The sequence below is a fragment of the Mesoplasma grammopterae ATCC 49580 genome (assembly GCF_000701525.1).
Classification (GTDB): Bacteria; Bacillota_I; Bacilli_A; order Mycoplasmatales; family Mycoplasmataceae; genus Mesoplasma; species Mesoplasma grammopterae.
Window position 1 is genome coordinate 173,015 of sequence record NZ_JNJC01000001.1, and the last position, 57,671, is coordinate 230,685.

The 57,671-nt window shown below is 27.9% G+C and carries 52 protein-coding genes, 2 tRNA genes and 1 other annotated feature (2 of these 55 running past the window's edge); of the genes, 7 read left to right on the forward strand and 47 right to left on the reverse strand.

The window, feature by feature from the left end; all coding sequences use genetic code 4:
* The 3 genes in view from dnaE to T314_RS0100850 are tightly spaced (at most 17 nt apart) and all read right to left on the reverse strand, a layout consistent with a single transcriptional unit that may run on beyond the window.
* Positions 1-869 carry the 5' portion of a DNA polymerase III subunit alpha gene (dnaE, locus tag T314_RS0100840; RefSeq protein ID WP_029511770.1) on the reverse strand. Its footprint begins 2,110 nt before the window's first position, so the window shows 869 of its 2,979 coding nt (coding positions 1-869); it begins with the start codon at positions 867-869; the stop codon falls past the left edge of the window.
* Positions 869-2,071: a tRNA uracil 4-sulfurtransferase ThiI gene (thiI, locus tag T314_RS0100845; protein ID WP_029511771.1), complete on the reverse strand. Its 1,203-nt coding sequence runs from the start codon at positions 2,069-2,071 to the stop codon at positions 869-871. Before thiI ends, dnaE begins: the two co-directional genes overlap by 1 nt.
* A gap of 17 nt (positions 2,072-2,088) precedes the next feature.
* Positions 2,089-3,879, reverse strand: coding sequence for a hypothetical protein (locus T314_RS0100850; RefSeq protein ID WP_029511772.1), 1,791 nt, complete (start codon positions 3,877-3,879; stop codon positions 2,089-2,091).
* A 251-nt stretch (positions 3,880-4,130) separates the two neighbouring features.
* On the opposite strand from T314_RS0100850, the gene rpsD reads away from it, so the two are divergent.
* Positions 4,131-4,757, forward strand: coding sequence for a 30S ribosomal protein S4 (gene rpsD / locus T314_RS0100855; RefSeq protein WP_029511773.1), 627 nt, complete (start codon positions 4,131-4,133; stop codon positions 4,755-4,757).
* Positions 4,758-5,007: 250 nt separating this feature from the next.
* Here rpsD and tyrS read toward each other — a convergent pair whose 3' ends face one another.
* Genes tyrS through ytpR form a run of 3 tightly spaced genes read right to left on the reverse strand, consistent with a single transcriptional unit; the run spans position 5,008 to position 7,900 of the window.
* On the reverse strand, positions 5,008-6,249 hold the full coding sequence (gene tyrS, locus T314_RS0100860; protein ID WP_029511774.1) for a tyrosine--tRNA ligase: 1,242 nt from the start codon (positions 6,247-6,249) through the stop codon (positions 5,008-5,010).
* A gap of 9 nt (positions 6,250-6,258) precedes the next feature.
* Positions 6,259-7,314 carry a nicotinate phosphoribosyltransferase gene (locus tag T314_RS0100865; protein WP_029511775.1) on the reverse strand — a complete coding sequence of 352 codons (1,056 nt, stop codon included), beginning with the start codon at positions 7,312-7,314 and terminating at the stop codon, positions 6,259-6,261.
* 4 nt (positions 7,315-7,318) lie between these two features.
* Positions 7,319-7,900, reverse strand: a complete 582-nt coding sequence (gene ytpR, locus T314_RS0100870) for a YtpR family tRNA-binding protein (RefSeq protein WP_029511776.1) — start codon at positions 7,898-7,900, stop codon at positions 7,319-7,321.
* 77 nt (positions 7,901-7,977) lie between these two features.
* On the opposite strand from ytpR, the gene T314_RS0100875 reads away from it, so the two are divergent.
* Together T314_RS0100875 and T314_RS0100880 are read left to right on the forward strand one after the other, a co-directional pair.
* The gene (locus T314_RS0100875) at positions 7,978-8,808 is read left to right on the forward strand and encodes a DegV family protein (RefSeq protein WP_029511777.1); all 831 of its coding nucleotides are present in this window, start codon (positions 7,978-7,980) and stop codon (positions 8,806-8,808) included.
* A gap of 8 nt (positions 8,809-8,816) precedes the next feature.
* A complete protein-coding gene (locus T314_RS0100880) occupies positions 8,817-9,668 on the forward strand; it encodes a DegV family protein (RefSeq protein WP_029511778.1) in 852 nt (283 codons plus the stop codon).
* A gap of 54 nt (positions 9,669-9,722) precedes the next feature.
* On the opposite strand, the gene T314_RS0100885 is transcribed toward T314_RS0100880, so the two are convergent.
* The 21 genes from T314_RS0100885 to alaS form a co-directional block, all read right to left on the reverse strand.
* A tRNA-Trp gene (locus tag T314_RS0100885) sits at positions 9,723-9,798 on the reverse strand.
* Between the two features lie 40 nt (positions 9,799-9,838).
* Positions 9,839-9,914, reverse strand: a tRNA-Trp gene (locus tag T314_RS0100890).
* 46 nt (positions 9,915-9,960) lie between these two features.
* Entirely contained in the window at positions 9,961-10,434 is a 474-nt protein-coding gene (locus T314_RS0100895) for a Fur family transcriptional regulator (RefSeq protein WP_029511779.1), read from the reverse strand.
* Positions 10,435-10,436: 2 nt separating this feature from the next.
* Positions 10,437-10,661, reverse strand: a complete 225-nt coding sequence (locus T314_RS0100900; protein ID WP_023026147.1) for an acyl carrier protein — start codon at positions 10,659-10,661, stop codon at positions 10,437-10,439.
* A 31-nt stretch (positions 10,662-10,692) separates the two neighbouring features.
* Entirely contained in the window at positions 10,693-11,028 is a 336-nt protein-coding gene (locus tag T314_RS0100905) for a hypothetical protein (RefSeq protein ID WP_029511780.1), read from the reverse strand.
* Positions 11,015-12,145 carry a hypothetical protein gene (locus tag T314_RS0100910; RefSeq protein WP_029511781.1) on the reverse strand — a complete coding sequence of 377 codons (1,131 nt, stop codon included), beginning with the start codon at positions 12,143-12,145 and terminating at the stop codon, positions 11,015-11,017. The genes T314_RS0100905 and T314_RS0100910 overlap by 14 nt, the downstream gene beginning before the upstream one ends.
* 73 nt (positions 12,146-12,218) lie before the next feature.
* On the reverse strand, positions 12,219-13,172 hold the full coding sequence (locus T314_RS0100915) for an L-lactate dehydrogenase (RefSeq protein WP_029511782.1): 954 nt from the start codon (positions 13,170-13,172) through the stop codon (positions 12,219-12,221).
* Between the two features lie 147 nt (positions 13,173-13,319).
* The gene (rpoC, locus tag T314_RS0100920) at positions 13,320-17,084 is read right to left on the reverse strand and encodes a DNA-directed RNA polymerase subunit beta' (protein WP_029511783.1); all 3,765 of its coding nucleotides are present in this window, start codon (positions 17,082-17,084) and stop codon (positions 13,320-13,322) included.
* Positions 17,085-17,093: 9 nt separating this feature from the next.
* Positions 17,094-20,948, reverse strand: coding sequence for a DNA-directed RNA polymerase subunit beta (rpoB, locus tag T314_RS0100925; protein ID WP_029511784.1), 3,855 nt, complete (start codon positions 20,946-20,948; stop codon positions 17,094-17,096).
* A 14-nt stretch (positions 20,949-20,962) separates the two neighbouring features.
* Positions 20,963-22,120 carry a hypothetical protein gene (locus tag T314_RS0100930; RefSeq protein WP_029511785.1) on the reverse strand — a complete coding sequence of 386 codons (1,158 nt, stop codon included), beginning with the start codon at positions 22,118-22,120 and terminating at the stop codon, positions 20,963-20,965.
* A 240-nt stretch (positions 22,121-22,360) separates the two neighbouring features.
* Positions 22,361-22,729, reverse strand: a complete 369-nt coding sequence (gene rplL / locus T314_RS0100935) for a 50S ribosomal protein L7/L12 (RefSeq protein WP_011183499.1) — start codon at positions 22,727-22,729, stop codon at positions 22,361-22,363.
* A gap of 59 nt (positions 22,730-22,788) precedes the next feature.
* Positions 22,789-23,289 carry a 50S ribosomal protein L10 gene (gene rplJ, locus T314_RS0100940; protein ID WP_029511786.1) on the reverse strand — a complete coding sequence of 167 codons (501 nt, stop codon included), beginning with the start codon at positions 23,287-23,289 and terminating at the stop codon, positions 22,789-22,791.
* A gap of 22 nt (positions 23,290-23,311) precedes the next feature.
* Positions 23,312-23,477, reverse strand: a sequence feature (ribosomal protein L10 leader region).
* Between the two features lie 37 nt (positions 23,478-23,514).
* Positions 23,515-26,073 (reverse strand): hypothetical protein, encoded by a 2,559-nt coding sequence (locus T314_RS03880; protein WP_051612867.1) that lies wholly within the window; start codon positions 26,071-26,073, stop codon positions 23,515-23,517.
* Positions 26,074-26,149: 76 nt separating this feature from the next.
* Positions 26,150-27,559, reverse strand: coding sequence for an APC family permease (locus T314_RS0100950; RefSeq protein ID WP_051612868.1), 1,410 nt, complete (start codon positions 27,557-27,559; stop codon positions 26,150-26,152).
* Positions 27,546-28,556 carry an alpha/beta hydrolase gene (locus tag T314_RS0100955; protein ID WP_051612869.1) on the reverse strand — a complete coding sequence of 337 codons (1,011 nt, stop codon included), beginning with the start codon at positions 28,554-28,556 and terminating at the stop codon, positions 27,546-27,548. The genes T314_RS0100950 and T314_RS0100955 overlap by 14 nt, the downstream gene beginning before the upstream one ends.
* An 88-nt stretch (positions 28,557-28,644) precedes the next feature.
* Positions 28,645-29,085 carry a GNAT family N-acetyltransferase gene (locus T314_RS0100960; RefSeq protein WP_029511790.1) on the reverse strand — a complete coding sequence of 147 codons (441 nt, stop codon included), beginning with the start codon at positions 29,083-29,085 and terminating at the stop codon, positions 28,645-28,647.
* A gap of 47 nt (positions 29,086-29,132) precedes the next feature.
* A complete protein-coding gene (gene rplA, locus T314_RS0100965; protein ID WP_011183505.1) occupies positions 29,133-29,816 on the reverse strand; it encodes a 50S ribosomal protein L1 in 684 nt (227 codons plus the stop codon).
* Positions 29,816-30,244: a 50S ribosomal protein L11 gene (gene rplK / locus T314_RS0100970; protein ID WP_023026164.1), complete on the reverse strand. Its 429-nt coding sequence runs from the start codon at positions 30,242-30,244 to the stop codon at positions 29,816-29,818. Before rplK ends, rplA begins: the two co-directional genes overlap by 1 nt.
* Positions 30,245-30,389: 145 nt before the next feature.
* A complete protein-coding gene (locus tag T314_RS0100975) occupies positions 30,390-31,304 on the reverse strand; it encodes a hypothetical protein (RefSeq protein ID WP_029511791.1) in 915 nt (304 codons plus the stop codon).
* A 73-nt stretch (positions 31,305-31,377) separates the two neighbouring features.
* Positions 31,378-31,662: a hypothetical protein gene (locus T314_RS0100980; RefSeq protein ID WP_029511792.1), complete on the reverse strand. Its 285-nt coding sequence runs from the start codon at positions 31,660-31,662 to the stop codon at positions 31,378-31,380.
* 78 nt (positions 31,663-31,740) lie between these two features.
* Positions 31,741-34,419 carry an alanine--tRNA ligase gene (gene alaS, locus T314_RS0100985; protein WP_029511793.1) on the reverse strand — a complete coding sequence of 893 codons (2,679 nt, stop codon included), beginning with the start codon at positions 34,417-34,419 and terminating at the stop codon, positions 31,741-31,743.
* A gap of 119 nt (positions 34,420-34,538) precedes the next feature.
* Between alaS and T314_RS0100990 the strand changes: the two genes are divergently transcribed.
* The gene (locus tag T314_RS0100990) at positions 34,539-35,390 is read left to right on the forward strand and encodes a Cof-type HAD-IIB family hydrolase (RefSeq protein WP_029511794.1); all 852 of its coding nucleotides are present in this window, start codon (positions 34,539-34,541) and stop codon (positions 35,388-35,390) included.
* A gap of 30 nt (positions 35,391-35,420) precedes the next feature.
* Here the strand turns inward: T314_RS0100990 and T314_RS0100995 are convergent, their stop codons facing one another.
* From T314_RS0100995 to T314_RS0101005, 3 genes are read right to left on the reverse strand one after another with little or no spacing between them, the layout of a single operon-like run.
* On the reverse strand, positions 35,421-36,878 hold the full coding sequence (locus tag T314_RS0100995; RefSeq protein ID WP_051612870.1) for an MFS transporter: 1,458 nt from the start codon (positions 36,876-36,878) through the stop codon (positions 35,421-35,423).
* Complete coding sequence (locus T314_RS0101000) at positions 36,823-38,184, reverse strand: MFS transporter (RefSeq protein ID WP_234014030.1); 1,362 nt, start codon at positions 38,182-38,184, stop codon at positions 36,823-36,825. Before T314_RS0101000 ends, T314_RS0100995 begins: the two co-directional genes overlap by 56 nt.
* 46 nt (positions 38,185-38,230) lie before the next feature.
* Complete coding sequence (locus T314_RS0101005; RefSeq protein ID WP_029511797.1) at positions 38,231-38,944, reverse strand: glycerophosphodiester phosphodiesterase; 714 nt, start codon at positions 38,942-38,944, stop codon at positions 38,231-38,233.
* 177 nt (positions 38,945-39,121) lie between these two features.
* Here T314_RS0101005 and T314_RS0101010 point away from each other — a divergent pair, with 177 nt between their 5' ends.
* From T314_RS0101010 to glpK, 3 genes are read left to right on the forward strand one after another with little or no spacing between them, the layout of a single operon-like run.
* Entirely contained in the window at positions 39,122-39,898 is a 777-nt protein-coding gene (locus T314_RS0101010) for an MIP/aquaporin family protein (protein WP_029511798.1), read from the forward strand.
* A 16-nt stretch (positions 39,899-39,914) separates the two neighbouring features.
* The gene (gene glpO, locus T314_RS0101015) at positions 39,915-41,069 is read left to right on the forward strand and encodes a type 2 glycerol-3-phosphate oxidase (protein ID WP_029511799.1); all 1,155 of its coding nucleotides are present in this window, start codon (positions 39,915-39,917) and stop codon (positions 41,067-41,069) included.
* A gap of 11 nt (positions 41,070-41,080) precedes the next feature.
* Positions 41,081-42,589 carry a glycerol kinase GlpK gene (glpK, locus tag T314_RS0101020; protein WP_029511800.1) on the forward strand — a complete coding sequence of 503 codons (1,509 nt, stop codon included), beginning with the start codon at positions 41,081-41,083 and terminating at the stop codon, positions 42,587-42,589.
* Between the two features lie 19 nt (positions 42,590-42,608).
* On the opposite strand, the gene T314_RS0101025 is transcribed toward glpK, so the two are convergent.
* The 17 genes from T314_RS0101025 to T314_RS0101105 all read right to left on the reverse strand — a co-directional run.
* A complete protein-coding gene (locus T314_RS0101025; RefSeq protein ID WP_051612871.1) occupies positions 42,609-42,968 on the reverse strand; it encodes a hypothetical protein in 360 nt (119 codons plus the stop codon).
* A 66-nt stretch (positions 42,969-43,034) separates the two neighbouring features.
* Positions 43,035-44,219 carry an elongation factor Tu gene (gene tuf / locus T314_RS0101030; RefSeq protein ID WP_029511802.1) on the reverse strand — a complete coding sequence of 395 codons (1,185 nt, stop codon included), beginning with the start codon at positions 44,217-44,219 and terminating at the stop codon, positions 43,035-43,037.
* A 140-nt stretch (positions 44,220-44,359) separates the two neighbouring features.
* Entirely contained in the window at positions 44,360-46,429 is a 2,070-nt protein-coding gene (gene fusA / locus T314_RS0101035) for an elongation factor G (protein WP_011183519.1), read from the reverse strand.
* A gap of 37 nt (positions 46,430-46,466) precedes the next feature.
* Positions 46,467-46,934 (reverse strand): 30S ribosomal protein S7, encoded by a 468-nt coding sequence (rpsG, locus tag T314_RS0101040; protein WP_011183520.1) that lies wholly within the window; start codon positions 46,932-46,934, stop codon positions 46,467-46,469.
* A gap of 80 nt (positions 46,935-47,014) precedes the next feature.
* Positions 47,015-47,428 carry a 30S ribosomal protein S12 gene (gene rpsL / locus T314_RS0101045; RefSeq protein WP_011183521.1) on the reverse strand — a complete coding sequence of 138 codons (414 nt, stop codon included), beginning with the start codon at positions 47,426-47,428 and terminating at the stop codon, positions 47,015-47,017.
* Positions 47,429-47,530: 102 nt separating this feature from the next.
* Positions 47,531-48,076, reverse strand: coding sequence for a hypothetical protein (locus T314_RS0101050; protein ID WP_029511803.1), 546 nt, complete (start codon positions 48,074-48,076; stop codon positions 47,531-47,533).
* 8 nt (positions 48,077-48,084) lie between these two features.
* Positions 48,085-49,644 (reverse strand): cardiolipin synthase, encoded by a 1,560-nt coding sequence (cls, locus tag T314_RS0101055; protein ID WP_029511804.1) that lies wholly within the window; start codon positions 49,642-49,644, stop codon positions 48,085-48,087.
* On the reverse strand, positions 49,644-50,369 hold the full coding sequence (locus T314_RS0101060; protein WP_029511805.1) for a P-loop NTPase family protein: 726 nt from the start codon (positions 50,367-50,369) through the stop codon (positions 49,644-49,646). Before T314_RS0101060 ends, cls begins: the two co-directional genes overlap by 1 nt.
* Positions 50,370-50,455: 86 nt before the next feature.
* On the reverse strand, positions 50,456-51,370 hold the full coding sequence (locus T314_RS0101065; RefSeq protein WP_029511806.1) for a hypothetical protein: 915 nt from the start codon (positions 51,368-51,370) through the stop codon (positions 50,456-50,458).
* A 101-nt stretch (positions 51,371-51,471) separates the two neighbouring features.
* Entirely contained in the window at positions 51,472-52,131 is a 660-nt protein-coding gene (locus tag T314_RS0101070; RefSeq protein ID WP_029511807.1) for a hypothetical protein, read from the reverse strand.
* Entirely contained in the window at positions 52,119-52,625 is a 507-nt protein-coding gene (locus T314_RS0101075; protein ID WP_029511808.1) for an L-threonylcarbamoyladenylate synthase, read from the reverse strand. The genes T314_RS0101070 and T314_RS0101075 overlap by 13 nt, the downstream gene beginning before the upstream one ends.
* Positions 52,615-54,123: an LTA synthase family protein gene (locus tag T314_RS0101080; protein WP_029511809.1), complete on the reverse strand. Its 1,509-nt coding sequence runs from the start codon at positions 54,121-54,123 to the stop codon at positions 52,615-52,617. The genes T314_RS0101075 and T314_RS0101080 overlap by 11 nt, the downstream gene beginning before the upstream one ends.
* Before the next feature lie 8 nt (positions 54,124-54,131).
* Positions 54,132-54,992 (reverse strand): peptide chain release factor N(5)-glutamine methyltransferase, encoded by an 861-nt coding sequence (prmC, locus tag T314_RS0101085; protein ID WP_051612872.1) that lies wholly within the window; start codon positions 54,990-54,992, stop codon positions 54,132-54,134.
* Positions 54,985-56,076: a peptide chain release factor 1 gene (gene prfA / locus T314_RS0101090; RefSeq protein WP_029511811.1), complete on the reverse strand. Its 1,092-nt coding sequence runs from the start codon at positions 56,074-56,076 to the stop codon at positions 54,985-54,987. Before prfA ends, prmC begins: the two co-directional genes overlap by 8 nt.
* A gap of 2 nt (positions 56,077-56,078) precedes the next feature.
* Entirely contained in the window at positions 56,079-56,690 is a 612-nt protein-coding gene (locus tag T314_RS0101095) for a thymidine kinase (RefSeq protein WP_029511812.1), read from the reverse strand.
* Positions 56,691-56,692: 2 nt separating this feature from the next.
* Positions 56,693-57,637 (reverse strand): DHH family phosphoesterase, encoded by a 945-nt coding sequence (locus T314_RS0101100; protein WP_029511813.1) that lies wholly within the window; start codon positions 57,635-57,637, stop codon positions 56,693-56,695.
* Positions 57,638-57,649: 12 nt separating this feature from the next.
* A protein-coding gene (locus tag T314_RS0101105; protein ID WP_029511814.1) for a hypothetical protein crosses the window boundary here: on the reverse strand, positions 57,650-57,671 show its final stretch. Its footprint extends 1,856 nt past the window's final position; 22 of the gene's 1,878 nt are visible here — the last part of the coding sequence; its start codon lies beyond the right edge, outside the window; it ends in the stop codon at positions 57,650-57,652.

A 57,671-nucleotide genomic window follows, 5' to 3' on the forward strand; every position in this document is an offset into this window, starting at 1 on the left:
GAAACATAGTCATGAACTATCAAGAAGTAATCTGCAAAACCAGTTTTTTCAATAACACTTAATTCATGATTTAATCTTTGAATATATTCTTCTTTAATTGGTTTATGTTTAACATTTTTGAAATAATGTTGTAATCCCGCTAGACATTTTTGTTTAAGGTATGAAAAACTAGGCATATTATCAGGCGCTATAAATTTTGCCATATGTTTCTTATTATCTTCAAAAATATTAAGATTAACATTATCACTAATATATTTACCTATTTCTTCAGAATTAGGAAAAATTTGAGATATTTCATCTTCATATGGATATGCTTCATTAATTTTGTATATCTTATTTGCTTCTGTGATTGTTAAATTATTTTTTAAAGCAAAAAGACCTTTATAAAGATCTTGTTCATCATCAGAAATATATCTTATAGGGTTAAAAAATATTTTTTTATCATTTGTATTTATAATTTCAGCATTATTAAAAAATTCATCTTTATTATCAACGTTAGTTATCAAAAATGAATTATTATCAACATATTTTTTTAAGAGATCAAAAATTTCTTCATCATTCAATTTAACATCTTCATTTAAATCCGAAGAAATGATACATGTATATTTATAAGCTGCTTTATTTTTTGGAATTAAAGTAATTATTTTTTTATCATTTAATTCAATTGATAATCCTATAATAGGCTTAATGTTTTCTTTTAAGGCTTTTTGAAAAAATTCAGCTACCCCATACATAGTTTTATTTTCGCAATAAAATAAATGTTTAAATCCTTCATTTTTCGCAAAAGAAATATAGTCATTAATTTTTATTAATGACTCTTGAAAATTATAAACACTACGCACATTTATTAGGGGTATGAAATTTGACATTAATCCTCCTTGTTGATTTCTTCTGTGAAACTCCCATTTCAAAAAACAAATTTCTGTATTTTATTTTCCATTGTATAATCCAATAGTTCATTTCAGAGAATAGCATTTTCTTGTTGTTCAGCCATTCATTTTTTAGGTTTTGTAACTGGTTGTTTTGGTACAAATAATGAACATGCATCATCAAAAGGCAAAATAGAAGTCTCATAAGATTTAATAAATTTAGAAATTAATATGATTTCTTCTTTGTCATATGTTAGAACTGGTCTTAAAATAGGTAGTTCACTTGTTGAATTTATTACATCAATACTTTGAATTGTTTGAGAAGCAACTTGTCCTAAGCTTTCACCTGTTATTAAAGCTTCTTGCCCATTTTGTTTTGCTAATTTATTAGCTATACGCATAAACATTCTTCTCATGATTGTTATCTTGTAGCTTTCTTCTGGCATATGTTGTAGTTCTTGTAATAACATTGAGAAATCACAAACATAAAGGTTAAATTTCTTTGAATTATATTTTGAAACAATTTTTGCAAGTTCAAATACTTTATCTAAAGCTTCAGGAGAAGTATGTGGTGGTGTCATAAAATGAATGAAATCAACATGCATACCTCTTTTCATTGTTAAGAAAGATGCAACAGGTGAATCTATTCCACCACTTAATAATGAAAGACCTTTACCACTAACTCCTACAGGCAGCCCTTTTAATCCTTCTATTCTTTTTGAAAAAATTTGAATACCATCTTTTTTAACAAGCACTTCAATTTTTAAATCTGGATTATGAACATCGACAATAAGATTATCCACAGCCTTAAGAACCATTGGAGCTAATGCTAACTTTAAGTCTGCACTTGTCATTGGAAAACTTTTATCTTTTCTTGTAATTTCTAGTTTAAATCTTTTATATTCAGATTTTTTGGCAATCTCAATAACTTTTTCAGCAATTTTATCTAAATCTTTTTCACATTTTTCTATCACTGATAATGAATATATACCAAAAACTGTTTTTAATTCTTCAAGAACGTCTTCTAATATTTCTTCTTCTGCATCAATAACTAATGAATTATTATCTTTAATAAATTTAATTTTTGATTGATCAAATTTTTTTAATTTAAATTTTATGTTATCCAAAAGTTTGCTAATAAACATGTGTTTATTATTACCTTTTAATGTTAACTCACCATATCTTACTAATATACTTTTCATTTTTCCTAATTTCTATTTTAACTAACTGCTATATTTTGAGAATTCAATTTATTTAAAATTAAAACATTGTCTTTTAAACATTCTGTATAGTTTTCTTGCTTTAACTTTTCTAATGACTTAGCAATATTTTTATCAATTGATTCTATTCCACCGAAACGATTTAGATATGACAAACTGACTTCTGCTAATTTAGCAAGATATATTGTTGAAGCCATATCATTTTTTAAAATTGCGAAACTAACAATTTTTCCGTCTAAGTACTCAATCATTTCATCAAATACAGGTCTTGATAAAAATGTATCTGGATATACTCTTACGTTTTTCTCTGATTTTTCTAGTATTTTAAATCCGTTGTTAATTTGTTCTTGGTATGTTTTTAAAACTGAAATGCTTGGATTTTTAGCAATCATTACTTCCATAACAACTAACACTTTTTTCAAACTTATATTTCTTGATTGTATCTCATTAATTATTTCTTCTTGTGAAGTCAATTGTGCTCTAATTAATCGCAAATTTTCAAAAGATAAAAATATTTTAGATATTATGTCCATTAAATTTGAACCTTGTTTTGCATAGTGCAACTTTTGAACAGAAGTTTCACTTAACGCAAATTCATTTAATAAATTTGTATATCTTTCTTCCTGATCTTTAATAGTTTGTTCTACAGAAAAAATTCTTGACTTAATTGAATTTATATTATTGTTTGTACCAAACTTTTTATTTAGATTTCTAATATCCTTAAGAGCAACAACTTCATTTGAAATTGAAGAAAATGCATTTTTAATAACTCTTTGACTAGATTCTATGAATTGTTTTATTGATGTTTCGTATTTCATATTTATTTCAAATAAACATATTTGAGATAAAAGTCTTCTTGAGTTTTCGTATGCTTTTTCAATATTTATAGAATAAATTTCTCTTTTAATTGTTTTAACTCAATTTGCGTAAAATCCTGAAATTGAATTAAACTGTGATTTCTTGTTATTTTTTTGTAATTCACTTCCTGCTGTACTTTCAAAAATTGAACTTCTAATTTCTTCTAATTTATTTTTTAATTGATGATCAATAAGATAAACAATTTTTTCAGTATCATCTAAAATTAATATTAACCTTGAAATTATTTCATAAGCATCTTTTAAGTTTGAAATTGCTTCATTATATTTTGCATTTTTTATATCTAGACCAGCTGATTCTATATAAAGATTTAAGTTATTAAAAAAGTTTGAGTTTAAACCATTTGGACTTCATGTATCATTTGTTGAACCATTTCCTGCTTTTATTAATGATTTAATATTGTTTGTTTCTTCTATTACATTTATATATCAGTCTCTTGCAATTTTTTGCATTTCAAGAATTTGCTCTATGTTGTTTATAACATCAGCTGTATCAGTTTGTAGTATTTCAGCTCTATCAAAAATTTTCTTAGCTTTTAAGTAGTTTCTAATTGTTGGTTTAGGGTTATAACTATTTTCATTAAACATTTGAGTTGTTTCAGTAGCTAAAGTAACAAATCTTTCTGCAAAGATGTTGTAATAATTTCTTAGCATAATATAAAACGTACTTTCTAAATTTCTGTTATCTTTATTTTTAATATATATTCTGTAAATAATTATTATTTTTTTAAGTAAAGGTGAAGAATCTACATATGTTAATTTTCTTGAACTTTGATATGTATATTCAACTGTTTTTTTATACAATACAAGGGTAATTAAGGTTGCTAATAAACCTAATATTGAAATCACAACAAACATAATACCAACTATTAATAAAGCTGTCGGTTTATTTGATAATGTTGACATTAATATCATGAAATCACCACTTTTCTACTATATATAATTATAACAAATATATTTAACACATTTGTTGTTGAAAGTAATCTACTTTATATATATAATATTAAAGTTATTGTTTATATTCTGCGGATGAATATTTACTAAAAACTGTTTACACATACTTAAAGTAGTAACTCTTGGCAGTAAGAGCGAATTAGTAAACTGGTTAGTAAGGAATTCATCAAAGATTATTTTTAATAACGCTTATTTTAAAAAGGAGATAGCGTATGTCAAGATATACAGGATCAACATTTAAAAAAGCAAGAAGATATGGTTTCTCAATTCTTGAGAATGGTAAAGAATTTAGTAAAGGTAAAAAAAGAGTAACAACTCCAGGTCAACACGGTAAAGACAAAGCTCGTTTAAAAATGAGTGGATATGGTGCTCAATTACAAGAAAAACAAAAAGTTAAATTCATGTATGGAATGACTGAAAGACAATTCAGAAACACATTTGCTAGAGCTAAAAAAGTTCACGGTGGAATTTTAGGGACAAACTTCCTAGTATTATTAGAATCAAGATTGGACAACATCGTTTTCCGTCTTGGATTTGCAATGACTAGACAAGCTGCTCGTCAATTAGTAAACCACGGACACATTTTAGTAAATGGTAAAAAATTAGACATTCCTTCATACCAAGTAAAACCAGGTGATTCAATTGAAGTTAAAGAAGCTATGAAGAAAAATGATAAAATTGCTGAAGCATTACAAAATAATGAATCAACAGTTGAATTCGTTAAAGTTGATAAAGCTAATTTAAAAGGTCAATTTGTTAGATTACCTGAACGTCAAGAATTAAATTTAGAAATCAACGATGCTCTAATTGTTGAATGATACAACCGTTTAATTAAATAATAAATTAAACTTAAAAACACCAGCTTTGTGCTGGCGTTTTTTTATTTTACATATTTATATAAAACTCATCCTAAGATGAGTTAATTTGTTTTGAGAGAAAAAATAAAATGTAAATTTGATAATAAAAGTATATATAAATGAAAAGATTTAAAAACTGCTTTAGCAATTTTTATGCGGGGGGATAAATTCTTATCCCCTATTTTTATTATATATATTTTTTTCCAAATGTTAAATGTTTTTTTGGAATTTTTTATTTAATTTCTAATAAATAATATTTTTTCTTACCTTTTTTAACGATTATTTTATTATTTTTAATAGTTTTAATTTCTGATAATAGCATATTTTCGTCTTGAACAGCTACATCATTAAAAGAAATTGCTTTAGCCTTAATAAACTCTCTAGCTTCTCTTTTTGATGATGCAGCATTTACATTAACTATTGCATCAATCGCACTGGTTGTTTTTTCTAATTGAATAGTTGGTATTGATTTAATTGCTAATTCTAAAAGATCATCATCCAGATTTAAAATGTTTCCAGTAAAAAAGGCATCGGTTAGTTTAATAGCTTTGTTCAATTCTTGATCCCCATGAACAAATTTTGTAATTTCAGAAGCAAGAGTTTTCTGCATTGTTCTAAAGTGTGGAGCTTCTTTATGTTTTACTTCTAATTCATCAATTTCTTCTTTTGTTAAAAATGTTAAATATTTTAGCATTTTGACACAATCATTGTCGTCTTGGTTAATTCAAAATTGGTAAAAATCATAAACACTAGTTTTATTTGAATCTAATCAAACTGCGCCTGATTCTGTTTTACCAAATTTTTGACCATCTGATTTAGTTAAAAGCGGTATTGTAAATCCCGCTGCTTCAGTGTTAGCAGAACCTACTCTTGTTGAAATGTAATCTGTTCCGCTTGTTATATTTCCTCATTGATCGCTTCCACCGATTTGAACTTTACAATTATGATTTATATATAGATTGTAAAAATCATAAGCTTGAAGCATTGTATAAGAAAACTCTGTCACAGATAATCCTGTACTTATTCTAGTAGCAATTGAGTCTTTATTTAGTAAATAACTGATATTGAAATCTTTTCCAACATCTCTTAAAAAATCAATTAAAGACATCTTACCTAATCAATCAGCATTATTAGCAAATGTAACATCAGGAATTATTCTTAATAATTGATTTTGTATTGCTGTTGCATGAAATTTAACTTGTTCATCTGTTTGTAGTTTTCTTTCATCAGCTTTAAATGATGGGTCCCCTATCATTCCAGTACCACCACCAATTAATCCAATTGCTTGAAATTCAGCTTTATCAAATCTTTTAAGTGTAACTATCATCATTAAATGACCAACATGCAATGAATCTGCAGTTGGGTCAAAACCACAATAAACAGCAGCTCCATCATTTTGTGCTTTTAATAGTCTTTCTTCATTTGTGATTTGTTTTACCAACCCACGTCATTCTAGTTCTTTAATTATATTCATAAATTCTCCTTATTTTATTTGTGTTAGACGATCAGAAGCTATGTTTTTTCTACCAAACTTAGCCTGTTCTTTTCCGTTTATTAAAACTGCATCTCCTGTAAAATTGTTATCTATTTTGGCTAAATAACCACCAACTCCATAAATATCAACAGGTGTATTATTATTTTCAAATTCTTTTATTGTTTCTTCTGTTAAACCTGACGAAACAATTATTTTTACATGTTTATTTCCTGATTCATCTAATGCTTTTCTAACTTCTTTAATTAAATATTCATTTACTCCATATAGATTTGCATTTTCAGGATATTTGTTTTTGTTTTCTTCTAAATATTTATCAATTAAATTACCTGATGTATCAATTCTTATAGCTCAAAGTTTTTCTTTAAAATGATTTGCAACTTTTACAGAATCTCTTACACAATCATTGTTATAGTCAACAAGAGACAATAAATCACTTTCAGGAAAATTTCTATAGAATGCTTCAGTTGCTTTCAAAATATCACCATCGAAGGCCTGAATAAGCGCATGTGGCATTGTTCCTGATGGTTTTGGCACGCTTGAATCATCAATTAATTCAACAGATGCTTCTGTTACAAATAATTTAATTCCTCCAACCCATGAAGAATATCCATCACTAGGCAAGGTTAAATAAGAATCAGCACGATCCATCATATTTAAAACTGATTTACCATTAGCGGCTTTAACAATTTTACTTGAGTTTGTAGCTATACATGAATTTCTTGCTAAAATTCCGTCAATCATGCCTTCTAATCAGCCAAAGTTAGAATAGTTACCTTCAATCTTTAAAACTGGTTCATTGGCATTTATTATGTCTCCATCTTTTAAAGCTCAAATTTTTAAATTTTTATAATCTTTGCAAGCAAATTCAAGAAGTTGTAGAACTTCGTTTATACCTGATAATGTTATATTATTTTTTCTTTGAAAAAATTGCATTGTAACAATAGAATTTGGGAATTCATTATTAATAATTAGACTAGTTTTTTTAAAATAGTCAGCTATATAATATCCGTCTTTTATTTTTTTATCAAAATTTATTTTATTCATAAAATTAACCTTTAAACTCGCTACCTAAATTATTGTGATATTTTTCATTTAACTCAATTATGCCTTCAGGATTAAATTTTCCTTCTTCAATATTTAATTCTTTTGCGCTACATAACATTCCTTCTGAATCATATCCTCTTAACTTACCTTTTTGAATTTGCATCCCATTAGGCATTCAACTTCCATCTGTTGCAACAACTACAAATATACCTTCTCTAGCATTTTTTGCACCACAAACTATTTTTAAAATTTTTGTTTTAATATCAACTTCACAAGCACTTAAGTGTGTATCAGGGATTCTGTCACATTTGACAATTTTTCCAATAACAAATTGCTGTAATGATTCAAGTTTAGTAACATCTTTTAACTCAGAATTAATATAAGTTAAAATATCAGAATCATTAAGAATAAAATTTTTATTAATTTCTAATTTTACTTCAAAGATATTTATTCCTACTAATTCGTCATCATTTTTTAAAATAACTATATTTCCTTTTTTTTCTGAAGATGTAATAGGTTCGTTTTTAAAAGTTAACATTAAACAATTAAACTGTTTATTGTAAAATACTCCAAATTTTGTACTCATGTGTCTACCTCTATTTTAATAATTTTATTAATATTATATAATTAAGTTATTAAAAAAGCACAACAGGAGGTTATATTATGAAAATAGCTATTTTAACTGACTCATCATTTGATGGGAATTTAAAAAGTTTTAAAGATTTGTACCAAGTACCTTTATTAATTGTTGAGGAAGATGGTACAACACATTTTAGTGATGACAAGTTAGACGATAACTTTTTTTATGACTTATTAGAAAAGCAGGTTCTTAAAACTGCACAAACCACACCGGGTGAAATGTTAAAAGTTTGAGATAAACTTTTAACTGAATATGATCAAATAATATTCTTGCCTTTATCAAAAGGATTAAGTGGTCAATTCAATACTTACAGAATGTTAAGTGAAACTGAAGAAGAGTACAAAGGTAAAGTCTTTGTTTGTGATACTAACGGAGTAAGCATTGTTAATCAAGAATTTGTTAAGAAAGTTGCCTTCTGAATTGCACAAAATAAAAGAGGTTTTGAAATAATGGAATTAGTTTCTAAAGCAAATGAGGATTTCATTGGATACATAATTCCAAAAACTTTAGATACATTGAAGCGTGGTGGAAGAATTAGCCCTGCTGCAGCTAGTTTAGCAAAAATGTTAAAAATTGTTCCCATATTAAGATATGATGGAAAAATTGATAAAGAAGCAACTGCAAGAACTTTTAAAAAAGCAGTTAATGAAGCATTAGATTTAATAAAGAAAAATGCTAAAGGTGTTAAGGTTGTTGATATATCTTATTCAAGAATGCAACCAGAAACTTTAGCAGAAGTCATTCAAATAATTGAAGAAAAGGGCTTTCAAATAAATTTAAAAAGCCAAATAACTAGCGTTATTGCTGCTCATACAGGTAAAGAAACTTTAGCAATTGCTGTATGAAAGAAATAGGAGGATTTATGAAAATAGTTATTTTATTAGATAGTTCAGGAACTAATCAATCAGAAAAAATAAAAAATAAAAATATTGAAGTTTTACCTTTACATTTTACTTTCCCTAATGGAACAGATATGTTAGACACTCCAAAAGAAGTAAATGAAAAAGGTATTATTAAATTAATATCAGAGGGTGTTGATATAAAAACAAGTCAAGCTAGTCCAGGTGAAGTCGAAAATAAATATGACGAACTGTTAAAAACTTATGATCACATTTATCACATTCCTATAACAGGTAATTTGTCAAGTATGTTACAAACAGCAATGATGGTTTCAAGAGATGACAAATACATTGGAAAAGTGACTGTTTATGAAAATTTAAATATTGCTGCTCAAGCAATTGAACAAACAGCACTTTACATTTCTAAGTTATTAGAAGAAGGAAAAATTACAACACCAGAAGAAATAACAGAATCTATTAAAGAATATGAAAAGGAAATGTATATTGCAATTGTTCCAGGCGATCTAAAAAGATTAACAAGCGGTGGAAGAGGAAAAAAAGCGGTTACAACTGTTTTAAATATTTTAAAAACTAAAGTTTTAATTAAATGAGAAGCGGAACCAAAAAAGGAAGCTATGGGTAGAACAATCCATTCAATTATGGATAAAGTAACCAAAGTGTATCATGAAAAATATTCAAAAGGGTTTGAAATGGTTTTTGTTAGAACTTCTTTAACTTCTTCAAAAATATATGAAGCTGCCAGAAATGCTTTATTAGAATCAAAAATAAATTTTTCAGAAGAACTAGTGCCTAACATTTACACAGCTCATGCTGGAGTCGATACTATTGCATTCATTATTACAAAAAAAATATAAAAAAATGAATTAATGAAAGTTTTTAACTTCATTCAATTCATTTTATTTTTCAATTGGCAGAGGTAACAAGACTCGAACTCGTGACACTCGGTTTTGGAGACCGATGTTCTACCAACTGAACTATACCTCTAAAAAAGTACTCAATAATGAGCACTTTGTTTTTTTAAAATTGGCAGGGGCAGCAAGACTCGAACTCGCGACACTCGGTTTTGAAGACCGATGTTCTGCCAACTGAACTATGCCCCTATTAAACACTTAAATATTATAAATAAAAAAAAGGTTTTTTTCAATCCTAATATGAAAGCGTTGGTTTAATTGACCTGCAATTTTCGCAAATCACATGTATCTCTATCTTAATATGCTCTAATTTTTGCTTTTTATCTGAAATTATATGATCAAACTTATCAAAATCTATGTTCTTTATTTTATCAGCAGAAACATGTTCTATTTTTCCACAACCATCACATTTAATGTGAGCAGATTTGTTTGTTGAAAGTTCATATCATATATTTTTACCATCAAAAGTATTTGATGTTATTATGTGTTCTTTTAGTAATAAATCTATAGTATTGTAGATACTTGCAAGATTTACATTAGATAAGTCTTTTTCAAGCTTTAATGTAAGCTGTTGAATGTTTATGTGTTCAGAAATAATAATAAGCTTTATAATATTTGATCTTATTTCTGTTATTTTTATTGATTTGATTTTTAATTTATCAATAATTTCAAAATATTTTTCTTCTTGAATTTTATTTAACTTTAACATAATTATTTTGTTAGCTCAGCTATAACATTTTCTAAATCTTTAATTGTTTTTATTTCTAAAAGTTTATCATCCGGCACAAATATTGATAAGCGATCTTCTAACACTGTTATCATGTCCATTAAATCTAAAGAGTCTAAACCAATTGATGAAAATTGAGTATCAGCTGTTAGATTACCTTTTGCACCTTTACTTTTTAATTCTTTTATAATTTCGTTATGTATATTCATTTTTATCACCTAAAGAAATTATAACATTTAATTAAGCTTTTTCTAATTGGTAAAATCACTTATAATTTTTATAATTATTTCAAATATTTACTTCTACTTTATTCAATTCAAAATCGAAACTTATGTTTTCCACATATGCTTGATTTTCTAGTTTTAATAGAAATACGCTAATAAATTTGTCTTTATCGATATCACCATCTTTATTTATAAAAGATCTCCATTCAATATCTTTAAAAGTAACTTTTTTAATATTTAAATTATCTACTATTTTGTTCCCAAAAAAATTTGCACTTGTTATAGCAAAATATAAGGTTACTAAACCTGAAGACAAAATTATAGATAACAAAAGAATTTTAAAAAATTTCATAATCTTTTATCATCTCCTTTATTTCTTCTGCATTTAGCAAAATTAAAATTGCTCAAAAGGATTTATCGAATTTATAAGTAAATTTTTTACTATTATGAATATTAAATTTTAAGTTATCTATAAATTGATATTTATTGTAAGACTTAATTGCTGAATTAAAGGTAAAAGTTTCACCAAAAATATTTAATGTCATAACCATTCATTGATCTAAATTCCAATTATAAGGATTTATGTAAAGGCCGTCTAAACCTTCATTTAACAACACTTTTTTTGTTTTTTCGTCTAAAACCGATAAACCTTCGTAATTTATTCAAAACGAATTTTCTTTTTCAACCAATTTAGTAGTTATTTTTCCAGAATAATAATTTTTAAAATCATTTTCATTATTTATTTTAAAATCTTCTAATGTTAAATGCGGAAAAATTTTATTGTTTTTAGCTTGCTGAATCTCTTCTAATATAACTTTATTGTTATTTATTAAATGTTGATTTTCTTCATTAAAAGAAATTGTGATTTCAGCAAAATTTTTATAATACTTATTAACTTCTAATTGATTAAAATTTAAATTTAAATTTGCACTTAAAATGCAATCTGATGTTCATTTTTTTACTTCATTTTTAATATCATAATAAGTTAAATAATTAATTAAATTTATATTAATCTCGTTATCTACTTTATGAAATGTTGGATTTATTTTTATAAATCCCTTAGACTTATATTTTATTTCTTTAAATTCATGACTAAAACCAAAACTTAAATTAATTGCATGTTCTTCTTTTATAGAAATTGGTATTTCAAATTCAAAAAATATTTTACTTCTATTATTTATTTCATAATTTTTAGCAATTGTTGAAGTTGCTTTTATTTCTTTTAAATCTGAATTATATAATTTGAAATCTAAGTTTGAAATGCTATAGTTTTTTTTATATTCATTAACATCAACCATATTTGGATTTAGGTTTAAACTTACTAACATTTTGAAATAGCTATTTTTATTAATAGTGTAAGGTTTATTTATAAAAACTATTTCTGGTGCTAAAAAAGATTGATTACCATTTGAAATAATATTTTCTACCAAAATATCGGTATTAACTTGTTCGTTGATTTGACTTAGCATTTGTTCACCTCATTTATAATTAAGCAAAAAACGCAAAAAAATAAGATGATTAACATCTTATTATTAATTTTAATTAAGCAATAGCTTCTTTTGCTTTTTGGTAAGTTGCGTCTAAAGCATCACATGATTCTTTAAATGCTTCTTTTTCTGCATCTGATAGATCTCATTCAATGATTGTTTCTCATCCTTTTGATCCTAAAATAACAGGAACTCCAGTATAGAATCCTTTTTGTCCATATTCACCGTTTAGTTTAGCACCAACCATGAATGTAGTTTTTTCATCTCTCAAGATTGCTGATGAAATTGCATTTAAACAAACACCAATTCCGTAGTAAGTAGCACCTTTACGTTCAATAATTTCATAAGCCATTCTAATAGCTCTTGTTCAACATTCTTCTAAATCAGCTTCAGTAATTTTTCCTTCAGCTAAGTATTTACTAATTGGTTGACCCATAACTGTTGCTTTTGAGTAAGCAGCAACTGATGAATCTCCATGTTCTCCCATAATATAAGCATTAACTGATTTAGGAGCTACATTTAATTTTTCAGCAACTAATCTTCTTAATCTAGCTGAATCAAGTGTTGTTCCAGCTCCTACAACTGAATGTTCGTCATAACCAGTTACTTGTTGGTAAACAGTAGTTAAAACATCACATGGGTTTGAAGCAATAACAGTTACTCCATTGAATCCTGATGCTTTAATAGCTTCAGCGATTCCTTTCATAATTCTTGAGTTATCTGCAATTAATTCTAATCTTGTTTCTCCAGGTCTTTGTGGACGTCCGGCAGTAATAACAATTAAATCTGCATCTTTACAATCTTCATAAGTTCCAGCTTTAATTGTAAAAGGTTTGTCTAAAACAGCCATTGTATCTTGGATATCAATTGCGTTCCCTTCTGCAGCTTTTGCATTAACATCGATTAATACGTATTCTTCAGCTAAACCTTGGTTTACCGCTGAATAAATAAATGACATACCAACTGCACCAGTACCAACTAATACGACTTTATTTGAAGTTTTTTTCATATTTAATATCTCCTTATTATTTCTCTCTACACATATAATTATATTCTCTCTATTATAAAAAATTAAGTCTTTTGTTAGAGAAAATATTTTTTGTTTTTTAAGTTAAATATAAAAAAGCATCATTTAACATGACGCTTTTAAAAAATATTAATATTCGTTTTTGTGGTATTCTTCAGCAATTTTCATTACTTCTTCAATTCCAGTTAAACCTGTTCCTGCAGGAATTAAGTTTCCTAACATAATGTTTTCTTTTAGACCTTCTAATTTGTCTTCTCTTCCTTTTATAATTGCATCTGTTAATACACGTGCAGTATCTTGGAATGAAGCTGATGATAATCAAGATTCAGATTTCAATGGAGCTTTTTTAATACCTAAGATTTGGTTTTTAGCAACCGGAGGTACTAAACCTTCACGGATACATTGAGTAACCACTTCTTTAAATTTTTGTTGAGTTACAATTTCACCTTGTAGTAAATGAGATTCACCACTTTGGATAACTTTAACTTTATTTAACATTTGTTTTACAATGATTTCAATATATTTATCTGATATCTCAATCCCTTGTAAACGATATACTTTTTGTACTTCTTTTAAGATATAGTTTTGCACAGCTGTAGTTCCAGCAACTTCTAATAGATCATGTAAGTTAATTGAACCTTCAGTAAGTTTTTTACCTGGTTTAACTTGATCACCTTTGTTGACTCTTAATACAGCGTTATACATTGTTTTATATTGTTTTTCAATTTGTGAACCGTTAGCTTCTTCAGTAACAACAATTGTATTGATTCCATTTTTGTTAATAATATCTGAAACAACCCCTGCTCTTTCAGCAATAATTGCAACTGAACCTTTTTGAGTTGTAACGTCAAGTAGTTCTTTAATACGAGGAAGACCTTGAGTAATATCAGCATCCCCTGCAACCCCTCCGGTATGGAAGGTACGCATTGTAAGTTGAGTCCCTGGTTCACCAATTGATTGAGCAGCAATAACCCCAACTGGTTCACCAATTTTAACTAATGATGCAGTTGCCAAGTTACGTCCATAACATCTTTGACAAACACCTTTTTGGTTATCACAAGTCAATACTGAACGAATTGTAACTTTTGTAATTCCAGCAGCAATAATTGCGTCAGCTTCTTTTGATTCAATTAAAGTATCTTTAGCAACTATAACATTGCCTTTGATGTCTTTAATGTCATTGAATGAGTAACGGCCAACGATTCTGTCTTTTAACGGAACAATAACGTTATTATGTTTTGTATCAATAACTGATTCAATTTCAAATCCTTTGTTTGCTTTACAGTCTTCGTTAACTACAACAATTTCTTGTGATACGTCAACTAAACGACGTGTTAAGTAACCTGAGTCAGCAGTTTTTAATGCTAAATCGGCCATCCCTTTACGGGCACCGTGAGTTGAAACGAAGTATTCAGAAACTGATAAACCTTCACGGAATGATGATTTAATTGGAATTTCTTTAATATCCCCTTTTGTGTCGTTCATAAGTCCACGCATACCTACAAGTTGTGTGAAGTTAGAAACGTTACCACGAGCACCAGAATCAGCCATCACGAAAACTGGGTTTTTAGTATCTTGTTTTAATACCAATTCAAGTCTTTTTTGAATGTCATCTTTAACATCAGATCAAACTTCGATAACACGGTGTTTTTTTTCTTCTTTAGTTAACATACCTTCATTATAGAAACTTGTAATTTCAGCAACTTTTTGGTCAGCTTCTGCAAATTCTTCATATTTATGTTTAAAGGCAACAACGTCACCAGCTGAAATTGTTGTTCCAGATTTTGTTGAATATTTAAATCCTAAATCTTTCATTTTGTCTAACATTTCAGCAGTTTTTCTTGCTCCAAATTTGTTAAAGTAAATTTCAATAATAATTGATAATTCTTTTTTCTTGATTGGAGTTACGATTGTGTATTCTGCGATAGCTTCATTAATATCTTTTGAGAAATCAAAAATAAATGAGTTGACTGCTTCTTTTGCATCATAAATACTTGATGAATTAATTCATGGGAATGAAGCATCAAAGATTTGATTGAATAAAATTTTACCAACAGTTGTTAATAAATATCCTTTTCTTTGTTCTTCAGTAAATTTTTCAGCTGGTAGTGCATCAACCGCAATCCCAATAACTGCATTTAATGAAACAATACCTATATCAAAAGCATTAATTGCTTGTGCAATTTCAGCAAACATTGTTCCTTCACCTAATTGTCCTTTTTCTTCAAAAGTAGCATAGTAGTTTCCTAAAATAATATCTTGACCTGGAGTAACAATCGCTTTTCCATCTTTAGGTCCTAAAATAGCATTTGATCCTAACATTAAAGCTCTAGCCTCAGCAACAGCTTCTTTTGTAATTGGAACGTGAACCGCCATTTGGTCCCCATCGAAGTCGGCGTTGAACGCAGTAGTTACAAGGGGGTGAAGACGAATTGCTTTCCCCTTAACTAACTTAGGTTCAAATGCTTGAATACCAAGTCTGTGAAGTGTTGGAGCACGGTTTAATAGAACTGGTCTATCTTTAATAACATGCTCTAATGCTTCTCAAATTTTTGGATCATTTTGTAAAATCATTTTTTCAGCAACTTTAACGTTTTCAGCATATTCATGTTCTTGTAATCATTGAATTACAAAAGGTTTGAATAATGTTAAAGCCATTTCACGAGGAATTCCTGCTTGATACATTTTTAAGTCTGGTCCAATAGCAATAACTGAACGACCTGAGTAGTCAACACGTTTTCCAAGTAAGTTTTGACGGAAACGACCTTGTTTACCTTTAAGTACACTTGTTAATGATTTTAATGGACGTTTGTCCTTTCCTTGAATTGGACGTGGCTTACGTTCATTATCTAATAATGCATCAACAGCTTCTTGTAACATACGTTTTTCGTTGTTAATAATAATTGAAGGTGCACCCATTTCTTTAACTTTTAATAAACGTTCATTTCTAATGATAATACGACGGTATAAGTCATTAATTTCAGAAGTTGTAAATCTTCCTCCATCTAATTGAATAATAGGACGAATATCTGGTGGAATAACTGGTAATACACGTAGTACCATTCATTCAGGTTTTTGGTTTGAACGTTTTAATGATTCTAAGATATCTAATCTTTTTAATAATTTTGAGTTATCAGCATTTGGACCAATAGCATCTAAAGTATTTTTTGTGATTTCAATTTCTTTGTCTAAATCAATTTGTTTTAATAATTCTTCAATAGCAGAAGCACCAATACCAAATTTAGCATCAGTATATTTTGAAATTAAAGCTGTAGCTTCATCAATTGAGAAAGGAATAGTTGGATTATTTAATTCTTCCAATAATCTTTCAGCTTTTAATGTATCTCTATGAGCTGGATCATTAATTAATGTAACAATTTCTTCAATAGCAGGTCTTAATTTGCTACGAGTTTTTTGTGATTTTGAAACTCCTAAATCTAAAACTTCTTTAGCTGCAAAGTGTTTTGATGTTCCTGGATCTAAAACGATGTGTGAAACGAAGTAAACAACTTCTTCTAATTCTTTAGATTTTAAGTCTAATAATGATGCAATTCTTGATGGAGATACTTTAACCATTCAAATATGAGTAACAGGTTCTGCTAATTCAATGTGTCCCATTCTTTCACGACGCACGATTGATTCAGTTAATTCAACACCACATTTTTCACATTTTTTCCCTTTGTTCATTGGGTTAGCTTTTTTAAATTTTCCACAAAAACATTCATAGTTTTTAGTTGGTCCAAATATCTTTTCATCAAATAGACCATCTTTTTCAGCTTTTAATGTTTTATAGTTAATTGTTTCAGGTTTAGTAACTTCCCCATGAGATCATGAACGAATAGTATCAGCACTAGCTAATTCAATTTTAATTACTTTATTGTTTTTATTTTCCATTTTGACCTCCTATTTCTCTTCAAATGAAAGGTTTATTTCACTTTCATCTACTTCTTCAAAACTATCTAGGTCTTCAATTTCAACAAGTGATATTGAATCTTCAAAAGTTAATTTATCAATTGATGCATGTTTCATACTTTCATCGTTAATTAAATCGTTGTCATCATCGTATGCATTAATTTGTGATTTATTACCTTTGTTATCTAATAAGTAAATATCAAATCCTAATCCCATAATTTCTTTTGAAAGAACGTTAAATGATTCAGGTGTTCCTGGTGTAGGAATATTTTTTGATCTTACGATAGCTTCATAAGTTTTTGTACGACCTTTTAAGTCATCTGATTTAATAGTTAAGATTTCTCTTAGAGTATGAGCTGCCCCATAAGCTTCTAACGCTCAAACTTCCATTTCTCCGAAACGTTGTCCCCCGTTTTGTGCTTTTCCTCCAAGAGGTTGTTGAGTAATTAATGAGTACGGTCCAACACTTCTTGCGTGAAGTTTGTCATCAACCATGTGTGAAAGTTTCAACATGTACATAACTCCAACAGAAATTGGTTTGTCAATTGCTTCCCCTGTTTGACCATCAATTAATTTAACTTTTCCATAGTTTTCCATTCCAGCTTCAGCCATGATTTCATCTAAATCATTACTGTTAACTCCTTCAAAAACTGGAGTTGCAATTTTAACTCCTAATTTTTTAGCAGCCATTCCTAAATGAATTTCTAATATTTGTCCAATGTTCATACGTGATGGAATCCCTTGTGGGTTCAATAGAATATCTACTGGTGTACCATCTTCTAAGTGAGGCATGTCTTCAACAGGTAACACTTTTGAGATAATCCCTTTGTTACCATGACGTCCTGACATTTTATCCCCTTCTTGGATTTTACGTTTTTGAACAATATAAACTTTAATTACTTCTAATACATCTGCTGGTAAATCAATACCATCTGGGTTCGCTGCTGATTTAGCTTTGAAACGTTTAACAGATTGAACAATACCTTCTCCACCATTTGGAACTTTTAATGAGTTATCTTTAACTGATCTTGATTTTTCTCCAAAGATAGCATGTAATAATTTATCTTCTGGTGATAATTGAGTTTGCCCTTTTGGAGTTACTTTACCAACTAAAATATCTCCTGTTTTAACTTCAGTACCAATAGCTACAATACCTTCGTTATCTAAATATTTTTTAGCATTGTCACTAATATTTGGGATTTCTGAAGTAATTTCTTCTGCTCCTTGTTTTGTATTACGCACTTCTAATACATATTCATCAATATGAACTGAAGTAAATTTGTCTTCCATGATTACTCTTTCAGACATAACAATAGCATCCTCAAAGTTGTAACCATTATATGTAGTAAAAGCAACAACTACGTTTTGTCCTAAAGCTAATTCTCCATTATCAACAGATGGACCATCGGCGATGATTTGACCTGCTTCAATTGAATCTCCAACTTTAACAATTGGTTTTTGTACAATTGAACTTCCGTTATTTGAACGTTCAAAGTTTGCTAATGTATAAGTTTTAATTCCTGCTTTTGATTCAACAGTAATTTGTTTCGCATCTACGTATTTTACAATACCGTTTTCTGTAGCTACAATACATACTCCTGAGTCTCTAGCTGCTTCAAATTCAATTCCTGTTCCAACGAATGGTGATTCTGGAACAATTGTAGGAACGGCTTGACGTTGCATGTTGGCACCCATAAGTGCACGGTTAGCGTCATCGTTTTCTAAGAATGGAATTGCTGAAGTAGCAACAGAAACAATTTGTTTTGGTGAAACGTCGATAAATTGAACTTCACTTACTTTAGCAATGTAATCATCACCTTTGTAACGTGAAACAACAGTTTCATCTAAAATTTTTCCATTTTCATCTTTAGTAACGTTTGATTGAGAAATAATGTATTCTTTTTCTTCATCAGCTGATAAATATTCATGTTCATTTTGAATTACACCATTAATAACTTTTAAGTAAGGTGTTCTAATAAATCCTAATTCATCAACAATAGCATAAGTTGATAAGTTGTTAATCAATCCAATGTTTGGTCCCTCTGGAGTTTCAATAGGACAGATTCTTCCATAGTGAGAAGGGTGAACGTCACGCACTTCTAAACTGGCACGGTCTCTTGATAATCCCCCAGGTCCTAAAGCAGTTAATCTACGTTTATTTGTTAATTCTGCTAATGGGTTTATTTGATCCATGAATTGTGATAATTGTGATAAGTTGAAAAACTCTCCAATTACAGCAGTTAATGGTTTTGCATTAATAATTGTTGATACTTTTACTTTGTATAAATCACTTGTTGAAAGTTTTTCTTTAACGTTTTTATCAATACGTGTTAATCCCATTCTGAATTGATTTTGTAATAATTCTCCAACTGTTCTAACACGACGGTTAGCTAAGTTATCAATATCATCATATTCACCTATGTTGTATTCTAATCCTAATAAGTAAGAAACAGTAGCTACAATATCAACAACTGTAATGTGTTCTTCTTTTGAGTTAGGAGTAATTCCAACGATTGTAAATGTTTCATCTTTTGAGTTATTGTCTTGGTAAACTTTAACTTTTTGGATTTGACGTGAACCTGGAATATCTTCTCTGTATTCAATTGAAGAAACCATTACACCATCTTGTGATAATGCATCAGAAACTTCTTTAATGTTTGCTTTTGAAATTTCAGTATTTTTAGCAACTAAAACTTTTCCGCTAGCATCAACAATATCTTCAGCTAATATTCTTCCCATTAAACGATTTTTAACAGCTAATTTTTGTTGTAATTTGAATCTACCTGCTTTAGTTAAATCGTATTTTCTACGGTCAAATAATAATCCGTTAATGTATTTTGAAGCTCCATCAGAAGTAGCAGTTTCACCTTGTCTAATTTTTTTATAAATTTCTTGAACGTGTTGCGCTCAGTCTGCATATGTATCACCAGTATCGTTGTCATTTTTTAACGTTTCAACAATAACTTTATCTTTATCATAAATATTTAAGATTGTATCTCTATCTAATCCTAAGATTTTTAAGAATGATGTTGCAGTTGTTTTTCTTGATTTGTCAATTTTAACAAATAGTGAATTTATTGTTTCAGCAGTTTTTTTAGTATCAGTTTCAAACTCTAATCAAGTACCACGACTTGGGATAATATCACCATTGTATAAGCTTTCCCCTGTTTTATTATTGATTTCTGTTTTGAAATATGAACCAGGTGATCTAACTAATTGTGAAACAATAACTTTTTGTGAACCATTAATAACAAATGTTCCAGCATCAGTCATTAGAGGGAAGTCTCCAAAGAATACTTGTCCTCATTTTCTTACACTAATTTCTGCTACAATAACATCTTCTTTTTCTTCTAAAATTGTAATTTGGAATAAGTCATTCTTTTCTGTTCCTTTTAGCTTAACATCAAAGAAATAAATGTTATCAGTGTTTTTAACAAGTGAAACATTTTTTGAATCTGTTTTTTCAGCAATTCAATTTGATAATACTTTCTTAACATCTTTTTCTACAATTTCTTCAAATTCTTTTGAAATGTCTTCAGTCTTTGTAAACATTAATTGTAAGTCTACATAAATTGGAGCATCATAGATTTTTGATTGTTCTTTCGCTTTTGATGGAGAAATTTTTGCTTCTTTAATTTCTCACCCTTCTAAGAAAAGAGATGCACTAGCATCATTTGAGCTCATTGCAAAAAATTCATTTAAAACTTCATCGATTCCTTTTGTTTTGAATCATTCGAAAGTTTTAGTTTGAATTTCGATTAAGTTTGGTAACTCAAGATTACCAGAAACTTTTCTATAATCACGTCTTTCAACGCCACGGTTTACTTTTTTAATTTTATATGCCATGTTGTTTCCTTTCATTATTCTAATATGTATTTATACTTATTTAATTGCTTATCAGCAACTCTAAAGTTTGCGTCATTTTTTGTAACTTTGACTATGTTAGCACTTTTAAGGTTTTCTAAAGCATCCTTAATTTCTTGTTTTTTAACTCCTGCATAACCTGCAATTTTTAATTTGTCAGTAATTCTTTTAACAGAAACTTCTTTAGTTCTTTCTGTCAAAATACTAATTAACACAATAAGTTCATAATCGCTTGGAAAAAATTTTGATCGAACTTCAGAATCTTGCGCTATTCATTCTTTTACCAAAGAAGCTATAAAACCTCTTTTTACGGAATCTTGTAAATATTTTTTAACAGTTTTTAAAAGGTCATTTACATTTAAATTGTTATCGTAAGATTCATTAATTTTTTCAATAATTTTATCTCAGTGATTTAGTAAATCAAAAATTCATATTTGAAAAATTTGTTTCTCTTTAGATTGACCTATGAATCAAAGACTCATAAGTAAAGCTAATGTTGAATTGAATTTTTGATAAGGTTGAATAATTAAAATCTGTAAGAAAATAATTATTGCTTTTGTAAAACCATCAAAAGAATTTTCAGGTATATCATTTATAAATTTGAATAAGCCTTTTAGTTCATCATCTATTGATTCAAAGTTAATTAAAACATCAGTCAAAAGTTTTTTATTGTCTGTTCTATAGTAATTAGCTTTTCTGTCTAGGTTAAACTCTGTATTTCTGAATAATATATGAATTAACAACTCATAGTTATCTTCATTAATTTCAAAGTCAGCTTTTTTGACCAATCTAACAGCTTCTATTAAATTCATTGCTAGTTTTTCTTTTTTAGTTTTTGGTTTAGCTCCATTTTCAATTCTTCTAATCATGTTGTGAATAGAAATAGTTGAAGATCCTTCTGCTAAGTTTTCCAAAAACATCAATGAAGATATATTGCTAGTTAGAATAAAATCATTCAATTCCTTGTTCTTAGTAAATGTATATGCTTGAAAGTAGTTTGTTAAGTACTTATCTCCTTCAATTTCTTGAACTGGTTCAAAATTCATTTTTTGCCCTATTGATAGCGGGAAGTCTAAAGTTAAATAACTTTGTTCTTCAACAATCTGATTCATTGAATCAATAATCTTCTTATTTAAAAAATAGTTTAGACTCATATGACTTCCTCCAATATTTCTTTTGCAAAAAAATTGAGGATAGCAGAAGCTCTTAACTAACTAAACTATACTCGATTATTATATTATATAGAAAAGACACTAAAAAAGCAAATATTTCATGTGTTTCAGGTACTAAATTTCAGCTAATTTATTTAACTTTAAACTACTATTTAATTATAAAAATAAAAAAACTATCAAGATTGATCTTGAAAGTCTTTTTTAAGAAATATAGTTGGAATACTATTTGTATTCTACTGATGCTCCTGCTTCAATTAATTGAGCTTTAATTGCGTCAGCTTCTTCGATTTTTACGTTTTCTTTAATAGCTACTGGTAAAGTTCCGTCAACTAATTTTTTAGCGTCCATTAATCCTAATCCAGTTACTTCTTTAACTACTTTAATAACTGCAACTTTTTGTCCACCTGCGTTTGTTAACATAATTGCAACTTCTGATGGAGCTGCGTCAGCAACAGCTGGTCCAGCAGCAACAGCAACACCTGCTGATGCAACAACGTCGAAGTGTTCTTCGATTGCTTTAACTAATTCGTTTAATTCTGTTAATTTCATTTCTTCTAATGCTTTAATAATATCTTCTTTTGTAATTGCCATGATTTTGGTCTCCTTTAATATTTTTCTTTTTTGCTATTAATACATTTTGATTATTTGTATTAGTCTTGTTTTGTATCAGCAACAGCGTTAATTACAGCCATAACTTGACGTAATGGGTAAAGTAAGCTTGATGCAAACATTGAGTATAAATCTTCTTTTGATGGTAGTGTAGCAACTTCCATAATTGCTGCAGTATCCATAGCTGCGCCTTCGTAAACTCCGGCTTTTAATTTTAATGCTTCGTTTTCTTTTGCAAAGTTTGCTACTAATTTAGCAGCTCCAATTGCATCATCATTTGAGAAAACAAAAACATTTTGTTGAGTTAAATATTCGTTTAATTCTGTTAAATTTAATTCTTCAGCAGCTCTTCTAACAAGTGAGTCTTTGTAAACTTTAACTTCGATACCTTGTTTTAAAGCTTGTCTTCTTAAATTTGACATTTGTTCAACTGTTAAGTGTTTGTATTCTGCAATAGCAACACCTTGAGCTGATTGAATTTTAGAAACAATCTCAGCAACGATTTCTGCTTTTTTAGCATGTGCAGGTCTATTTGTTGACATTCGTATTCCTCCTATTTTCTTATTTTGTAAAACAAAACCCTCGGTTCTTAATGCAAAGACCGAGGGAAACGTAAAAATACATTTTTTAAATTAATGATTGATTTATTTAATAAATGTTTATTTTAATCCTCGGTAACAAATTAAGGGAATTTCCCAGTTACTGTCTTTGGTATTAATAGCCTTTATTAATAATATCATATTGATTATTTATTTCAATAATTACGACTAAACTTCAACATCATCATTTCGTTTGATTATATCCATATCAGTTTCATTAGGAGGGAATACACCATCATTTTGACGTTTTTTGTATCATTCGAATTGCCCTTCAAATGGATGTAATCTTCTAACTTCTTGAGCAAGTTCTATGTAAATATCATCACTCATACTATTTCAGTTATATTTAAAGAATTTTCTATCTGATTTAAACTCAGCTAATTCTTTGGCTAAACCTAATGAGATCATTCCATCTATAACATGTTTTCCAAGGAAACTACCAAATCTTATTTCTCTATTCCTGTTTCTTGCGCCAATAAGACCAAGGGTAACAAAGAAAACTGCAAATATTAATAATATTCCTGCTTGTTGCATAATGTACAGTGTATCCGATGAATTAAATCCATTTTCTCCAACACCATATATTATTGATCCTAGTCCATGTAATACATATGTGAACTCAGCAACAAAACTAATTTTGTGAAAGAATTCAAATTGCATAAATGAAGGGAATGTTCCTCATCCTGATGAAATATTTATAACTAAATAAATGATAACTAAAACTTTTGAAATTGTTTCATCCTTAAACAAGAACCATAATCCTTGTATAGTAAGTACAAATATAAGATCTACAAATAATAGCCATAGTCATACAGAAAGCATAGCGGCTGAACCTATTGTTATTCAACCAGTTAGACTTAAAGCTATAGTAAGTGCTGTTGCTTGAACTATTCCTGTAACTAACATAAGTAATGTTTTTGATACATATCATTTTCCAGTTTTAAGTTTTTTAGTTCTTCTTGCTCTATCATATATAAATGTTTGCATAAATGTACCAACAAACAATCCGATGATTATAAAGAACTCTCCAATTCCAATTCCATAAATTCCATTTTTTAAACCAGCTATTTCAATATTAACTATTTCAAATCTATCAAAAGTTTTATGTTTAATATATTCAATAACTTTTTTGTTCAATGTATTTAAAAATGAAATCTGATTAGTAAATCCATTTGCTACAGCTAGTTTATCCATGTTCTTATTAAATTCAAATACAGTTGTTGCATTTCTATTTAAAGGGTTTAAGGTTGAATTAAACACTTCTTGAGATTTAATTGATCTTAGATTAAATCCAATTTTTTCATTTAAAATTGAACTTATTTTTGGTAAGTAAGTTTTAAAGTTAAATTTTAAGTTTTGTATAGGGCTATTATTGATTGCAGCTACAAAAGCTGTTATGGCTTTTTGAACTTTTGAATCTAGTCCTAACTGATCTATGTGTTCTAAATTAATTCACATTTTTTGTGAATCTTCAAATGGGTTTATTCCATGCATCACATCATATAAATACTTGTTTAAAATATGTGAGTTGTCATTTAATAATAAAATATAACCCATTAGTTTTGAATTAGAAAGATCTATTTTCAATATCTTAGCTATTGTTTTTAATTGCTCGTTATCTAACAATGACGCAATTGTATTTGTAAATATACCATTTGTTTTTTCTGCAGCATCTGCTTTTGAAGTTATTTCTTCTCTTATATCACCAAAAATAGTATTTTCAGATTTAACTCTTTGAATCCCTTCTGTTTCTGAAGTTGACTCATTTACTGAATCACTTATAACATACTGTTTATTCGCTTCAATAATAGCATCAGAATTATTTATAATTCCAAAACTTTGAGAAGCACTTACTTTTTCATCATTTGAAGGTGTGTAAGTTACTTGTTTATAGAAGTTCTTATAAACAATATTTGAAATAAATGACGGTATGTTTTCACCTAAAAAATCTTCAACTGCTGATAGTATAAGTGCTGATTTCATTTCCATCATACTATTTAGGTAATATCCGAAAATAAAGTTTCTTTCAAATGTTGTTCAAAGATTAATATTTGATTTAGGTAACTTAGGTGCCTCATTTTTTCTATTAAAAGTTGTTCCTACTTGTTGAATTAAATATTCTCCAAAACCTTTTTCAATTTTGGCTTGAACATAATATTTTTTACCTTTTCATTGTTTTTCAATTTCTTTTTCAGATGAAATGTATCTGATGTTAGTAAATGCCATATCTTCTTTTAATTCCGGAGAAGAAAATACATAATCTTCATCCTTAATATTTTTATCTGTTTTTTCATTTAAAGCTGACTTAATTATGTCTCATACATTAAATTGAAAAATGTGATTTGCAACTTCTTCTTTTGAAGAAATTTGCATTGTTCCAGTGTTTGTATATAAAATCCTTTTTTCGATGTCATAAGCTGAAGAAATGGCTTGTTCTTTACTTATATAACCATCCAATGAATTATATTTATAATCTGTTAAAACACCGAGTTTAAAATCGAGTTTTTCCATATCATTATTTTTATATACTCAGACTGTATTGTCTTCGTTTAAAATTGCAACTGGTGCCTTTCCTAAATTGATTGTTGGGTTTCAAAAAGCTATTAAACATGTTACTCCATACAATATAGGTATTAATGCAATACCTATAAATTTAGAAATCCTTTTTACCGAAGACAGAACTCGAGATGTAAATTCATCTCGAAAACCTTTGATAATTCCTATCATATGTCTCCTTTTAAATAAATGAACTTAGTAGTTCATATATATAAGATAACACTTAATAAAAAAAATAACTTTAAAGTTATTTAATTTTTATATTTTTGCTAGATTTTTCTTGTAACTTGTTTTTATAGTATCCAATCGGAAGTAATATTATAACAATAAATAACATTAAAAGTGGTTGTCATATAATTGCTCAAAGTTTTACAAAAGTTATTTCTTCCATACTCATTATTGGTTGTATAAACATCATATAAAGTATTCCTAATAAAGTTATCAAGATTGTTACAAAAGATGCAATAACTAAAAATATGAACATAGATTTTGAATATATTTTTTTATACTCTGGGTCATTTTTTCTTAAATTAATAATTGATAAATTTAATAGTGTCTTTAATAAAATTGTTGCAAATATGAAAGAACTTACAATTTGTGTTAAAGTATGTGAAAAAACATATAATGATGCAAAAGCCATTAAAAGCAACATTGCTAAATATGGCTGATTAGTTCTTTTGTGAGTTTTGGTAAATAACCCAGGTATGTCTCTTTCTTCAGCTAATTTAAATACTAGTCTTGACTGGAATAAAACAAGCGCATTAATTGATCCAATCATTAAAATAATAGCAAATACATTAAATGTAATCTTAGCCCAGTTTGGAAGTACTGAAAGTTTACTTACAATAGTTTCTTCTCCACTCCCGCCAATTAATTCACCAGGTTTAGCAATTGAAAGTAAGGCTATGGTATAAATTATATAAATTAACATAACAATAATTACTCCACCAACCACTGTTTTTGGTACTGTTTTTTTTGGATTTTCAATCTCTTCAGTTATATAAGTTGCTGTTTCAGTCCCTGAATACGCAAAGCCTGTTAAAGTAGCTGCTGGAATTAGCATAATTGTTGATAGATACAATTTTGTAAAATCTTTATTTATTTCTGGATTAGTTAATATACCATCTTTTGAACCATAAATAAATGCCAAAATAATAATTAAAAGAATTGGTAAAATTTTTGCAACTAAAAAAATAAATTGAGTAACTCTTGAACTATTTTTTATAAGAATTTGAGAACCCCCAATTAAAAATAAAATACCAACACCAATTAGTTTCTCTCAAATTGTATTTGCTTCCATTCCAACTAACTGTCTGAACAAAGAAGCCATTGCTGTACAACAACTTGCCAATGAAGTTGCAGATACAAATAAAACTAATATTCATCCAAATCAAAATGCCATTAATTTTCAATTACATATTTTTAATCAAGAATATCCTGTTCCACTTTTTTGATAGCTTATTGATGGTTCAATCATTAAAAAAGCTTCTGGTAAAACTAGAATGGCACCAAAAATTCAAGCTAAAATCATAAGTATTGCATTTTCACCAGACATAAATAGTGTATTTCCAAACGTAATTATTATACTAGAACCAATTGTTGCTGTTAGTGTCGTTGCTAATACTGTTCAAAACCCATATTTTTTATTTAATTTCATTTCCTTCTCACTTTCTAGCAAAATTTATTGTTTTAAGAATGTAATCATCATTATAAGTCCCAATTGTATTTACATGCTCTGAACCTTCGGGTGTTCAAATTTTGCTTATTTTTACTTTTTCAAACTTTATTTTTTTCTCATACATTATCTGACTCATCTCATATGGAATAAAAGTATCACCTTTTGAGTGAACAAAAAATATCGGATTACATTTTGCCTTCCTCATATTTAATAATAAGTTATATTTTCCTTGATTAGTTTTTGTTTCTTTGCTAAATTTATGTGTAAAAAGAAATCCTATCTTTCATCATGGAATATGGTATAAATTATTTTCAATGTAATATCTATACTGCAATTTTATATTACTAAAACCACAATCCGCAACAACCCAATTTATTTTTGATCTAAACTTGCTTTTTTGAACAAATAAAATACTTGTTGATGCACCCATACTATTACCTATTAATCCAATTGAGTCCGCTTGTTCTTTATTTTTTAGGTGCTCAACAACAGTTTCCAACATTGAAATAGAAGAATATCCTATGTCAGTTTTTTCACCATAACTTAAACCATGAGCAAACGCATCAAAAGTTAATATATTGTATCCTTGCTTTCAAAAATGATGAACTAATCTTAAAGCTAAAAATTTATTTTCAGTTCAACCATGTAATCCAATTACTCATTTCTTTGAGTTTGCATTTTTTGCAACTAAACAGCTTATTTTTCCATTACTATTGAATAAATCAAATTCTTCAATTGATTTATCGTCAAAAGTATCACTTAAATAATTTAAACTCTTATTTTTTAAATCATCATAATAAATATCAAGTGAATTTACTTTAATTCCTTCTTTAGTAAAACCATCTCTATAGTAGTTATAACAAAAGTTTTTATAATCAAAAAAATGAGAACTAGAATTTTTTTTAATTGATTTTATTTGTAATAGTGTCATTAATACTGTTTTTAATGAATATTTATATTTATTTATTTTTTTCAAAGTAAACCTCATTTTTTTATATATTAAATTAATTATACATATAAAAAAAATAATTCCCAAAAAAATTTTTATTTTGGAAATTATTTAATTATTTTTTAATGATCATATCAATGTGATCTATGCCGTCATCATCATATACTTCAGAGTATTCTACAAAGCCAAAACTTTTATAGAAATTTAATAAATAGTATTGAGCACTAATTTTTATGTCTTTGTTTGGTCATTCATTATTAATTCAATCAATAGCATTTTGCAAAAGTATTTTACCCACTTTAAGCCCTCTGAATTTAAATGGAGTTAGTACTCTACCAAAAGAAACTGTTCCATCTAATTTTTCATATATTCTTAAGTAAGCCACAAGTTGATTATCATCATTTCTAATAATTAAATGTGTTGCTGTCAAATCTTGTTCATCAATTTCGCATGCAATTCATTTTTGTTCGACAACAAAAACTTCACTTCTACTTTTAAATATTTCTCAAGTTTCATAACTAGTTAGTTCACTAAACTTCTTAAATTCTATTTTCATAAAATACTCCTTTTTTATATAATAAAAAAACAGCTAACGCCGTTTTATTAGTTAATTTCTACTTTAATTCCAGGACCCATTGTTGTTGAAATTGTAATGTTAATGATGTAATCACCTTTAACAGTTTGAGGTTTAACTCTTTTCATTTCATTTAGGATTGTAGTAAAGTTTTCTTTTAATTGTTCTGCTGTAAATGAAGCTTTTCCAATAATTGTGTGGATGTTTCCTTCTTTATCTGCACGGAATTCAATTTTTCCTTTTTTAATTTCGTCAATTGCTTTAGCAACGTCCATTGTAACTGTTCCAGTTTTTGGATTAGGCATTAAGCCTTTTGGCCCTAAAACTTTCCCGATTGCTCCTAATTTTGCCATCATTTCTGGTGTAGCAACAATTACATCAAATTCAAATCAGTTTTCTTTTTGAATTTTTGTAATTAATTCCTCTCCCCCAACAAAGTCAGCACCTGCATCTTGAGCTTCTTTAACTTTAGTATTTGTTAAAACTAAAACTTTTTGAGTTTTACCTGTTCCAGCTGGCAATACTAATGCTCCACGGATTTGTTGATCTGCTTTTCTTGGATCGATGTTTAAGTTAAATGATAATTCAACAGTTGAATCAAATTTAGTTGTTGAAGTTTCTTTTGCTAATTTAATTGCTTCGTCAAGTGCGTAAACTTTTTGTTTGTCTACTAAACCTTTAACGCTTTTCATTCTTTTTGAAATTTTAGCCATTAGTTAGTTTCCTCCATGCCTGTAATTTTGATTCCCATGTTTTTAGCTGTACCAGCAATAATTTTCATTGCTGCTTCAACATCGTTTGCATTTAAATCAACTAATTTGTACTCAGCAATTTCTCTAACTTTATCAGCTGAAATAGTTGCAACTGTTTGAGTTTTAGCATTGCTTGCTCCTCTTTCAATTCCTGCTGCTCTTTTTAATAAAATAGCTGCTGGTGTTGTTTTTAATATATAGTCAAATGATTTGTCATCATATGCTGTAATAACTACAGGAACAACGTCTCCTGCACGATCTTTAGTAGCATCGTTAAATTGTTTTGTAAATTCAGGCATGTTAATACCTAAAGAAGCTAATTCTGCTCCTGGTTTTGCTTGCATCGCCATAAATTCTAATTTGGCAATACGTGTAATTCTTTTAGCCACGGGCTTATCCTCCTAATATTCTGTTAGTCGGCTGCTTTTACTCGCTGTGGTCCATGTGAAGTATTAGAACTTCTCCCACAATAAAAATCAGTCATTTTTAATTATACATTTTTATATTCTTAAATCAAGTTTATATACGGTTTGGTTAATTAAAATTAACATTAAATAGTTCTTTATCATAGTTTCTTTTTAATTTTGAATAAACATTTTTAAGATAATCTTCGTGTTCTATAAGATCTTGTGAAATTTTTTTTAATTCATTTTTTAAATATTGAGTATCATTTGTTATATTAAAAAGATGTCAATTAAATAACGGATCTTTTGAATTTTTGATTTTAATTATCATTTTTTGCAGCAATTCATCTCTAATTTTTTTATTGTAAGTACAAAACTCTAAAACTATATTATTATTTAAATTAGTCAACGTGTTTGTGTAGAATAGAGAATTATTTGTATCAATGAAATCAGTATTTTTAAGTAAGCTATTTTCATTTAAGATGTCACTTGGAAATGAATAAATGATTTGATTAAATTTGTTTACTTTTCATTTAAATGAGTTTTCTCCTATGTTTATAATAGATTTAAATTTTTTATCGTTAATTTGAACATCATTATTAAGTAAAATAAAATTATCAAAATTTTGAATTCTTAAATTATCTTTTGATATTTCAGGAGTATAAATTTTAATAAACTCAGGATCTACTTTTTTAACATCATTAATTTTCAAAGTATGTTTAAAATAATGAGCAAAAAAAGTATTTAAAAAGCTTTCTTCAAAATGTTTAGAATTTATTATTTCATTAAAGAAAAATATTTTACTCATAAGTTCTATTTTATTTGATTTTAAGTTTCAATAAACATCAACATCTAACATAAAATATTTTTTTTCAATGTCACTTTCTTCAATCTTATATTTTAGTGCTCTATTTCAGTTTGCTGAAGAATAACAGTTATTTAAAACAGAATCTGGAATGGATTCAAATTTTGTATTTCCTATATAGTAAACATCTTTTTTAAAGCCTATTTCAATTAATATACTTTTGCTAAATAAATAAAACATTGAATCCTCCATTTTTACTTTGTAATTTTAACAAAAAAAAGATTTGCTAAGCAAATCTCTTAAATAAATAAAATTATTTTTTTAATAATCAGTTTGTGATTTGTAATGCTAATGGTTGTTTACCCATTAAACATCAAACAATAATAAAGATTATACCTACCATTGATAAACATAGTAATACGTAGATTAAACCATAAATTAAAGCAGCTCCTCTGCCTTCGGCTTGAGGTGTTTTGAAAATCATTTGTCCAACTAATGGTAAGTTTAAAATTCATAATACTAAAGGTAAGATTCCTAAAGTAAATCCGTTTAAAAATCCATTAATAATTGTTGATAATGCTCTTTTTATAATGTTCATTTTACTTATTCCTTTCTGTATTTCTCTTAAAATTATACAACAATAGTGGGAAAAAACAAAATTAATGTATTTTAGATATTAAAATTTTCCTTGCGCTAAACTTGAGTTTCCTCCTCCTTTTGGAGAAATTGGCAAGTTTTTAAATATTTCTATAGCTGAATATTCACTTTGAATTTTTTCACTAACTCCAACAACCACAAAGTTTCCTTCTTCAGTTTCAGAAGTTAATATTATAATTAATTTTTCAAATTTATTTTTGTACTCATCTACAAGATTTTTCATATCTTTAATATTTAAACCATTCACTTGTTGTTCAATTGTTCCTACACCTTTGTCATTAGTTATAGGTTCAAAAACTTTAAATTGTTCTAATTTTTTAGAAGTTAATAAATCTTCAATTTTTCTTTCATATATTTTTAAAGCAGCTGATAACTTTTCTAATATGAATTTTAATTCTTGAATTGATTTTTTTGATATTGTTTTAGTAAGTGACTCTTTAACAATATTTTCAATATTTTGGTCAGCCTGAATTAATTTAGAATTTTCGTATTTAGAATTTTGTTCTTGAATCAATTTTAAAAGTTTATTAAATTCTGTATTTAAATATTCATTAATTGCTTTTTTTGATGTTAAACACTTAACCCTGTAAACTCCACTACCTTTTGATTCTAAACCTGTTATCATAAAGTCTTCTATGTCAATTGTATTATCAACATGAGTACCACCACATAATTCACTTGAGAAATCTCCAAATTTTACAACTCTAACAATGTCATCATATTTTTCAGTAAAGAATGCTAATGCACCATATTTGCTTACTGCGTCCTTCATTGAGCAGAAATAAACTTCTCTGTTTATTTTTTCATTAATTTTATTTAAAACTAATTTTTCAGATGCAATTAATTCTTCTGCTTTTATTGAGTCATTATATGTGAAGTCCATACGTAATCCATGTTCATCATTATATGAACCTGATTGCATAACAGTTTCTCCCAATACAATCCTTAATGCAGAGTGAATTAAATGAGTACCCGAGTGATTTTTCATTGTTAATGTTCTTTTTGTTTCATCTACAAATGCATCGATTTGATCTCCAATTTTGATTGAACCATCTAATAAAATTTTATGAATATGTTGATGGTTTGGTCCTTGTTGTGTGTCAATTACTTCGCATCTTGCTTCTTTATTTACTAAATAACCTTTATCAGCAGCTTGGCCACCTTTTTCAGCATAAAAAGGAGTTTTATCTAAGATAACATAAACTTCTTTATCTGTAGCTTCAGTAAGAATTTCATCATCTGTAAATATATATACAATTTTTGCATTTTTATGGCTTGTTTCTTCTCAACCAGTAAACTCTGAATCAACATTTATTTCTGTAAAGATTTCATTTTGTTTATCTCAAGCTTTTAAATCTTTTCTCGCATTACGAGCTTGTTCTTTTGCTTGTTCTAATAAACTATTAAATTCTTCAATTTCTACCTTAACTTTTCTGTCTTCAGCGATTTCAATTGTTTGCTCTATTGGATAACCGTATGATTCAAATAAAAGTAATGCATTTTTACCTGTTACTTTTTTGTCGTTTTCAATCATTTTATTTAATGCTTCATAACCTTTTGATAAAGTTTTTAAGAATTTCTCTTCTTCAATTAAAATTGTTGTTTCAATTAAATTTTGTTTTTCTAATAAATATGGGTAAAAATCTTTCATGACATCAATAACATTTATTACTAATGTGCTTAAGAATGGACCATTAATACCTAATTCCATACCTTTCATTAAAGCACGGCGAATTAAACGGCGAATTATATATCCTCTATCTTTGTTACCCGGAAAAACACCATCAGCAATAGCAAAACTTGTTGCTCTTATATGATCAGCAATAACTTTGAAAGCTGTATTAATTTTAGTTTGCTCTGCTTTTTCATCAAAATAATTTTCAATTGAGTATTTGAAATTAGCATCACAAATATTTTCAATTTGTTTAATTATTGGTCAGAAAATATCTGTTTCAAAGTTTGTTGGAGTATCTTGAAAAATAGAGGCTATTCTTTCTAGGCCAGCACCAGTATCTATATTTTTTCTCGGTAGCTCTGAATAGTTATTAAAACCATCATTATTAAATTGAGAGAAAACAATATTTCAAATTTCAATGTATCTATCGTTTTCAATATCTTCAGCTAATAATCTTGGACCAATATTTTCTTTATCTCATTTTTGCCCACGATCAAAGAAAATTTCAGTATTTGGGCCACAAGGTCCTTGACCTACGTCTCAAAAGTTTGTATCTCTTGTTAATTTAAAAATATGGTCTTGTTTAATTCCAATATCATTAATTCAATATTCATATGCCTCAATATCTTCGTTAAATACAGTTATATATAATTTTTCTACAGGAATAGCAAATCATTTATCACTTGTTAATAATTCTCATGCAAATGATATTGCTTCTTTTTTAAAATAATCTCCAATTGAAAAATTACCTAACATTTCAAACATTGTATGGTGTCTAGCTGTAACACCTACGTTTTCAATATCATTAGTTCTAATTGCCTTTTGTGAGTTAGTTAGCCTAGGTGAAGGCGGTGTTTTTCTTCCATCAAAATAAGGTTTTAGTGTCGCTACACCAGAGTTAATTCATAGTAATGAAGGGTCTTCTACAGGTATTAAACTAACTGGTTCTAAAAAATGGTGTTTTTTTTCTTTAAAAAAATCTAATCACATTTTTCTAATTTCATTTGTTGTTAATTTTTTCATTAAATATCAGTCCTTTAAAATTAATTATAACCTTTAACAAAATCAAAGAGAAAATATTTTTATCTAAATTTTGATAAAATATATTTATATCTACTTATTCTGGAAAGGAAAGTAAACTTATGCAATTAAAAGACAAAAATAAAAAGAGATTAATACTAATTGATTTAGATGGGACAACATTAAAAAATGATCATATATCAATTAATCCAATTACTAAAAATGCATTACAAAATGCAATAAAAAACGGGCATACAGTTTGCATTTGCACTGGTAGAAGTTTAAAAGATACATTACATATCTACAATGAATTAGAATTAGACAGTTTATTAGTAACACTAGATGGAGGTCATATATCTGATCCTGTTCACAGAAATTTTAAAAGAATAGTTTTACCAATAAGTGAAGAAGTTACAAAAGGCATATTAAGACATCCAATTTTAAAAGGCAAGATCGAAAATATTATTGTTGAGTATTATCATACAAATATGATACAAAATCCAGCTGATAACTTTTTCGTTGTTGATTCAAATGCAGAACAACCTGTTCAAGGAAATATTTTAAAAGATTGAAATGGTCCATGTAGTAATATCATTATTAAATTAAATACTAATTTAAATTTCTTTAATGTTGTTGACACTTTAAATGATGAATTTGGAGATGCAGTTAAAGTAAAATCAAATCTAATTTATGGTATTGAAAATATTGGAGAAAAGCCTATTTTAATAATTACAAATAAATTTGTTAATAAAGGATTTGCTGCTGAAATGGTTGCACAATACTATAATAAAAATATTAATGACGTCATTGCTTTTGGAGATCAAATGAATGATTTTGAAATGATAAAAACAGTTGGTCATGGAATTGCATTAACTAGTGGTAATCCAAAACTAAAAGAAATTGCATGAGGTATAACTGATTTGTCAAATGAAGATGGCGGTCTTGGTGATACATTAAGCAAGCTTTTAAAATAGTTTTAAATAAAAAATGGATTACTCCATTTTTTAATATTTGTTTAATTTTTTTCGTTTTTTGTCCTTTTTAATCATATACATAAGCACTAATCCAGATATGATTCCTAATATACCTCCCGCTACAATTAATATCATTGAATATTGATAAGCTAATTGATAATTATAAATACCGTTTACGCCAGTTTCGATTTTGTATTTCTCTAAAAATAATGAATTTAATTGTCAAAATCAAGCGTCAGGAGAGAAGGCAATTACTGAAACTAAACCTACTGCTGTAGCATACTGTTTGTGATCAATACCTATTTCATATATTGTTGCTCATCTATTTGTAACAAGCCCTCAACAAATAGCTCCCATACATAAGAAAAATGAATAGACAACTACTTGAATAAGTATTTTTATTGTAGTTGATTGATTTACAAATCCGCCAACTTTAAACCCTGGTAAAAAAATTATAAGCAACATTAAAAGTGAACAAATTATACATCCTACAACTAAAAACTTTATGTACTTACCAGATTTATCTGCTATTTTTCCAGCCGGAGCTGAGAAAAATAATCTAAATAGATAAGTTCTTAAAAGTCCTCCAACAAAGGTTACACTTGCACTAATAAGCAAGGCAGTATTCATAAAAGGAATTAATACACTTAAACCTTGTTGATACATATAAACACCCATAACTAATAATGCTAATAAATAAACTTTATAGTTTTTTAAAACTTTACCTACTTCTTTAATATTGAAATCTTTACTTATAGCTTCTCCTTTTTTCTCTTTAACAAAGAATATCAAAAGTAAGACATCTATTAATATTAATAAACAAAACAAATAGCACATTAATGAAAATGCTAATGTCGAAGTACTATTTTTATTGACAAAAATAGGAGTTAATACTATAAAAATAATAAAACCTACTGCTACAAATATTGTTCCAATAAGTCCATTCAAGCTTCCATGAATACCATTAAGAATTCCATTTTCTTCTGGTTTTCCTTGTTGTGATAATAATTTTCACAAAGGTGCCCAAAATATTATTTTGGCAAAAGCTCAAATAACATAAATTATTAAAACCTGTGTATATCTACTAGATTGGCCTATCGGATTCAAAACTGCAACATTATTTTCAATATCAAAAATAATTCCTCCTCCAGCAGTTAAACCAACACTACCATATCAAACACCTGATATGCCAAATGCTGCTAGTCCAGTGATAGTAAGTCATTTTAAACTTATTTTATCAGCTATTACACTACCAAAAAAATAAATAAATAATGACACATATCCATAAACTGCTGAAGCTTGTGCTAGTTGAGATGGGGAAATGCCCAAATTTAAAGAAATAATTTCAGTATTAATAACATTTTTTAAGTATGAAGGGAATATAAAAACTAAAACATCTGCAGTTGCTAAAATTGCTATTATTCAAAACTTTTTAGTTTGTCAAAACTTGTTTTCCTTCATTTCTTTGTTTTTCTTTCTTTGTTGCATAAATTAATATTGCTCCCGCTATCATAGCTAATAGACCAAAACATAATATAATCATTATGCTTATTTGATTTGCTAATTTATTATCTACATGGCCTGCTTCTGTTCCTAAATTTTTTAATAAAATTGAATCTATTTGTCAGAATCAAGCATCTGCTGAGAAAGCAATTAAAGAAATAAATCCTACAGCCATACCATAATCTTTTTGACTTATATTAATAACATAAATTGTTGCTCATCTATTTGTTACAAGTGCTCAACAAGTTATACCCAATCCTAAATACATTGTTACTACTGAAATTTGAACCAAAGTTTTTGATCCTTTTGACATATTAGTAAAACTACTTTCAGTAAATCCAGGTACAATAACTGCAATTAAACATAGTACAGACGCAACCGCTAAACCAATAATTATAAACAAAATGTATTTTTGACTTTTATCTGCCATTTTTCCAAAATATGTTGAAAAGAAAAATCTAAATAAATATGTTCTCAAAATTCCAAAAACAACAACTAATGACGCAGTTATTAATAGTACATCTTGCATATAAGTTACGAAAATTGATAACCCACTTTGATATAGATAAACACCCAAAATTAATATTGAAACTAGCCAAATTTTTCAATTACCTAAAATGTTTTTAAAACTTTTAAGTGAAAAGTCACTTTCTCCATCTTTCTTTGTTGTTTTATCTTCTGGTACAAAAAAGAATATTAAAAAACAATTGATAATTATAAAACCAGTAAATATAAATACTAAGGCTGGAAATGCTCAATCACCTAACGAAGATTTTCAAACTGTTCCAAAAAGGAAAAATACTAAATAAGCAATAGCTATAATAATTGTTCCAATAAGTCCATTCAAGCTTCCATGAATACCATTTAGTTTTCCATTTTCTTCTGGTTTTCCTTGTTCAGATAGTAATTTTCAAAGTGCAGCTCAAAATATAAAGCATGTGATAAAACTTCACAATGCAAATATTAAATAAACTTGTATTACTTTAGCAGTTGCAATAAAAGGAATAAATCCATATCACAAACCTACAACACCAATTGATGCTAAACCAACTAATGTTAATTTTTTTAAACTTATTTTATCTGCAAATCAACCACCAATAAAATAACTAGGCAATGATACATAGCCATAAATTGAATTTGCTTGTGAAAATTGTGAAGGTAGAATTCCTAATGATTCAGAAATAACTACTGATGATATAACATTTTTTAAATAAAAGGGTACAGCCATTACTAATACATCAGCCATTGCCAAAATTGCAATTATGGTGAATGTCTTTTTACTAATACCCATTATTGTATTTTTCTTCGTAAAGATAAAAATCCCTTCTTTCTAATATTTATTTAAAATCTATCTTTAAATCTTTTTTATCACTAATAAATGAATTTAATTTTTTCTTGTATTTTAAATAAATTATTTCAGCGTCTTTATCATTTTTAAAAGTTCATACATTTATAGGCAAATTAATTTTCTCTACAATTTTAGGTGAATCAGTTGATTTTAGATTTCCAACATATGGGTGCAAATAATCAAATTTTTTTATTAAATTAAAATCAACTTTTTTAACATATTCAGTTAAATATCCTTTTTTAAACTTAGTTGAATCTAAATTTGATATAAATTTTAGTGCCTCATATCCAAAAGATGAAACAACAATTTCAGCTTTTGTTTTTTTTCTTAATAACTCCAAAGCATTTTTAATAATTTCAAATTCTTCTTTAGTATTTCTATCTGGTTTAATTTCAACATTTATAAATTCATATTTATTTGAAATTTTTTGAATAAAATCTTCTATAAATAAAGGGGGTATATTTTCTGGATGTTCTTTAAAAAATTTAATACTTTTAATTTCATTAAATGTTTGGCTTTTAATTGTTTTATCAACTTTACCAATTCTTTTTAAATTATGATCGTGAAATATTATTATTTTTTTATCTTTCGTCAAGCGAATGTCAAATTCTACCCCTTTGCAGGTTTTTAATGCATCAGTGAAATCAATCATTCTATTTTCTCTTCCTGGTGCTCTAAAACCTCTATGTGCTACTAAAAACATAAATTGTTTCCTTTCCAACAAATTATTTTTTATCTCTCTTTAATATATTAAAACACAAAAAAATTCCAAAAAGTAATTTTTTCCAATTTTTTATAGATTACTTGGAAAAAATAATTTAATTTGTTATTATGAGTTTGTATCTATTATGGTACATAGAAAAGAAGAGATGACTTAATTATGAATTGATATACATTAGTTTTAACAGAACTTTTAGGTACTGCAATTTTAATTATTTTGGGTAATGGAATAGTTGCCAATGTTGTTTTAAAAGGAACAAAAGGAAATAACGGAGGACTTGTTGCAATAACAATTGGATGAGCAATGGCAGTTACAATTGGCGCACTTATTGCAAATGCGTTAGGTGGAGTTGCTCATTTTAATCCGGCTGTTACTGTTGCTCTTGCAATAGCTGATAAATCAGGGAATTTAGGATTAGGAAGTTATACTGGTATGTCACCAGTTGGAATGTTCTTCTTAGTAATAATTTTTCAATTTATAGGAGCTGCAATAGGGCAATTAATAGTAAATTTTGTTTACTACAAGCATATACAAAAAACTTTGATAAGTGGAACAATTGAAGATAAATTAAGTGTACTTGGAATGCACTCAACAATTCCAACAGAAAGATACAAAATCACTAACTTTGCAATGGAGTTTTTAGGGACTGCATTACTAATTTTAGCTATTTTATCATTTGGTAAATTTAATAGTAATACTGGACTACCTTCATTCTATGCTCCAGTTTTAGTAGGTTTGGTTATTTTAGGTATTGGATTATCGCTTGGTGGAACAACAGGTTATGCTATAAACCCATTCAGAGATCTAGCACCAAGAGTTGTTCATCAATTAATGCCTTTTAAAAATAAAGGTAAATCTGATTGAGGATATGCTTGAATACCTGTTGCAGCTCCACTTGCTGCAGCAGTAATTGTAGGTTCATTTTTCTTAATTTAATAGAAACAGGTAAAAAATGAAAAAATATGATATTTGTATAATTGGCGCAGGATTAATTGGTTCTTCAATTGCTAGGGAGCTCTCAAAATACAATAAAAAAATTGTTGTTCTTGAATCAAATTTGAAAGTTGGTTTAGAAACATCAACTGGTAATTCAGGTTTAGTCCACGGTGGATTTGATCCAACTCCAGGGAAGCTAAATGCTAAATTAAATGTATTAGGTAAAAAAAGATATGAAGATTGAATTTCACAAATGGATTTTCCTTATGCAAGAATCGATTCTCTAGTTGTTGGTTTTGATGATTTAGATTTAGAACATATAGATATGCTATATAAACGTGGCTTAACAAATGGCCTAAGCTCCGATGAAATAAAAATTTTAACAAAAGAAGAAGTTTTAAAAAAAGAACCTAATATTTCTTCTGAAATTAAAGGCGCTTTACTTTGTAATTCATCAATTGCAGTAGATCCATTTATGCTAACTGAAACTCTTATGAAAAATGCAATTAAAAATGGAGTTGAATTAAAATTGAACTCAAAGGTTATTGCTATTTCTAAGAAAAATAGTTTGTTTAAAATAGAAATAAAAAATGGAGAAAGTATAAATTCTCAAATAATTATAAATGTCGCTGGGCATTATGCAGATGTTATTAGTAAAATGGCTGGTCATCATGAATTTGATTTGGTTACAAAACGTGGAGAATATAGAGTTCTAGAAAAAACAGAATCTGGAATTGTTAACTCTGTAGTATTTATGGTTCCAACAATACATGGTAAAGGTGTTATTGTTGCTCCTACATTAGATGGACATATTTTAGTTGGGCCCACTAGTGAAGATTTTGTCCCTAAAGAAGATACAAGACTAATAACAAAAAACAAATATGATTTAATTGGTAATATTGGAAAAAAACTAATTCCCACAATTAACATGGAAAAAACATGCTTAAGTTTTTCTGGAAGTAGACCTATAGAACCTAAAAATGATGATTTTTGAATTAAACCAGCAATTAATGATAGTTCTTTTATAAATGTTGCTGGTATGAAATCTCCTGGTCTTTCTTCTGCGCCAGCTATTGCAGATTTAGTTATTGAACTACTTATGAAAGAAACTAAATTAACAGAAAGAATAAATTGAGATCCTATTGAAAAGAATCCATTAATATATAAATAAAAGGAGATAGTATGGAAAAATATATTATAACTTTAGATGAAGGTACAACAAGTGCACGTTCGCTTGTAACCAATCAAAAAGGAGACATCATTGCTGTTGATCAAATGGAGTTTACTCAACACTTTCCAAAAGAAGGGTGAGTAGAGCATGATGCAGTTGAAATTTGAAACACTCAAAGAACAACACTAATACAAGTTTTAAATAAATCAGGCATTAGTCCTTCTCAAATTGATGGAATTGGAATAACAAACCAAAGAGAAACAGTCGTGGTTTGAAATAAAGAATCAGGTTTACCAATTTATAATGCGATTGTTTGACAAGATCAAAGAACTGCTGATTATTGTGAAAAATTTGGGCGAAAAGAATTGGATTTAATTAGAGATAAAACTGGTTTAATAATTAATCCTTATTTCTCGGGAACAAAAGTTAAATGAATTTTAGATAATGTAAAAGGCGCCAGAGAACTTGCTAATCAAGGAAAATTAATGTTTGGTACTATTAATACTTGATTAATTTATAAATTAACTGGGGGGGGAGTATTTGTTACAGACCATACCAATGCACAAAGAACATTATTTTATAATATTAATACAAATGACTGAGATGATGAATTACTTGATTTATTTAATGTTCCAAAAAATATGCTACCTGAAATTAAATCTTGTTCAGAAGTTTATGGTCAAACTTTTAAAGGGTTACTTTCAAAAAATGATGAAACACAATTTAAAATTTGTTCTTCTATTGGGGATCAGCAATCTGCTCTTTTTGGACAACTATGTTTAAATCCAGGAGAAACAAAAGTAACATATGGAACTGGATGTTTTATTTTAATGAACACGGGTGATAAAAAAATTATGTCAACGCATGGTTTGCTTACAACAATTGGTGTAGCAATTGGAGATAAAATTACTTATGCTTTAGAAGGTTCTGTAATGGTTGCAGGTGCAGCTGTCCAATGATTAAGGGATAATTTAAGAATTGTTTATAATGCAATTGAGACTGAATGATATGCTGGCCAAGTAAATGATGATAGAAGAGTTTATGTTGTTCCATCATTTACAGGTCTTGGTTCACCTTATTGAGATTCTTATTCTCGTGGAGCAATTTTTGGTCTAGATAGAGGGACAAAAAGAGAACATATTGTTAGAGCAACCTTGGAAGCTATTGCATATCAAGCAAATGATGTTATTAGTGCAATGCAAAAAGACATAAAAGCACCTTTAAGTGAAATTAGAGTTGACGGAGGTGCAAGTAACAATAAATTTATGATGCAATTTCAAGCTGATATTAGTAGATCAACAGTTATAAAACCAATAAATGTTGAAACTACAGCAATGGGAGCTGCTTATTTAGCAGGACTAGCTGTTGGATATTGAAAAACAATTGAGGACATTAAAACAAACTATAAAATTGATTTTGAATTAACAAGTCAAATTGAACAAAAAGAATCAGAAAAATTAATTAAAGGTTGAAATAGTGCAGTTCAAAGAACTTTTGGATGAATAAAAGAAATTGAATAAAAAATAATAAAACACCTGTTTACTCAACTGGTGTTTTATTTTCTAATTTCAATTTATCTTGTTCGTCTGTTAACATTACTGATGCTACTATAAATAGAATACCTGATACTAAATTAACAAATAATAATGTACATACTGATAAAGCAACATGAGGTGCTTCTTCCTCTGTTCCAACTTGTTTATATGCTTTATTTGCTGCTAAAGTCATTGGTATAGTTCAAATTAAAGGAACTAAGAATATAACCAATAAAACTACTCCAATTATGGGATTAGCTGTAATTCCAATTAATCCATATATCAAAGCAATTAAAACAGCAAATCCCATATATACAATATTTAAAATTATTCCTATTAAATATAACGTTTTTCTTGTTTGCATATTTCCACCTTTTCTTTTCTAATAATAACAAAAAAAATTGCCGTTAAGCAATTTTTTGTTTTGTTATTATTGAACTGAAATAACAGTTCCTGCACCAATAGTTCTTCCACCTTCACGGATTGAGAATTTTGTTCCATCTTCAACAGCAATTGGTTTAATTAATTCAATTGTCATTTCAACGTTATCTCCAGGCATAACCATGTCTGTTCCTGCAGGTAAGATTACTTCACCAGTAACATCAGTTGTACGGAAGTAGAATTGAGGACGGTATTTGTTAAAGAATGGTTTTTGACGTCCACCTTCTTCAGTAGTTAAAGCATAAACTGATGCTTGTAATTTAGTATGAGGTTTAATAGTTCCAGGTTTAGCTAAAACTTGTCCACGTTCAATACTTTCTCTATCAACACCACGTAATAATGCTCCAACGTTGTCTCCAGCTTCAGCAAAATCTAATAATTTTCTGAACATTTCTAATCCAGTAACAACAGTTTTTTTAGCTTCTTCAACTAAACCAACGATTTCAACTTCTTCGTTAACTTTAATTGTTCCACGTTCAACACGTCCTGTAGCAACAGTTCCACGTCCTGTAATTGTGAAAACGTCTTCAACAGGCATTAAGAATGTTTTATCTGAATCACGAGTTGGAGTTGGAATGTATTCATCAACTGCAGCCATTAATTCTTCAATAGCAGCGACTCATTTAGCTTCTCCGTTTAAAGCTCCTAAAGCTGATCCACGGATAACTGGTGCTCCGTCTCCATCGAAGTCGTAAGCTGATAATAAGTCTCTAACTTCCATTTCAACTAAGTCGATCATTTCTTCATCATCAACCATGTCACATTTGTTTAAGAAAACAACAATTTTTGGAACTCCAACTTGTCTTGATAATAAGATGTGTTCACGAGTTTGAGGCATAGGTCCATCAGTTGCAGCAACAACTAAGATCCCACCATCCATTTGAGCAGCACCTGTAATCATGTTTTTAACATAATCGGCGTGTCCTGGACAGTCTACGTGTGCGTAGTGTCTGTTTTCTGTTTTATATTCAACGTGTGAAGTATTAATTGTAATTCCACGTTCTCTTTCTTCTGGAGCGTTATCGATATTTGCGTAATCTTTAAATTCTGCTCCACCTTTATCTGCTAAAACTTTAGTAATAGCAGCAGTTAATGTAGTTTTACCGTGGTCAACGTGTCCAATAGTACCAATGTTAACGTGAGGTAAACTACGGTCAAAAGCTTCTTTTGCCATTTTTGTATTTCTCCTTTATTTATATCTAGCGATATTAGATTTACTTTCTAGTATCTTTACCGCCCCCGTAGGGGCGTTGTTTATTCTTATTAATTAAGAATATTTTAACTTTTTACATCAATAAGTGCAATTATAAATTACTACTTACCTGATTTTTTAATAATTTCTTCTGCAATAGATCTAGGTGCTTCAGCATAGTGACTGAAAATCATAGTATAGTTTCCACGTCCTTGTGTGAATGATCTTAATTCTGTTGCATAACCAAACATTTCTGTTAGAGGAACTTTAGATTTAATTGTTTGTGCGTTTCCTCTTTGTTCTGATCCTTCGATTAATCCACGTTTTGATGAAATGTTACCCATTACATCTCCATAGTATTCATCTGGAACAGTTACTTCAACGTTCATGATTGGTTCTAAGATCACTGGATTCATTTTTTTACATGCTTCTTTTAAAGCAAATGATGCAGCGATTTTATAAGCCATTTCGTTTGAGTCAACGTCGTGCATTGATCCATCAACGATTGTTGCTTTAACATCGATCATTGGGTATCCAGCAACTACCCCGTTTGTAAGTGCGTTTTCTAAACCAACACGTGCAGCATTGATATATTCTTTAGAAACACGTCCTCCAGTAATTTTGTCAACTCATTCAAATCCTTTATCAACGTTTGGTTCGAATTCAATAACAACGTGACCATATGACCCACGTCCTCCTGATTGTTTAACATATTTACCTTCAGCTTTTGCTGGTAATTTAATTGTTTCACGGTATGAAACTTGAGGTGCTCCAACGTTTGTTTCAACTTTGAATTCACGTCTCATACGGTCAACAATAATATCTAAGTGTAATTCACCCATACCAGCAATAATAGTTTGTCCAGTTTCTTCATCAGTATATGTTCTGAAAGTTGGATCTTCTTCTGCTAATTTTGATAATGCTAATCCCATTTTTTCTTGATCCGCTTTAGTTTTTGGTTCTAAAGCTAATTGAATAACTGGTTCTGGGAACACCATTGATTCTAAAATAATTTCATGTTTTTCATCAACTAAAGTATCACCTGTTGTAGTATTTTTTAATCCAACAGCAGCTGCAATATCTCCAGCATAAACTTCTTCAATCTCGTTACGGTTGTTTGCGTGCATTTGTAAAATACGTCCAACACGTTCTTTATCACCTTTTGTTGAGTTTAATACATAACTTCCTTTTGTAAGAATACCTGAGTAAACTCTAAAGAATGTTAATTTACCAACGAATGGGTCAGTCATAACTTTGAAAGCTAAAGCTGAGAATGGTTCATTGTCATCTGCATGTCTTTCTGCTTCTTCACCATTTGGTAAAACACCTTTAATTGAAGGAACGTCTAATGGTGAAGGTAAATAATCAACAACTGCGTCTAATAATAATTTAACACCTTTGTTTTTAAAAGCTGATCCCGCTAAAACTGGGAAGAATTCTGCACCAATAACCCCTTTACGGATTGCTTGTTTTAATTCAGGAATAGTGATTTCTTCACCATCTAAGAATTTCATCATTAATTCCTCATCGTATTCAACAGCTGCTTCAACTAATTCGCTTCTTAAAATTTCTGCTTGATCTTTTAAATCTGCAGGAATTTCAATTTCTTTAGCAATTTCTTCAGCTTTTCCGTCAAATTCGTAAGCTTTCATTTCAACTAAATCGATTATTCCTGTGAAGTTATCTTCAGCACCGATTGGTAATTGAATTGGAGCAGCTTTGGCTCCTAAACGATCCCCGATTGATTTAACTGAGTAGATGAAATCTGCTCCAGTTTTATCCATTTTGTTAACAAAAACAATACGAGGAACTCTATAAGTAGTTGCTTGTCTTCAAACAGTTTCAGTTTGAGGTTCAACTCCTGATTGTCCATCAAGAACTGCTACAGCTCCATCAAGAACACGTAATGAACGTTCAACTTCAACAGTGAAGTCAACGTGACCTGGAGTATCAATTATGTTGAAACGGTTATTTTTTCAGAATGCAGTTGTTGCAGCTGAAGTAATTGTAATACCACGTTCTTGCTCTTGTGCCATTCAGTCCATTTGTGAAGCCCCTTCATGAGTTTCACCAATTTTATGAATTTTACCTGTATGGAATAAAATACGTTCTGTTGTAGTAGTTTTCCCAGCATCAATGTGAGCCATAATTCCAAGGTTACGAGTATTTTCTAAACTAAATTCTCTTGGCATAATTTTGCCCCCTATCTAAATAAAATAATTGTTGATCTTATCAACGGTAGTGTGCAAACGCTTTATTAGCTTCTGCCATTTTATGTGTATCTTCACGTTTTTTAACTGATCCACCCATGTTGTTTGATGCATCAATAATTTCGTTAGCTAACTTAACAGTCATAACTTTTTCATTTCTTAATCTTGCATAGTTAATTAATCAACGTAAAGCTAATGTAACTTGTCTTTCATCTGAAACTTCAACTGGCACTTGGTAGTTAGCTCCCCCAATACGACGAACTTTTAATTCTAAGTGCGGTTTGATGTTTTCAATAGCTTTGTTAAAAATTTCAATTGGTTCTTCACCAGTTTTTTCTTTGATAATGTCAAATGCATCATAAATAATTGTTTGAGCTGTTCCTCTCTTACCATCTAACATAATTTTGTTGATAGCACGTGTAACTAATTTTGAGTTATAAATTGGATCTGCTAAAACATCTCTTTTTTCTGCTCTATTTTTACGCATAGTTTTGACTCCTTTCTTGATTTTCTATTTTGTGATACTTATTTGTGGTTCATTTCACGGTTCTTCTAAATTTAATTAGACTATTTTTTAGGTCTTTTCGCTCCATATAAAGAACGAGATTGTTTACGGTTGTTAACTGCTTGAGTATCTAATGTTCCACGAATAATGTGGTAACGTACTCCCGGTAAGTCTTTTACACGTCCCCCACGAATTAAAACAACTGAATGTTCTTGAAGGTTATGTCCTTCTCCTGGGATATATGCATTAACTTCCATTCCGTTTGTTAATCTAACACGAGCGTATTTACGTAACGCAGAGTTGGGTTTTTTAGGTGTCATTGTAGCAACACGAGTACATACTCCTCTTTTTTGAGGTGCAGAAACTTTAGTTACTTTCTTTTTCAATGAGTTTACCCCTCTGTTTAAAGCAGGCGCTTTAGTTTTTCAAGTTTTAGCTTTACGGTTTGTTTTAACTAATTGATTGATTGTTGGCATTGTATTTCCTCCTTTCACAATTCCGTGTGTGTTGAACTCACATAAATAAATTATACACTTAATTGATTAAAAGTTCAAACTTATATCAACAAGTGCATATTTTTATATTAAATTTATTATTTCTACTAACGTTGAAATAATTTCAAAATTGTTCTTTAGGTCTAAGTTTAATTTTGTTTTATTTGTTGAACTTATTAAATTCAACAATGAAGTTAACACTTCAGATTTTTCTAATAAACTAAACTCTTTCTCTTTTTGCTTCGTATTTTTTATAAAAAGCGGTAGCTCCTCGTTTGAAGTTAAAATGAAATCTTTATTTTCTTTATAAGCAACAATAAAAATCTTTTCAAAACTTTCATTTAAAAAATTTTTCATATTTTCAGAATCTTTAAAATATACTGATAATGCTTTTTTGTAAAAAAGCAGATCGTTTTCCAAATTTTTTAATATTTCTTCAAAAGCAATTAAATTATGATTTTTACATTGTTTTACTATTTTTATTAGTTCTTGTAATTGTGCTATATTTTCAATTCTTAAGTTAATTGACTTAAATTTCTTAAAATCAGCATCAAACATAAATGCATCTAGCATCTTAAAACCTTGATAAGATTTATTAATTTTATTAAATACTAATTTTTCTATATTCATAAAACTCCTTATAAAAGTGGGGCCATAATATTATAGACTTTAACAATAGCTCTTTTTCACAATGGTAAATCTTTGTTTGGCATAAATTTATATTCAAATGATTTATCCATGTCGTGAATCATTTTTTCTTCAATCTTTTTATTCATATTATTTGATCTTATTAGTGCCATTGTTTGTTGATCGCAAAATAAAGCTCTATAGTCAAGATTAGAACTTCCAGTAAATGATATAGATTCATCAAAAATATAAGCTTTTTCATGTATAAAAGTATCATTCATTGAATATATTTTAACGCCGTTTTCAAACATTTTTTTAGTTCATTGTTTTGAAACTTCTAACAATAAGAATTTGTCTGATCTTCCTGGTAATAAAATTCGAACATCCAATCCAGTAGAAGCAGCATTACATAATGCATTTATAATTTCTGGAGGTGGTATAAAGTAAGGAGATTTTAATCAAATTCTATTTTGTGCTGAGTGAATTAAATTTAATAATAGTTCTAAACAAATAGGTCTGTCATGATTTGGTCCATCAGAAACTACTTGAATAAATTCATCAGTTCTAAAACGTTTTCTGATTGCTTTACCAAATTTAGGTTCCAATTTTTCAATTTTCTTTTGCTTTTTAGTTGCATAAAAATTTCAGTCTTTTTGGAATATTGATTCAATTTCTTGAACACCTTCACCAATAATTCTTATTGCCGAATCGTTTCAGAAACCAAAAACCCCACTTTTGTTTATGTATTCATCTGAAATGTTAACTCCACCTAAATATCCTATTTGTCCATCAATTGAAATATCTTTTCTGTGATCTCTATAATTTGCATTCCATTTTAAAAATGGGAAATGAATTGGTGAATAAGCAATTAAGTTTGCGCCCTCTTGAATTAATCTTTTTTTACTTGTTGTAAATCTTCCGTAACTACCTAAGAAATCGTAAATTATATATACTCTAACGCCCTCATTCATTTTTTCAACTAGTAAATTTGTTAGTTTATTCAAAAATTCACCTTCAGAAATGATGTAACAATTAATCATTACATACTCTTTAGCATTTTTTATATCATTTAATAAATTTGAAAAATATTCATTTCCTGATTTTAAATATTCTACTTCAGTATTTGCATAAATACCTTCTTTTTGTTGTTCAAAAGTCATCATAAATGATCTTTTAAACTCTGGATTTAGTCTTTCAATTTCTTTTAGATTTTCAATGTCATATTGTACTTTCGGTTGTAAAGCACTAACTGAATTTTTATTATATAAATAATTTTTATTTTTATTATATTTATAAACTCTACCTAAAAAAATGTAAGACATAATTCCAAAGAATGGAATTATTATTATAAATATAGCTCATCTAATTCTAGTTTCAATTCTTCGTTTTCTATTACATAAAACAACAATTGCTCATACCATTGAAACTATGTGAGTTACTGATATAAAAAATATAAATGGTAATGGTGTAGGCATAAAGAAATTTAAGCATAAGTTGATTGCTACATATAAAGCACCACCAATGCTAAACATTGCAATTAAAGAAGCTGTCGCTACAAATGGTTTTTTCATTATCATGCACCTTCCTTAAATCTAAACATTTTACTTTTACTTGTTAATCAATTATTTAATTTTGAAATAATACTATTAAAATAAAATGGCGAAATCTCTTGAGTTATTTCACAAAGTAAATCATTTAATTCAAGTTTAAATAAAAAGTTATTGTATGTATTTATTTTTTCCTCAAAATCAGATTCAAAATAAGTGATTATATACATTGAAAGTAAATATCCATATTTATAATAAGCATCTGGTTTATCTTCTGATATTTTTGAAAATATTTTACCTATTTCTGAATAATAAAAATGTTTTCTTTTATTGATAATTTCATCTGAGAAATTAGAAAATGTTTTTATACTATTAAACAATTCTTTTTCATAATTAATTTTAAATTCTACATTTGTTCCAATTGAAGGTAATATAGTTTCAATGATTTTTGTTATCTTCAGTTTTTCAATTTTAATTTGTTTTGTTTCAGCAGCATCAAGATTTGTGTAAAGAAGTCTTGAGTAAAGTATAATGTGAATCATTTCATTAATAAAATGATTTTTATTTTTTCCTTCTAGGCTTATTAAATTTAAAAAAACTTTAAGTATTATATTTTCATGAGCAAATTCCACTAAAACCTTAGCTTCTTTTTTGGTAATTCCGTGCTCAATTAGTCATATATTAATTTCTTTGCTTTTTAATTTAATGAAATGCTTTTGCCCTTTAATACTTTTTGTAGTTTTAAACATTTGAAAAATTCCTTTGCTTTTTTAATAATTATATTCTTTTAAAATAAAAAAACACAATCAGCTAACATGCCAATGTGTTCATTGTTTTATTTTTGTCTTGAAAGAAGTGGGAACATGAATTTCTTATCTTTTAATCCTGTTGTTACTTCTTTTAAGTATAAACATGAGTGCATATCTAAACCTGTTTTAACAAAAGTATCTGTTTTAGTTATGTGAATACCTTCTTTAATATCTGGCATAAAACCAAAATCAACTCTTTTTATACCATTTGGAACTATTATTTTTAAAAGTTCTTCTAAATCAATGTTGTGTGAAGAAAATGATCCAATGAAATCAAATATACCATTTTTAATTCTAAAACAAACAACTGTTTGTAATGAAGGTATATATCATAAGTCGTCTTCAAAGTGTTTTTGAATATTATGAAATTTAACTAAGCTATCACCTTTTGTATCTAATATACTTGATTGTTTACTTGAGTGTAAAATAGCTTCCTTAACTAATTCAAAATCATGTGCTAAAGATAAATCAAGTTTAATGATTTTTGAAGATTCTTGTTTTTCTCTATTATTTCAAGGTAAAAAAAATAAATATTCTTGTTTTCTTTCAAATCCAGATTTTATTAAAACTTCTTCATCTTTTACTCCACAATAAGAAATTAAAATATCAACTAAATTTGAATATTTATAAATAGCTGCTTCAATTAAAATCTCTTCAAGATTTTCTTCAATGAAAGCTTCTTTAATAAAGAAATTCCCAACTTGAACTGCGCTACATTTTTCTCCACTAATAAAAACATCAAATTTTAAGATGCCTAATGCTGCTATTATTTCATTTTTTTCATTAACGATTGTGATAGGTGAAAAATTTTCTAATTGTTTATCTTTGAACAATCATTTTTCAAAATTATTATTTGATGATCTTTTGATTAAGTTGCTTAAATCCTGGTTGAAGTGTTTATTATCTTTGTGATCAAAAACAATATCATAAGTGTCTCTCATGCGAACTACTCCTCTATATGTAAATTACTAATTAATTATATAACAGTTTAACAATAAATAGAATAGTTAAATTTTGCTAAAGCATGCAAAAAACCTTTATATTAAAGGTTTATTTGTTTTATTACAATGTCTGACAATGGATTAAAGACAAATATTTTTATATTCTTTATCTCTGAGTTATTTTCAATTAATTTCTTTTGTAGCATAGCTTCATATTTATATTTGTCTTCATAAGGAGATTTACTAAACTTAAATATGCATAGAAATCAATTATCATTTGATTTTAATAGTAAATCAATTTTTCCATAAAAGTTCAAGCTTGATTCTAAGTTCGCTAGCATTATATTTGCTAATGAATGGTTTATTTTATGCTTATATATAAATTTATTTAAATCATGTACAACTGACTTTGCAATGTTTATTGCTACTTTATGATCTTCATCGTTTTTTTCAAATTTAAGAAACTCAGCTTTTCTTTGAACGACGGAATTTATTATTAATTCTTTTGCTATTTTGTTTCTTAAAAATATTTGTTCAAGAATTTTTGATGATGGGCTTTGAATAAAGGGAAATTCTTTTTGACAAAGATCATCAATTGAATCAAGAATTAATTTTTGATTTTCATCAACGTAATAAGTTAAATTGAAATTTTTATCATTGTAATCAACGCTATTAATTAATTTAAAACTTGAAGAATTATCATCAAATTCAAAATACTCTGAAATATCATTGATATTAAATTTTGATTTTATCGTACTCATATATTTGTTATAGAATTATAAATTTTTGATGGTTTATTGTTTGTAATAACTTTATCAAAATAAACATTAATTGAACTATCAAAATTAATTAATTCGTCTTTCTCATTTATTGGTTGCTCTCCATGTAAATTAACACTTGTAGAAAATATCGGTCCAGTTTTTTCAATAATTTTTTTTATATCATTTCTAATTATTAATCTAACTGCTATAGTTTTATTATTACTTTTTGTTTTAAAAATAACTGTTGTACTTTCATTAAATAATAAATCTACAAATTTATTTTCTTCAATACCCAAAATGCTTAGCTGTTCTATGTTTGATATTAAAACAATTAAAGGTTTTTCTTTGTTTGCATTTTTTAGACCATTTATTCTTTTTTCATTTTCAAAATTTCAAATCGCTGATAATCCATAAATAGTATCAGTTGGTAAAATAATTATTTCATTTTCTATAAGAGCGTTTGTTGCTTTAATTATTAAATCTTTACTTAACATTTTTATTTCCTTTTCTTCTTTTAGCTAAAATTTCTGAAAATAAAATTTGAGCACCAACTCTCTTTTTAAATATAGTAGTTTTCATAATATTGAATCCAATTATTAAAAACGAAGAGATTAATATTCCAAATAAAATTATAGATTCTGCAATAACGTTAACTGTTTTCTCTCATAAAAATCCTACATGACCATCAATTAAATTTAAATTGTAAGCTTTTTCGATAACTTCATAATCACTATCATTGCCAATAATTCCTTTTATTGCGTTTATGAAAGCATTGCCTGCAGTTACACCATTTTCACTTTGTAAATTTCAGGCTTCTACTAAATTACCAACCTGTACTTTTGATATTATGTTTAAACATGTAATTAAAACTAAGTTTGTATATATAATGAAGTACTGAGTAATAAATAAATTTTGCGATTTATTTTCTCCTCTAATTGATACTGAGATAAAGTACATAAAAGTTGCCATAGTTGTACCTAATCCTATTATTGGAAGCGAACAATATATAAAATAATTTTTTTCATATTTTAAAATATCTGAAAAACTTGTTTGAGAAAGTCCTTCATCAATTCCATATCTTTTTAATAACTCTGGTAAGACATGAACCGTTCTTGTTAATATAGAAGTTTTTGTTGTGTCAAAAGAAATTGTTATAACGTAGACAAACTGAGGTAAAAGAATACAAGCTGCAGCAAACATTGTCCAATTTGAAATGTTCTTGTCTGAATTTTTAAATATTTTTGTTAAAAACGATTTCATTCTATTTTGACTTAATTCTTTTTTTCTATTACTAATATAGTCAATATATTTATTAATATTTAAGCTTTCTGCTTCTACTATTACTGCATTTTGAATACTTAATGAAAGCATAAATATTGCAATTATTTGAATAAATAATATTCATCAAATAGAATCTTCAGATGCTCATTTATACGCTTGATCTTTATTTGCAGTAAACTGTTTAGAAATTTCGCTTATAACGTCTGGAACAGACTTAACATATTCATTATCAATTTGTCCTATTAATGACTCAAATGTAAAAAACTCTTGAAATTTAGCAAATTCATACTGAGCTATTGAAGACATAAGAGCAGCTATAATTCCAAAAGAAATAACAAATATTCAAAAACTTGTTTTATACTTGTTATTTACACCAGCTGCAGTTAGAAAAGGTTTTAATAAAATAAAGCCAATTAATGTTGCAATGAAAAAGCCTCATCCTATGTAAACAGGTGTTAAAATTTCAATTTTAGACGGAAGTCAAAGAAATTCTGAAAGTGCATTTCAATTATCAAAATAAATTTTTAAATTAATATCTGAAAAAACTATTCAACTAAATATATACGTAGGAATCATTAAAACTGAAAAAATAAACATACTAAAAATAGCAACCTTATACAAGTGTGCATTTTTTTCTTGAACAGAAGCAACTTTGTCTTTTATTGCAAAGTTAAGTCTGAATTTACTTTTAAATTCAATCTTTTTTTCCATCTTATCTCCTACTTAGTAAGTATTAAATATCTTAAATTATTAAAATAATCTTTTTCAAACTTTCATTTATATTTTAAACCTAATTCTTGTTTTAAAAAGACATCTAGCTCTTTTTCTTGTTTTCATCCTATTTCAAAAACAATTAGTATATTTTTTGTAATATCCATAAATTTATCAATATTTTTAATTGCTTCCTTATAAAAAAACAGTCCATTGTCTTTTGCAAAAAGTGCCAATTTTGGTTCATATTTTTTTGTCATTTTATCTACATCAATATCATTTAAATCAATATATGGTGGGTTGCAAACAAGAATGTTAAATTTATTTTGTTGTTTTATAATAGAATTCAAGAAATCACTTTTAACAACTTTTGTACAATTTACTAAATTATTATTTTCAATATTTTTACTAGTTATATTTAACGCTTTTTTAGAAATATCTGAGAATGTAACTTTTTCTATTCTTTCTTTGTTTTCTATAGCAATAGAAATTCCTATACAACCTGAACCACAACAAAGATCTAATACTGAAATTTTTTCATTTTGAGAATTGATAAATTCATTAACATAATCAACAATAAGTTCAGTTTCCATTCTTGGTATTAAAGTATTTTTATTTACTAAAATTTTATGGTTTCTAAAAATTTTGTATCCTAAAATATAAGCTAAAGGTTTCCCTTTAGCTAACTTTTTAGAAATTTTAATTATTTTTTTAAATTGATTTTTATTTAAAACTTTTTCTTGTGAAAATAAAACTTCTGAATATTCAATTTTTGTAATAAATGAAATAATTTCAATAGCATCCGATTTTCCAATTTTATTATTTTCTAAAAGAAAATCTAAAGCAATTTTTATATTTACATTATTCATTATCTTGTAATTGCGCTTCAACTTTCTGACGCTGTTCATCATTAACTAAGGCAATAATAAAATCATCAATTTTTCCTTCCATAACTTGATCCAGTTTGTTTAGTGTTAAACCTACTCTATGATCAGTTACACGATTTTGTGGATAATTATATGTTCTTATTTTTTCACTTCTAGCTCCTGTACCAACAGCACTCTTACGTGTTGCATCAGCTTCTGCTTGTTGTTTCTCTAATTCTGCTTCATATATTCTTGCTCTTAGCATTGTCATAGCTATATCCTTATTATCATGCTGACTTCTTCCATCTTGAGAAGCTGCAACAACACCAGTTGGTATATGAGTAATACGAACAGCTGAATCTGTTGTGTTAACGTGTTGACCACCTGCTCCAGATGATCTATATGTATCAATTCTTAAATCACTGTTTTTGATTTCGATTTCAACATCACTCATTTCAGGTAAAACAGCAACTGTAGCAGTAGAAGTTTGAATTCTACCTTTAGCTTCAGTTTTTGGTACTCTTTGTACTCTGTGGGCTCCAGATTCAAATTTTAATTTTGAATAAACTCTGTCACCTTTAACCATAAAAGAAACTTGTGAGAAACCACCAGCTTCTGAAGAGTTTGCATCAAGCATTGTAATTTTTCAATTTTGAGTTTCAGCATATAGTTTATACATTCTTAGTAGATCACCAGCAAATATATTTGCTTCATCTCCACCTGCTGCACCTCTAATTTCTACAATAACGTTTTTGTCATCGTTGGGGTCTTTTGGTAAAAGCAATTCTTCAATAATTGCAACAATAGGATCAACAGCATCTTCATTTTCTGATAATTCCATTTTAGCTAGTTCAATCATTTCAGCATCTTTTTCATTACCTAATATTTCTTTAGCATCAGCAATTGATTGAATTATTGTTTTATATTCAATAAATTTTTCTACAACTTCGATTAAATTTGCTCTTTCTTTGTTAAGTTCTAACATTTTTTTAACATCTGAAACAATTTCTTCTGATTGTAAATCTTTATCTATTTGATCAACCCTTTTTTGCATTGTTTCCAATGCTTCATAAGTTTTTGGATTCATTTTTACCCCTTTTCTATTTGGTAGCAATTTCTACATCTAGCTTCGTAACTATCATTACCATCAACTAATATTAATGGTGAATTTCAATCAGCTGGTTTACCATCAATTATTCTTTGTGTTCTATTTGCAAAGTTTCCACATTTTTGACAAATGGCTGTTAATTTATCTACCATTTCAGCTAGTGGAAGTATTCTGTCAACATTTTTAAATGGTTGACTTCTAAAGTCTTTATCTAAACCTGTTACTATTACTATTATTCCTCTGTCAGCTAATTCTTCAATGTAATCAACAATAGCTTCATCAAAAAATTGAATTTCATCAATACCAACTACATCTACTTTTTTTTCTAATATTTTTGCTTCCAGTTTTTCTTTTAATTCAACTGTTGAATTCACAGGAATTGATGATAATAGAGTTCCTGCATGCGAAGCAACCTCATTAACAGCATATCTTGTATCTATGACTGGTTTAAATGCTATTACATTTCTTTTGGCAAAAGCATGTCTACGTAATCTTTTGATAAACTCTTCTGTTTTACCAGCAAACATACATCCAGTTATTAATTCCACTCAACCTAACTGTTTTTGTTCAATTGTATCTCTGTTTTGTATCATAACTATTTATTTCCTTTTGTTATAACAGCATCTAAGTCTTTAACAAGTTTTGATATATCAGATAATGTATTTAATTTACATCCACTTGCTAATTTATGTCCACCACCATCATACTTGTTAGCTACTTTATCAATTTCAAAATCCCTACTTCTAATTGAAACTTTAATTTCTTCATCTAATTCAATAACTAAAACTCAAATTTTTATTTCATCAATACCACTCATAGTTCCTAATGCAGATTTAATTTGTTCGTATGAATATTTTCAAGGTTTTTGGTCTTCTTTTGTAATTGTAATATGACCAACACCTTTTTTAGATAATTGTAATTTTGAAAATGCAAAGTTTGCATATTGTTTTCTTTTTAAATCTGAAACAAAAAGTGAATCGTGTACCGCTTTTAAATTTGCACCATTTTCTAAAAGAATTTTAGCTGCGTTAAAAGTTTTAAAACTTGTATTTGGAAATAAAAATCTTCCACTATCTGTAACTAAACCTTTGTAAAGATTTGATGCTGCATTTGCGTTTCATTTTAGTTTCATAGCATCTGCTCATAAAGTTATAACTTCAGTACATGCCATTGCTGTTTCTTTAACAATTTCATTTTTTGCATATGGATCAATATTAACATGGTGATCAATTTTAAATGTTTCAACTGCAATATCATATTTATCAAAATCTAATCTTGATTTTGTTGCAGTGTCAACTGTGATAACTAATGCTGATTTAATGAAATCATTTGATATTTTGCTTTTTAAAAAGTCTTTGTTATCATCAAGTCTATCTCCAGGAACAACTATTGTTTTACCTGGAAAATTTTCTTGAATTAAGTATGCTAAACCCATTGAGCTACCTTGTGCATCTCAATCAGGTCTTATATGTTTTAAAATAATAATATTTTTATATTTTTTAATTTTTTTAATTAATAATTTGTAATTTGTTTCTTTCATTTCTTTTTTCCTTTATATTATTGCTGATATTGAA